The organism is Ferrovibrio sp. GW821-FHT12E11, assembly GCF_058806975.1.
Genome location: NZ_JBXAQG010000002.1, coordinates 54,292 through 110,590, shown reverse-complemented (window position 1 = coordinate 110,590; position 56,299 = coordinate 54,292). Strand labels below are relative to the sequence as shown.

At 63.8% G+C, this 56,299-nt stretch carries 54 protein-coding genes (2 of these 54 running past the window's edge); 27 read left to right on the top strand and 27 right to left on the bottom strand.

Annotation, left to right across the window (positions count from 1 at the left end; all coding sequences use genetic code 11):
- The 6 genes from AC1ROT_RS20625 to AC1ROT_RS20600 form a co-directional block, all read right to left on the bottom strand.
- Positions 1-14: the start of a hypothetical protein gene (locus AC1ROT_RS20625; protein WP_492972943.1), read on the bottom strand. It extends 622 nt beyond the left edge of the window; only the first 14 of its 636 coding nucleotides appear in the window; it begins with the start codon at positions 12-14; its stop codon lies off the left edge, out of view.
- A complete protein-coding gene (locus AC1ROT_RS20620) occupies positions 7-393 on the bottom strand; it encodes a hypothetical protein (protein WP_492972942.1) in 387 nt (128 codons plus the stop codon). The genes AC1ROT_RS20625 and AC1ROT_RS20620 overlap by 8 nt, the downstream gene beginning before the upstream one ends.
- 148 nt (positions 394-541) lie before the next feature.
- Positions 542-2,068 carry a M81 family metallopeptidase gene (locus AC1ROT_RS20615; protein WP_493001360.1) on the bottom strand — a complete coding sequence of 509 codons (1,527 nt, stop codon included), beginning with the start codon at positions 2,066-2,068 and terminating at the stop codon, positions 542-544.
- 71 nt (positions 2,069-2,139) lie between these two features.
- Complete coding sequence (ilvD, locus tag AC1ROT_RS20610; RefSeq protein ID WP_492972940.1) at positions 2,140-3,927, bottom strand: dihydroxy-acid dehydratase; 1,788 nt, start codon at positions 3,925-3,927, stop codon at positions 2,140-2,142.
- A gap of 54 nt (positions 3,928-3,981) precedes the next feature.
- On the bottom strand, positions 3,982-4,857 hold the full coding sequence (locus tag AC1ROT_RS20605) for a YihY/virulence factor BrkB family protein (protein ID WP_492972939.1): 876 nt from the start codon (positions 4,855-4,857) through the stop codon (positions 3,982-3,984).
- Positions 4,854-6,854 carry an AsmA family protein gene (locus tag AC1ROT_RS20600; RefSeq protein WP_493001358.1) on the bottom strand — a complete coding sequence of 667 codons (2,001 nt, stop codon included), beginning with the start codon at positions 6,852-6,854 and terminating at the stop codon, positions 4,854-4,856. Before AC1ROT_RS20600 ends, AC1ROT_RS20605 begins: the two co-directional genes overlap by 4 nt.
- A gap of 123 nt (positions 6,855-6,977) precedes the next feature.
- On the opposite strand from AC1ROT_RS20600, the gene AC1ROT_RS20595 reads away from it, so the two are divergent.
- Positions 6,978-7,370: a hypothetical protein gene (locus tag AC1ROT_RS20595; protein WP_493001356.1), complete on the top strand. Its 393-nt coding sequence runs from the start codon at positions 6,978-6,980 to the stop codon at positions 7,368-7,370.
- Between the two features lie 56 nt (positions 7,371-7,426).
- Positions 7,427-8,347, top strand: a complete 921-nt coding sequence (locus AC1ROT_RS20590) for an AEC family transporter (protein WP_493001354.1) — start codon at positions 7,427-7,429, stop codon at positions 8,345-8,347.
- Between the two features lie 6 nt (positions 8,348-8,353).
- Here the strand turns inward: AC1ROT_RS20590 and era are convergent, their stop codons facing one another.
- From era to folK, 10 genes are all read right to left on the bottom strand, one after another.
- Positions 8,354-9,280 carry a GTPase Era gene (gene era, locus AC1ROT_RS20585; RefSeq protein WP_492972935.1) on the bottom strand — a complete coding sequence of 309 codons (927 nt, stop codon included), beginning with the start codon at positions 9,278-9,280 and terminating at the stop codon, positions 8,354-8,356.
- Complete coding sequence (gene rnc, locus AC1ROT_RS20580) at positions 9,277-10,029, bottom strand: ribonuclease III (RefSeq protein ID WP_493001352.1); 753 nt, start codon at positions 10,027-10,029, stop codon at positions 9,277-9,279. Before rnc ends, era begins: the two co-directional genes overlap by 4 nt.
- 7 nt (positions 10,030-10,036) lie before the next feature.
- Entirely contained in the window at positions 10,037-10,795 is a 759-nt protein-coding gene (lepB, locus tag AC1ROT_RS20575; protein WP_492972933.1) for a signal peptidase I, read from the bottom strand.
- A gap of 88 nt (positions 10,796-10,883) precedes the next feature.
- Positions 10,884-11,318, bottom strand: a complete 435-nt coding sequence (gene acpS, locus AC1ROT_RS20570) for a holo-ACP synthase (protein WP_493001350.1) — start codon at positions 11,316-11,318, stop codon at positions 10,884-10,886.
- Positions 11,315-12,067: a pyridoxine 5'-phosphate synthase gene (locus AC1ROT_RS20565; protein ID WP_492972931.1), complete on the bottom strand. Its 753-nt coding sequence runs from the start codon at positions 12,065-12,067 to the stop codon at positions 11,315-11,317. Before AC1ROT_RS20565 ends, acpS begins: the two co-directional genes overlap by 4 nt.
- 10 nt (positions 12,068-12,077) lie before the next feature.
- A complete protein-coding gene (gene pyrE, locus AC1ROT_RS20560; RefSeq protein WP_492972930.1) occupies positions 12,078-12,665 on the bottom strand; it encodes an orotate phosphoribosyltransferase in 588 nt (195 codons plus the stop codon).
- A 64-nt stretch (positions 12,666-12,729) separates the two neighbouring features.
- Positions 12,730-13,983, bottom strand: a complete 1,254-nt coding sequence (locus AC1ROT_RS20555; protein WP_493001348.1) for an alpha/beta fold hydrolase — start codon at positions 13,981-13,983, stop codon at positions 12,730-12,732.
- A gap of 120 nt (positions 13,984-14,103) precedes the next feature.
- A complete protein-coding gene (locus AC1ROT_RS20550; protein ID WP_492972928.1) occupies positions 14,104-16,266 on the bottom strand; it encodes a RelA/SpoT family protein in 2,163 nt (720 codons plus the stop codon).
- A 160-nt stretch (positions 16,267-16,426) separates the two neighbouring features.
- A complete protein-coding gene (gene rpoZ / locus AC1ROT_RS20545; protein ID WP_492972927.1) occupies positions 16,427-16,831 on the bottom strand; it encodes a DNA-directed RNA polymerase subunit omega in 405 nt (134 codons plus the stop codon).
- Between the two features lie 115 nt (positions 16,832-16,946).
- On the bottom strand, positions 16,947-17,450 hold the full coding sequence (gene folK / locus AC1ROT_RS20540; RefSeq protein ID WP_493001346.1) for a 2-amino-4-hydroxy-6-hydroxymethyldihydropteridine diphosphokinase: 504 nt from the start codon (positions 17,448-17,450) through the stop codon (positions 16,947-16,949).
- Between the two features lie 100 nt (positions 17,451-17,550).
- Here folK and AC1ROT_RS20535 point away from each other — a divergent pair, with 100 nt between their 5' ends.
- Together AC1ROT_RS20535 and AC1ROT_RS20530 are read left to right on the top strand one after the other, a co-directional pair.
- Entirely contained in the window at positions 17,551-18,240 is a 690-nt protein-coding gene (locus AC1ROT_RS20535; protein ID WP_493001344.1) for a LabA-like NYN domain-containing protein, read from the top strand.
- A 31-nt stretch (positions 18,241-18,271) separates the two neighbouring features.
- Complete coding sequence (locus AC1ROT_RS20530; RefSeq protein WP_493001342.1) at positions 18,272-18,916, top strand: uracil-DNA glycosylase; 645 nt, start codon at positions 18,272-18,274, stop codon at positions 18,914-18,916.
- Positions 18,917-18,924: 8 nt separating this feature from the next.
- Here AC1ROT_RS20530 and AC1ROT_RS20525 read toward each other — a convergent pair whose 3' ends face one another.
- Positions 18,925-20,514, bottom strand: a complete 1,590-nt coding sequence (locus AC1ROT_RS20525) for an ABC transporter substrate-binding protein (RefSeq protein WP_493001340.1) — start codon at positions 20,512-20,514, stop codon at positions 18,925-18,927.
- Between the two features lie 91 nt (positions 20,515-20,605).
- Here AC1ROT_RS20525 and AC1ROT_RS20520 point away from each other — a divergent pair, with 91 nt between their 5' ends.
- Positions 20,606-22,123: a M81 family metallopeptidase gene (locus tag AC1ROT_RS20520; RefSeq protein ID WP_493001338.1), complete on the top strand. Its 1,518-nt coding sequence runs from the start codon at positions 20,606-20,608 to the stop codon at positions 22,121-22,123.
- Between the two features lie 70 nt (positions 22,124-22,193).
- Positions 22,194-23,102 carry a hypothetical protein gene (locus AC1ROT_RS20515; protein WP_493001336.1) on the top strand — a complete coding sequence of 303 codons (909 nt, stop codon included), beginning with the start codon at positions 22,194-22,196 and terminating at the stop codon, positions 23,100-23,102.
- Here AC1ROT_RS20515 and AC1ROT_RS20510 read toward each other — a convergent pair.
- Genes AC1ROT_RS20510 through dapA form a run of 4 tightly spaced genes read right to left on the bottom strand, consistent with a single transcriptional unit; the run spans position 23,099 to position 26,218 of the window.
- The gene (locus AC1ROT_RS20510; protein WP_493001334.1) at positions 23,099-24,103 is read right to left on the bottom strand and encodes a CorA family divalent cation transporter; all 1,005 of its coding nucleotides are present in this window, start codon (positions 24,101-24,103) and stop codon (positions 23,099-23,101) included. The two genes, AC1ROT_RS20515 and AC1ROT_RS20510, sit on opposite strands and share 4 nt — an antisense overlap.
- A gap of 23 nt (positions 24,104-24,126) precedes the next feature.
- Entirely contained in the window at positions 24,127-24,798 is a 672-nt protein-coding gene (locus tag AC1ROT_RS20505) for a sulfite oxidase-like oxidoreductase (RefSeq protein WP_493001332.1), read from the bottom strand.
- A 25-nt stretch (positions 24,799-24,823) separates the two neighbouring features.
- Positions 24,824-25,282 (bottom strand): SsrA-binding protein SmpB, encoded by a 459-nt coding sequence (gene smpB / locus AC1ROT_RS20500; protein ID WP_492972918.1) that lies wholly within the window; start codon positions 25,280-25,282, stop codon positions 24,824-24,826.
- Positions 25,283-25,288: 6 nt separating this feature from the next.
- Positions 25,289-26,218 carry a 4-hydroxy-tetrahydrodipicolinate synthase gene (dapA, locus tag AC1ROT_RS20495; RefSeq protein WP_492972917.1) on the bottom strand — a complete coding sequence of 310 codons (930 nt, stop codon included), beginning with the start codon at positions 26,216-26,218 and terminating at the stop codon, positions 25,289-25,291.
- 234 nt (positions 26,219-26,452) lie between these two features.
- Between dapA and AC1ROT_RS20490 the strand changes: the two genes are divergently transcribed.
- The 6 genes from AC1ROT_RS20490 (at position 26,453) to AC1ROT_RS20465 (ending at position 32,853) form a co-directional block, all read left to right on the top strand.
- Positions 26,453-28,507 carry a lytic transglycosylase domain-containing protein gene (locus AC1ROT_RS20490; RefSeq protein ID WP_493001330.1) on the top strand — a complete coding sequence of 685 codons (2,055 nt, stop codon included), beginning with the start codon at positions 26,453-26,455 and terminating at the stop codon, positions 28,505-28,507.
- 2 nt (positions 28,508-28,509) lie between these two features.
- Entirely contained in the window at positions 28,510-29,202 is a 693-nt protein-coding gene (locus tag AC1ROT_RS20485; RefSeq protein ID WP_493001329.1) for a haloacid dehalogenase type II, read from the top strand.
- A complete protein-coding gene (locus tag AC1ROT_RS20480; protein ID WP_493001328.1) occupies positions 29,199-30,062 on the top strand; it encodes an alpha/beta fold hydrolase in 864 nt (287 codons plus the stop codon). Before AC1ROT_RS20485 ends, AC1ROT_RS20480 begins: the two co-directional genes overlap by 4 nt.
- Before the next feature lie 91 nt (positions 30,063-30,153).
- Entirely contained in the window at positions 30,154-31,161 is a 1,008-nt protein-coding gene (locus AC1ROT_RS20475; protein ID WP_492972913.1) for a threonine ammonia-lyase, read from the top strand.
- Between the two features lie 62 nt (positions 31,162-31,223).
- Complete coding sequence (gene pcaF / locus AC1ROT_RS20470; protein ID WP_492972912.1) at positions 31,224-32,426, top strand: 3-oxoadipyl-CoA thiolase; 1,203 nt, start codon at positions 31,224-31,226, stop codon at positions 32,424-32,426.
- A gap of 16 nt (positions 32,427-32,442) precedes the next feature.
- The gene (locus tag AC1ROT_RS20465) at positions 32,443-32,853 is read left to right on the top strand and encodes a VOC family protein (RefSeq protein WP_493001326.1); all 411 of its coding nucleotides are present in this window, start codon (positions 32,443-32,445) and stop codon (positions 32,851-32,853) included.
- On the opposite strand, the gene AC1ROT_RS20460 is transcribed toward AC1ROT_RS20465, so the two are convergent.
- Entirely contained in the window at positions 32,850-34,784 is a 1,935-nt protein-coding gene (locus AC1ROT_RS20460) for a methyl-accepting chemotaxis protein (protein ID WP_493001324.1), read from the bottom strand. The two genes, AC1ROT_RS20465 and AC1ROT_RS20460, sit on opposite strands and share 4 nt — an antisense overlap.
- Positions 34,785-35,052: 268 nt before the next feature.
- Here AC1ROT_RS20460 and AC1ROT_RS20455 point away from each other — a divergent pair, with 268 nt between their 5' ends.
- The 3 genes from AC1ROT_RS20455 to AC1ROT_RS20445 all read left to right on the top strand — a co-directional run bounded on the left by AC1ROT_RS20455 (position 35,053) and on the right by AC1ROT_RS20445 (position 37,939).
- Positions 35,053-37,062 (top strand): PhoX family protein, encoded by a 2,010-nt coding sequence (locus AC1ROT_RS20455; protein WP_493001322.1) that lies wholly within the window; start codon positions 35,053-35,055, stop codon positions 37,060-37,062.
- 113 nt (positions 37,063-37,175) lie between these two features.
- On the top strand, positions 37,176-37,679 hold the full coding sequence (locus tag AC1ROT_RS20450) for a hypothetical protein (protein ID WP_492972908.1): 504 nt from the start codon (positions 37,176-37,178) through the stop codon (positions 37,677-37,679).
- 53 nt (positions 37,680-37,732) lie between these two features.
- Positions 37,733-37,939 carry a hypothetical protein gene (locus tag AC1ROT_RS20445; protein WP_492972907.1) on the top strand — a complete coding sequence of 69 codons (207 nt, stop codon included), beginning with the start codon at positions 37,733-37,735 and terminating at the stop codon, positions 37,937-37,939.
- A 2-nt stretch (positions 37,940-37,941) separates the two neighbouring features.
- Here AC1ROT_RS20445 and AC1ROT_RS20440 read toward each other — a convergent pair whose 3' ends face one another.
- The 4 genes from AC1ROT_RS20440 to AC1ROT_RS20425 all read right to left on the bottom strand — a co-directional run bounded on the left by AC1ROT_RS20440 (position 37,942) and on the right by AC1ROT_RS20425 (position 43,018).
- Positions 37,942-38,925: a pentapeptide repeat-containing protein gene (locus tag AC1ROT_RS20440; RefSeq protein WP_492972906.1), complete on the bottom strand. Its 984-nt coding sequence runs from the start codon at positions 38,923-38,925 to the stop codon at positions 37,942-37,944.
- 78 nt (positions 38,926-39,003) lie between these two features.
- The gene (locus tag AC1ROT_RS20435) at positions 39,004-39,534 is read right to left on the bottom strand and encodes a gamma carbonic anhydrase family protein (RefSeq protein WP_492972905.1); all 531 of its coding nucleotides are present in this window, start codon (positions 39,532-39,534) and stop codon (positions 39,004-39,006) included.
- Positions 39,531-40,577 carry an N-acetyl-gamma-glutamyl-phosphate reductase gene (gene argC / locus AC1ROT_RS20430; RefSeq protein WP_492972904.1) on the bottom strand — a complete coding sequence of 349 codons (1,047 nt, stop codon included), beginning with the start codon at positions 40,575-40,577 and terminating at the stop codon, positions 39,531-39,533. The genes AC1ROT_RS20435 and argC overlap by 4 nt, the downstream gene beginning before the upstream one ends.
- An 86-nt stretch (positions 40,578-40,663) precedes the next feature.
- Positions 40,664-43,018 (bottom strand): methyl-accepting chemotaxis protein, encoded by a 2,355-nt coding sequence (locus AC1ROT_RS20425; RefSeq protein ID WP_493001320.1) that lies wholly within the window; start codon positions 43,016-43,018, stop codon positions 40,664-40,666.
- A gap of 176 nt (positions 43,019-43,194) precedes the next feature.
- On the opposite strand from AC1ROT_RS20425, the gene AC1ROT_RS20420 reads away from it, so the two are divergent.
- The 12 genes from AC1ROT_RS20420 (at position 43,195) to AC1ROT_RS20365 (ending at position 54,541) form a co-directional block, all read left to right on the top strand.
- Positions 43,195-43,806, top strand: a complete 612-nt coding sequence (locus tag AC1ROT_RS20420; RefSeq protein WP_492972902.1) for an anthranilate synthase component II — start codon at positions 43,195-43,197, stop codon at positions 43,804-43,806.
- Positions 43,803-44,879 carry an anthranilate phosphoribosyltransferase gene (trpD, locus tag AC1ROT_RS20415; protein WP_493001318.1) on the top strand — a complete coding sequence of 359 codons (1,077 nt, stop codon included), beginning with the start codon at positions 43,803-43,805 and terminating at the stop codon, positions 44,877-44,879. The genes AC1ROT_RS20420 and trpD overlap by 4 nt, the downstream gene beginning before the upstream one ends.
- Entirely contained in the window at positions 44,876-45,682 is an 807-nt protein-coding gene (trpC, locus tag AC1ROT_RS20410; protein ID WP_493001316.1) for an indole-3-glycerol phosphate synthase TrpC, read from the top strand. The genes trpD and trpC overlap by 4 nt, the downstream gene beginning before the upstream one ends.
- Complete coding sequence (gene moaC / locus AC1ROT_RS20405) at positions 45,637-46,158, top strand: cyclic pyranopterin monophosphate synthase MoaC (RefSeq protein WP_493001715.1); 522 nt, start codon at positions 45,637-45,639, stop codon at positions 46,156-46,158. Before trpC ends, moaC begins: the two co-directional genes overlap by 46 nt.
- Before the next feature lie 3 nt (positions 46,159-46,161).
- Complete coding sequence (locus tag AC1ROT_RS20400; RefSeq protein WP_493001314.1) at positions 46,162-47,370, top strand: molybdopterin molybdotransferase MoeA; 1,209 nt, start codon at positions 46,162-46,164, stop codon at positions 47,368-47,370.
- 2 nt (positions 47,371-47,372) lie between these two features.
- Positions 47,373-48,248, top strand: coding sequence for an MBL fold metallo-hydrolase (locus tag AC1ROT_RS20395; protein WP_493001312.1), 876 nt, complete (start codon positions 47,373-47,375; stop codon positions 48,246-48,248).
- Positions 48,249-48,728, top strand: a complete 480-nt coding sequence (locus AC1ROT_RS20390; protein WP_493001310.1) for a GNAT family N-acetyltransferase — start codon at positions 48,249-48,251, stop codon at positions 48,726-48,728.
- A 27-nt stretch (positions 48,729-48,755) separates the two neighbouring features.
- Positions 48,756-50,465 carry a RimK family ATP-grasp domain-containing protein gene (locus AC1ROT_RS20385; RefSeq protein WP_493001308.1) on the top strand — a complete coding sequence of 570 codons (1,710 nt, stop codon included), beginning with the start codon at positions 48,756-48,758 and terminating at the stop codon, positions 50,463-50,465.
- Between the two features lie 48 nt (positions 50,466-50,513).
- On the top strand, positions 50,514-51,749 hold the full coding sequence (locus AC1ROT_RS20380) for an MFS transporter (RefSeq protein ID WP_493001306.1): 1,236 nt from the start codon (positions 50,514-50,516) through the stop codon (positions 51,747-51,749).
- Positions 51,746-52,285 carry an ureidoglycolate lyase gene (locus tag AC1ROT_RS20375; RefSeq protein WP_493001304.1) on the top strand — a complete coding sequence of 180 codons (540 nt, stop codon included), beginning with the start codon at positions 51,746-51,748 and terminating at the stop codon, positions 52,283-52,285. Before AC1ROT_RS20380 ends, AC1ROT_RS20375 begins: the two co-directional genes overlap by 4 nt.
- Complete coding sequence (locus tag AC1ROT_RS20370) at positions 52,282-53,802, top strand: acetate--CoA ligase (RefSeq protein ID WP_493001302.1); 1,521 nt, start codon at positions 52,282-52,284, stop codon at positions 53,800-53,802. Before AC1ROT_RS20375 ends, AC1ROT_RS20370 begins: the two co-directional genes overlap by 4 nt.
- A 64-nt stretch (positions 53,803-53,866) precedes the next feature.
- On the top strand, positions 53,867-54,541 hold the full coding sequence (locus tag AC1ROT_RS20365; protein ID WP_493001300.1) for a hypothetical protein: 675 nt from the start codon (positions 53,867-53,869) through the stop codon (positions 54,539-54,541).
- Here AC1ROT_RS20365 and kefC read toward each other — a convergent pair whose 3' ends face one another.
- Positions 54,542-56,299, bottom strand: partial view of a glutathione-regulated potassium-efflux system protein KefC gene (gene kefC, locus AC1ROT_RS20360; protein WP_493001298.1) — the 3' portion only. Its footprint extends 48 nt past the window's final position; the window shows 1,758 of its 1,806 coding nt (coding positions 49-1,806); the start codon falls outside the window, past its right edge; it ends in the stop codon at positions 54,542-54,544.

Sequence of the window (56,299 nt, the reverse complement as noted above, 5' to 3'; positions counted from 1 at the left end):
AATGCGTCAGTCATTGGTGCAGGCCTTCTGTTTGGCGATGGTCTCAAGATGGCTGGCGCGGGCGCTGTAGGCGGCGACCTCGCGCTCGGCGGCATTGCCGGTGTCCATGTTCATCAGGGCCACCGGCATGAACAGCGCGCCGACCACGGCCTGGCGGTTGCGGTCGGACTGCTGCGCATGGTCGATGCCGTATTTGCCGATCATGCTACGCGTGGCCGACAGCTCGCTGCGCAGCTGCTGGCAGTTCATCAGGTCGTCATGGGCCTGGGCGGTATCCACCGGGCGGGCCGGGCGCTGGGCGCAGCCGGCGGTCAGCAGCACGGCCGCGATCAGGCCGCAGAGTCCGGCCGCCTGGCGCAGATACGCCGGCCGCCGGTCGATAAGACCTGCCATGGTGACAACTCCCCCTTGATCCTGCCTCGCACGACCGCCGATACCCCCGGCGGTTTAACCCCGGCCCAGATTAGGAAGAAGTTTATGCAGCGATCAAGAGGTATGCGCGAGCTTTTCAGAAATACGTCGCGTCTGGGTTGCCGTATGGTCAGCCGCCATGGGCACGGCCCTTCGGGCTCAGCCGCATGCCCTTGCGCAGCTTCTTGTACGGCAGGGTTTCCGCTCGTTCGATGAAGGCGCCGGGACTTTCCACATTCAGGATGTCATGGGCGATGTCGGTGAAGTCGCCGCGGAAATGCACCGTGCTTTTCACGCCCACGATCTGCCGCTCGCCCGGCTCGATGCCCAGATGCCGGTACATCTCCTTGTCGGCCGCCTGCACGCGGGCGCTGGCGATCACCAGGTCGACACCGTTGCACTGCAGGCGCGCCATCGGCCCCAGCGCCATGGTCGTGCCCTTGTAGAACGGCCCGGTGCAGAGGAATTTGCCCGAGCCGAGCTTCGCCACCTTGAACCGATTCCGGTAGGGCCGCGCGCCTTCGACATTGAGCAGCTTGCCGCCGACCGCCACCTCGATGTCGCTGCCCTCGCCGGCCTGGTGCGCCAGCTTCGCCACCTCGGGATCGTACAGCAGGCCGAGCGTGGCATCCGGCACATGCTCGGCAATCAGCGCGGCCAGCAGGCCTGTGGTGTCGCTGGTGGCGCCGGTGCCGGGATTGTCCTGCACATCGGCCAGCACGATGCTGCGGCGTGCGCCGGCCTGGATCTGCCGCCGCGCCTCGGCGATTGCCTGCTCGGGCGTCAGCAGGTTCAGTTTGAATTCCGCCTCGCGCTCGGTGATGTGGCGCGCCAGATCGTCGGCGGCCTTGTCCGCCATCTGTTGCGTGTCGGCATAAGCGATCACGGCTGGGCCGCAATGGTGGATGTCGGCCGGATGGAAGCCCGGGCCGAACGACAGGCTGCTGACGCCGCGATACTCGGCGCTGTGCTCCATGTCGGTCAGATGATCGTAGATGCTTTTGCAGGGTTCGATGAAGGTGCATTGCGCGGTCAGCGGGATCAGGAAGGGCAGCTGCCGCAGCGCCTTCGCCTGTTTCTTGCGCTCGCCGGTCAGCAGCTTTTCCAGGTGATGGGCGACGCGGGCGCCAGTCACCGCCATATCCAGATGCGGATAGGTGCGATAGGCGATCATCACGTCGGCATACTGCAGCATCTCCGGCGTGATGTTGACATGCAGGTCGAGGCTGACGCCGATCGGCATGTCAGGGCCGACCAGTGCGCGCACCCGGCGCAGCAACTCGCCCTCGCCGTCTTCATGGCCTTCGGTCACCATGGCGCCATGCAGGTCGAGATAGACCGCGTCGATGCGGCCCTTCAGTGCCGCGATGCCGTCGAGGATTTTCTTCGCCACATATTCGAAGGCCTCGGTGGAGACATAGGAACTCGGCGCGGCCGCCGCCCAGACAATCGGATGCAGCTCCCACTGCTTCGGCTTCACGGCATGGATGAAGCCGCCGATGGGAATGTTCATCGGGCCGAAGACATCGAAGATCGCCTTGCCCTCGGTCAGCGGTGGCCAGCCTTCGCCCTTGATGAACAGGTCGAGCGTGGCGCGGGTCGGCGCGAAGGTGTTGGTCTCGTGCTGGAAGCCGGCAATGGCAACGCGATAGGTCATTGTTTTTTTGTCTCTTGCTGGGGGCTTTGAAACGAAGAAGGGCGCCCCGAGGGCGCCCTTCCGTAGTCTGTTCAGATGTCGGCGTATTCGGAGACTTCCTTGGCGCCGCCGGGATGGGTGACCGCGCCGTCATGGGCGTCGCCCACGGTCTGGGCGTATTTCCAGAGCGTGCCCGACTGGTAGTCGGTCTTGCGCGGCTTCCACTTCTTCTTGCGCGCGGCGAATTCCTTGGCCGAGACATCCACGCTCAGGATGCCCTTCACGGCGTCAATCGTGATGATGTCACCGTTCTTGATGAGGCCAATGGGACCGCCGACCGCCGCTTCGGGGCCAACATGGCCGATGCAGAAGCCGCGCGTGCCGCCAGAGAAGCGCCCGTCAGTGATCAGCGCCACCTTGTCGCCCGCGCCCTGGCCATAGAGCGCCGAGGTGGTGGACAGCATCTCGCGCATGCCAGGACCGCCCTTGGGGCCTTCGTAGCGGATGACAATGACATCGCCGTCCTTGTACTTCTTGGCCTGCACGGCAGCAAAGGCCAGTTCTTCACTGTCGAAGACGCGGGCCGGGCCCACATGCTTGAGCCGGCTCATGCCCGCCACCTTCACGATGGCGCCGCGCGGCGCGAGATTGCCCTTCAGGCCGACAACGCCGCCGGTCGGCGTGATCGGGTTGCTGATCGGGCGCACCACGTCCTGGTTCTTCGGGAAGGTGACGCCCTTCAGGTTCTGCTCGATGGTCTTGCCGGTGACGGTCAGGCAGTCGCCATGGATATAGCCGCCCTTCATCAACTCGTTCAGCACCACCTGCACGCCGCCGATCTCGTACATGTCCTTGGCCACATAGCGGCCGCCCGGCTTCAGGTCGGCGATATAGGGCGTCGACTTGAAGATCTTGGCCACGTCGTCGAGATCGAAGCGGATGCCAGCCTCATGGGCGATGGCGGGCAGATGCAGCGCGCCATTGGTCGAACCGCCGGTGGCAGCGACGACACGGGCGGCATTCTCCAGCGCCTTGCGGGTGACGATGTCGCGCGGACGGATGCCCAGCTTGATCAGCTCGACGATCTGCTTGCCCGAGGCTTCTGCATACTGGTCGCGGGTCTCATAGGGCGCCGGCGCGCCGGCCGAACCCGGCAGGGCGAGGCCGATGGCCTCCGAGACGCAGGCCATGGTGTTGGCGGTGAACTGGCCGCCACAGCTGCCGGCCGAGGGACAGGCCACGCATTCCAGCTCGTGCAGTTCCTTGTCGCTCATCTTGCCGGCGGCATGCTGGCCGACGCCTTCGAAGACGTCGACCACGGTGACGTCGCGGCCGCGGAAACGGCCCGGCAGGATCGAGCCGCCATACATGAAGATCGAGGGCACGTTGAGGCGCACCATGGCCATCATCAGGCCGGGCAGCGACTTGTCGCAGCCGGCCAGGCCGACGATGGCGTCATAACAATGGCCGCGCACGGTGAGTTCGGTGCTGTCGGCGATCACCTCGCGGCTGATCAGCGACGACTTCATGCCCTGGTGGCCCATGGCGATGCCGTCAGTCACCGTGATGGTGGTGAATTCGCGCGGCGTGCCGCCGTTGGCCTTGACGCCCTTCTTCACGGCTTGCGCCTGGCGGCCCAGCGTGATGTTGCAGGGCGCAGCCTCGTTCCAGGTGGTGACGACGCCGACGAAAGGCTGGGCGATTTCCTTCTCGGTCAGGCCCATCGCGTAATAGTAGCTGCGATGCGGCGCGCGCTCGGGGCCGACCGTCACATGCCGGCTCGGCAGCTTGGCCTTGTCGAGTTTCGCGTTGGCCTTCCCGCCCGTCTTCTTCGCGCCCGAGTTTTTTGCCGGCGCGGCTTTCTTCTTCTTGGTCGCCATGATGCTGGTCCGTCCCTTGAGGCAAAATACAGGGTCCGGAGCATAGCCAGCGGGTCAGCGCTCGGCCAGAGCCTCAGCCGGCGCGGATGCGGCTTTTTTAGCCCTGCGCCGCAGCAAAGCCGCATTCAGTTCGGCGCCGAAAATGAAGAGGACTGCCGAGACATAAAAAAACACCAGGGTGACGATCACGCCGCCCAGACTGCCATAGGTGGCGCTGTAGCTGCCGAGTTCGGCCACATAGACCGAGAACAGGCTGGCGGCAGTGATCCACAGCAACGTGGTGGCGGCCACACCGGGCAGCAGATCGCGAAAATCCAGCCGCCGGCCGGGCAGCCAGCGATGCAGCGCCAGCAGGCCGCCGAGCAGCACCAGGGCAGCCAGCGCATAGCGGATCAGACCAAAGGCCCAGCGGTCGGCCTCGCCCAGCGGGAACACCCAGAGCAGCGCCTTCCAGATCACCGGCCCGAGCACCACCAGTACGGACAGGATCAGGAAAACAAAGCCGCCGACGATGATCGCCCCGATGCTGCCCAGCTTGATCAGCCACCAGGGCCGCTCCTCTTCCAGGTCGTAGGCCGTGTTGAGCGCGATACGCAGGGCATCGATGCCGCTGGAGGCCACCCAGAGTGCGCCGAGCAGGCCCAGCGTCAGCAGGCCGCCATCGCGGGTATCCAGAACTTCATGGATCACCGGCTCCAGCGTCTTGGCGACATCAGGTGGCAGCAGATGCAGCATGGTCTGCACCGAGGCGAGACTGCCGCTGACATTGCCGAGGAAACCGGCCAGCGAGGCGAGAAAGATCAGGAACGGAAAGATCGCCAGCAGTCCGGTATAGGCGATATGGCCGGCGATCTCGAAGGACAGACTGTTGTTCATGGCCCGCCCGGCTCCGAACAGCAGGCGGCCGATGCTCAGAAGCCGGGTGTTCATTGCGGCTTGCTGCCCTGCAGCAGGGCAACGCAGTCGCTGTCGCGTTCCAGGCCAGGCTCGATGAAGGCCAGGATCGAGGCCAGCGGAGTCAGCAGTATGCCCAGCGCGATGGCGCCGGCGCCGCGCGCCGCCAGCGTGCCCGCCTCCAGCCCGATGCTCGGACGACTGAAGGCGCCGCGTACCGTGATCGGCGTGCGGGCCGACAGCAGGCTGACATCCTTGGGATGCGCCTTCAGCGTCAGGCCCAGCAGTTCTTCGGTCAGGCTGATCGAACCTTCTCCGGTGACTGTGGTGTCGGTGGTATCCAGCACGAAGACGCGGGGTGTCATCAGGCCGCGTTCGACGCCGAAATCAGCGACGAAGCAGCGCAGCGGCACGGTCTTGTCGCCGCCGGCCCAGAAGGCTGCCGCCTCGGCCACATCCAGACCGATCAGTTCCATGGCCAGGTTGGACAGCTGCCCGCCATTCATGGTCAGCCGTATATCGCCGTTGGCGCTGCCCAGCGACTTGCCCACCGTATCGCCATAGCCGGTCAGACGAATGCGGCCGTCGATCTGGCCGCTGCCGGTATCCTTCAGGCCGGCGGATTCCAGGAAACGCTCCAGACGGAAGCGGTTGAGCTTCACGTCATACTGGGTCAGCACGGCGTCGTTCCGAGCATCGATGCGGATATCGGCATCAACCAGACCGCCAGCAACACCGAGCTTCAGCGGCCGCAGATGCAGCACGCTGTCCTGCAGCAGCAGGTCGAGGTCGACACCGCTGAGCGGCGTGTTCGGCGCCTCGATCTTGTCGCCGTGGAACCTCACCTTGGCATTCACCTGGCGGATCTGTTCGATGGCCAGCGGCGCATCCGGCAGCACCTTGGGCGGCGGGCCTTTCGCCACCGGCTTTGCCGGCTCCTTGGCCTTGGCCGCAGCGGCCTGCTTCTCGCTCGTGGTGGCGGCAGCCGTATTCGGCGGGCGTTCTTCCTCGGGCTTCAGGCCGATCAGCGGGCCGATATCGCGGTAGTCCAGCACCTTCGATTTCAGGTCGGCTTCCAGATACAGCTTCTCGCCGCCGGTATCGATCTTGATGAGGCCGCCAAGATCGCTGTTGCCGACGCGGCCGGCCATATTCTCGATGCGCCAGACCGCACCGTCGCGATGCAACCTGCCTTTCAGATCGTAAGGCGGCGTCATCGGCAGCGGCACGCCGGTGATGATCTGCAGCTTGCCCAGGTCAGGGCCGCTCAGCGCCACTTCCAGATCCAGGCCCTCGAACTTGATCGGTTCGGCCAGGGTACCTGAGATGCGGCCACGGGTCTGGCCGACGGTCAGTTCGATGGTCAGCGGATAGGGTTCGTCATTCTCGCGCAGCGACAGGAGCGAGCCGCCGGTCAGTTGCAGATCGAACCGCTCGCCATGCATGTTGCCGCGACCGCGCAGGCGCACCTGGTCGCGGCGCTCGCGCCCCACGATGGTGGCGATATTGGCGTCGATATCGATTCCGGCTTTTTTATCCTGATAGAGGAAACGGCCATCCTCGATGATCAGCCGGCCGATCAGCGGGACTTCGGTGCGGTCTTCCGGTGCGGCCACATCCTTCGCGACCGCAATGCCGAAGGTCCAGTTGCCCTCGCCGTCGGCGCGGCGCTCCAGTGCCACCACGGGCTTCACCAGCCGGATCTCGGGCAGGACGGTGCGGCCGCGCAGCAGTTCGCGCAGGTCGATCACGATTTCGGCCCGTTCGAAACTGATCAGCTCCGGCTGCCCGGCCCAGTCGGCATTGGCCATGTGGAAATCTTCGATGACGAAGCGCGGGGTCAGCGACCACTCGCCGGTGAGCCGGCCGTTGATCTTGGTGGCCCGGCCGGTGGCGGCGGTGATGGCGCTCTGCGCCGGGTTGCGCAGCCAGTTCCAGTCGAACAGCAGGGCGCCGGCCACAACGGCGACCACCAGGACCCCGACGAGTCCCAGGGCCCAATGCCACCATTTCATCCGTTTTATTGCCGTCATAGCCGGTCTCCAGATAAGGGAAACCGGCCTATCTCCTTAGAGTTCCAAGGAAAACTGCGTAACGCCCGATGAAAATTAACCCGAGTTTAAGATTTCTTAACAAAGCTTTGTAATCCTCACGCCATGGGCGTGCAGACCGAGATCATCATCCCGCGTTACGTGGTGCTGACCAGACTGGCAGACAGCTGGATTCCGCGTGCATCCCATGGCGATGCCGAGCGTGCCGAGGCCGAGGCATTCCGCTGGCGCCGCATCTATGGCCCCAACCGCACCCGGGTGGCCGAGTTCATGGTGCCCGAACCGGTGCGGGAGAGCGCCAACCTGCCGGCCCTCTACGAACCGCCGCCTGCGGTGACGGTCTCTGCCGAGCCGGTTGGCAACCTGCGCTATGCTGCGCCCGGGCTGCGGCAGCCGCTCAGCCTGCAGGATGCCGCCCTGCGCGGCCTGGCGCTGTATCTGGGCTTCGGCTTCGCCAACCGCGTGATGGAACTGCTGATCGTCCTCGCCCAGCATTAGTGCCGGTCGCCGGCATCGGCTAGACTTCGGCGCAGCGCCGCCTGTCCGAGTCCATCATGCTTACCGTCATCCTCGCCATCGTGCCGATCTTCCTGCTCATCGCGATCGGCGGCGGCATGAAGCGGTTCAATTTCCCCGGCGATGCCTTCTGGCCGCTGGCCGACAAGGTCACCTATTACATCTTCTTCCCGGCCCTGCTGGTCGAAAACCTGAGCAGCGCCAAACTGGGCGGACTGGATCCGACCGGCATGCTGGGTGCGCTGCTAGCCGGCATCCTGCTGCAGGCCGTGCTGGTCTATGTGCTGCGGCCCCTCGCCCGCGTCGATGGTCCGGGCTTCACCTCAGTGTTTCAGGGCGCGGTGCGCTTCAACACCTTTGTCGGCCTTGGCGCCGTGGCGGCGCTGGAAGGCGGTGCCGGCCTGACGCTGTTCGCGGTCGCCATCGCGCTCGCCATTCCCGTGCTGAACGTGCTCTGCGTGCTGACGCTGGCGCGCTATGGCGCCCATGGCCAGGGCACCAGCCTGCGCGCGCAGATGCTGTTCCTGATCAAGAACCCGCTGATCATCGCCTGCCTGATCGGCATCGCCATGAACCTCTCGGGCCTGACGCTGCCGCCGGGCATCCTGCCGGTGTTCAAGATGCTGGGCAGCATGGCCGCACCGATGGGCCTGCTCACGGTCGGCGCCGGCCTGCAATGGCAGGCCGCCCGCAGCGGCGGTCGTGCCGTGGCGCTGTCCTGCGCGCTGAAGCTGCTGGTCTATCCCGTGGTGCTGTACGGCCTGAGCCGGCTCTGGGGCCTCGGCGCGCTGGAGACCAAGGTGCTGGTGCTGTGGGGCACCATGCCGACGGCCAGTGCCAGTTACATCCTGGCAAGACAAATGGGCGGCGATGCACCCCTGGCCGCCGCCATTGTCACGGTCGGCACGATGATGGCTTTCATCACCATGCCGGTCTTCCTGCTGCTGGCCGGCGTATAGGGCCCGTTATTTCTTCGGGAAGTCGAGCCCCATGGCCTCGTAGCGCTCGGGGTCGTCGCCCCAGTCCTCGCGCACCTTGACGAACAGGAAGAGATGGATGCGGCGCTCGAACTGCTCCTCCATCTCCTTACGCGCATAGGATCCGATGCGCTTGGCCATCTGTCCGCCATCGCCCAGCACGATCTTCTTCTGGCTGTCGCGCTCGACGTAGATCACCTGGTCGATCCGCGCCGAACCGTCCTTCTGGTCTTTCCAGTTCTCGGTCTCGACCGTGATCGCGTAAGGCAGCTCGTCATGCAGCGAGCGGTAGACCTGCTCGCGCGTGATCTCGGCAGCCAGGAAGCGCATCGGCACATCGGCAAGCTGGTCTTCCGGATAAAGCCACGGGCCGGCCGGCATGCGGGCGGCAAGATCGCGACGCACATCCTCGACGCCGCTGCCCTTGGTGGCAGAGATCATGAAGACCTTCTCAAAGTCATAGGCCTCGCTGATGATCTTGGCCAGGCCGAGCAGCCGGTCGCGCGGGACGGCATCGATCTTGTTCAGCGCCAGCAGCACGCCCTTGCGGTTGCGGTCCTTCAGGGCCTCGACAATGGCCCGGCTTTCGTCGTCGAAGCCGCGCTCGGCATCGACCAGCAGCAGCACGGCATTCGCTTCATCGATGCCGCTCCAGGCCGCATTGACCATGGCGCGATCCAGCCGGCGCTTCGGCTTGAAGATGCCGGGCGTGTCCAGATAGATGACCTGCGCCTGCCCTTCCATGCCGATGGCCGTGATGCGCGCGCGCGTGGTCTGCACCTTCTTCGAGACGATGGAGACCTTCGCCCCCACCATCTGGTTCAGCAGGGTGGACTTGCCGGCATTCGGCGCGCCGACGATGGCGACATACCCGCATTGGGTATTCGCCCGCACAGTTTCAGTTTCTTCGTTCATGCTTTCCCGACGACCAGCTGCCCGAGCAGAAATCCGGCCGCTTCCTGTTCCGCGGCCCGTTTCGAGCCGCCCTGTCCCTTGGCCAGATTGCCGCTGCCCAGCTTCACCGACACGGTGAAGCGCGGCTCATGCGGCGGACCTTCCTGGCTCACGATCTCATAGCGCGGCGCGGCCATGCCGCGGGCCGCAGCCCATTCCTGCAACGCAGTCTTGGGATCCTTGTCGCCGGCGGCCACCTCGGTGACCATCGGTTCCATATAACGGCGCACAAAGCGCTCGGCGGCGCGCAGGCCGCCATCCAGATACAGCGCCGCCACCACCGCCTCGCAGGCATCGGCAAGGATGGCCGGCTTGCCGGCGCCGCCGGAATCGCGTTCGGAGCGCGACAGATGGATGAAGTCGCCCAGATCGAGCGACTGGGCGAAGCGCGCCAGGCTTTCCTGTTTGACCAGAGAATTGTAGCGCAATGCCAGTTCGCCGGCCTCGGCCTGCGGGAACCGCTCGGCCAGCAGGGTCGCCACGATCAGGCCCAGCACGCGGTCGCCAATGAATTCCAGACGATTGTAGTCGCGCTGGATGGCGGGTGCGTCGGCTGGGGGCGTTTTCTGCCGCGCCGACTTGGCGCGACTGCGCCGCGGATTGGCCGAAGGATGCACCAGGGCCTCTTCCAGCAGTTTGGTATCGGCGAATTTATGGCCGAGAACCTGCTGCAGCTGCTCCAGCACCGGTTTGCGCTGATCGGCCGTCACGCCCGCCTCACTCGATACCGGTGAACATGCGGTTCCAACGCAACGCACTGAACCAGGTCCAGGGCTTCAGCAGCGTGGCATTCTGGTCGATGGAGATCCAGCGCACATCGGCCCGACCGATCAGGTGATCGGCCGGCACGAAGCCGACGCCGCCGGCTTCCAGGCCGATACGGCTGTCGAGCGAGTTGTCGCGGTTGTCGCCCATCATGAAATAGTGCCCGGCCGGCACCGTATAGGTGCCGGTATTGTCGGTGCTGCTGAACATGTTGATGTCGAGCGTGCGGTAGGTCACGCCATTGGGCAGGGTTTCCTCCCACTGGCGCTCGCGGTCGACGACATTGCCGAAGCGGTCGCGGCGTTCGAAATCCTCGACGCGCCGGCGCTTCACCGCTTCGCCGTTGATGTAGAGCGCACCTTCGCGCATCTGGATGCGGTCGCCCGGCAAACCGACCAGGCGCTTGATGTAATCGATCGAGGGATCGCGCGGCCAACGGAAGACCACGACATCGCCACGCTTGGGCGGGGTGCCGAGGATGCGGCCTTCGAAAATCGGCGGGCTGAACAGCAGGGAATACTTGCTGTAGCCATAGGCGTATTTCGAAACGAAGACATAATCGCCGACCAGCAGGGTGGGCAGCATCGACTCAGACGGGATATGGAAAGGCTCGTAGGCGACGGTGCGGATACTGAGGGCAATCAGCACGGCGTAGACGAGCGTCCGCAGGCTTTCCCAAATGTCGCCCACACGCGTCTTCGTCTTAGCCACTGCCTGCTCCTGATCCATATAAATCAATCCCTTAGACCCGATTTCCGCCCGGTCGGGGCAGCATCAAGCCGGCAACGATCCGCCAAAGTCAAGGTCCCGTCGGCGATCCCGGAAAACCGGGTAATCTGGGGCGCGCGGAGATAATAACAATAGCCTGGGCCAGGGGTGGTTCGTCGGTCAATGAGACCTCGATCTGGGCCTCGTAGCCCTCGGGCAGCAGGCTCTGCAACCGGGCCAGCGCGCCACCGGTCAGGGCCATCGAGGGCTTGCCGCTGGCCAGATTGATGACGCCCATATCGCGCCAGAACACGCCTTTGCGCAGGCCGGTCCCCAGGGCCTTGGAGCAGGCCTCCTTGGCAGCAAAACGCTTGGCGTAGGACTCGATGCGGGTCAGCGGCCGGCGCTCGGACCGGGCCCGTTCCATCGGCGTGAAAATGCGCTCGAGGAAACGGTCGCCAAAACGGGCAACCGTCTGCTCGATACGGCGGATATCGATCAGGTCAGAGCCCAGACCGATGATCATGCCGATTTCGCGTTCAGACCGCGGGCTTCGTTCATCAGCGCGCGCATGCGACGGATAGCGCCGTCGAGGCCGCCAAAGATCGCTTCGCCGATCAGGAAGTGACCGATATTGAGTTCGACGATGCTGGAGATCGCCGCAATCGGTGCCACCGTTTCGAAATTCAGGCCATGGCCGGCATGGCATTCCAGACCCAGGGCTTCGGCATGGGCGGCGGCCTTGCGAATACGCTCCAGTTCGGCCTGCTGTTCCGCGCCATCCGTTTCGCAGTAGCGGCCGGTATGCAGCTCGACGACCGGCGCACCCAGGGCTTTGGCAGCATCCAGCTGACTGATGGAAGCCTCGATGAATAGCGACACGCGTATTCCGGCCGCCGACAATTGCCGGATCATGGGCTCCAGTTGCTTGTACTGGCCGGCTGCGTCCAGGCCGCCTTCGGTGGTGCGTTCCTCACGTTTCTCCGGCACGATGCAGGCCGCGTGAGGACGGTGGCGCAACGCAATCCCCAACATCTCATCGGTCGCCGCCATCTCGAGGTTGAGTGGCAGGCTGATCTCCGCCATCAGGCGGTCGATGTCGCCATCGGAAATATGACGACGGTCTTCACGCAGATGCGCCGTGATGCCATCGGCACCGGCGCCGGCCGCCATCTTCGCGGCACGCAGCGGATCGGGATGCCGGCCGCCGCGCGCGTTACGGATAGTGGCGACATGATCGATGTTGACCCCGAGGCGCAACGGACGCAGCGACATCGCCCTCTCCTTATTTCAGATTGCGCGAGCCCGGCTTCACGGCCGGAATCTTCTGCAGCTCCGGCGGCAGTTCGTCCTCGCGATAGGCCATCACCTTGTAGCCGCAGAGAGCGAAAAGCGGCACGCCGAGATCGACTTCGCCATCAGAACGGTCGACGATGCAGGAGGCGCCGACGGTGACACCGCCGTGATCCGTAATACAATCGATGCATTCGCGGCTCGACTTGCCGGTGGTGACCACATCCTCGGCCATCAGCACGCGGGCGCCCTTCGGGATATCGAAGCCGCGGCGGAGCGCAAACTTGCCATCGACGCGTTCGGTGAAGATCGCGGGCACGCCAAGCTGGCGCGCCAGCTCGTAGCCGACAACCACACCGCCCATGGCGGGGGAGCAGACCAGATCGACAGGCTTGGGTCCGAGTTTGGCCCGGATACGCTCGGCCAGGGCCTTGCACAGGGCTTCGGCACGCTCGGGGTACATGAACACACGGGCCGACTGCATGTAGACGGGGCTGTGCAGACCCGAGGTCAGCAGAAAATGGCCTTCCAGAAGGGCGCCGGACTCCCGGTAATGCTGCAGCACGTCGTCGCGAGTCATGGTCGGCGGGGTCCTTTCAGGCTGTCGGCTTATCGGCCGCAGCCTATACAAAGACCCGCGCCGTTCAAGGCATCCGGTGCATCAGGATTGTCTCGATTTCCGTGCCTTTCCGGCGCTCGCCCCGCAGGGTGCCATCCGGCCCCGGGCCGAAGGCATAAGCGGCCCCGTCGCCGTCCTCCAGCATGCCGCCAAGGGGCAGGCGCCATGCGCGGCTTTCCGGGAGCTGGCCATCGACCCCGCGTCCCGGGCGGTAGGTTGCCGCGGCCATATCGCCCTCGACATGGCTGACCGCCAGGACGGCAAAACGGCCGGAGTCCCAGGTGCCCTGCCAGACGCCGACATAGTCGCCCTGCCGCGCCGGTGCCGGACCGGGCGCAATCCCGAAGACAGCCGCTGTGGCAGGATCGCGATCGTCGCAGGCAGGACGCGCGCCGGACTCGACAAACAGCTCCAGACAGGGCCCGTAGCGGCGCGCGAACGGCCAGCCCAGGCCAGCCTCGTGGCCTTCCATTGCCTTTAAGGCCGGCTGGTCGATCACGAAATGCGGCACCTGCATGGCGGTCAGCGCTTCGGCAGCGGCAGGGCCGCGCACATTCGGCTGGTAGCCTTCATACCATTCGTCGCCCTTGAAGAAGGCGGTCGCCAGCTGGATCGAGGCCGGCGGGAATTCGTTATAGAGCCGCAGCAGGCTGCTGTGATTGCGACGCCAGTGCATGGTGCTCAGGTGATCGTTATAGAGCGACGGCGCCAGCGCGATGATGCCCTGCACGCTGGCGCGAAACCGGCCGGCGCGGATGCTTTCATAAGCGCCACGGCCGGTGCCCATCAGCACCACACGCTGATAGCCCATGGCACGCCCCTCTTCGGCAATGGCCAGGATCAGCCGCACCACCTTGTTGTCGCGCCGTGGCGGCAGCCAGGGCTGTATCATGCCTTCGTTGCCGGCCAGAATGGAGTGACGGCGCAGGTTGTAGACATCCCAGCCCTGCTCGGCGAAATACTGCGCAATCGGCGTCACTTTCAGGAAGGCGATCTTTTCCTCATGGTGATCCGCGCTCCAGATCACCAGACCGCGCGCAGCCTTCGGACCATAGGGATGGCCTTGCACAGGAACCGTGCCGGGGAACTCGGCCGGCGCGAACCAGTAATGGGTGCCCTGCACCCAGTTCTTGATCGCCTCCACCGTATGCGGCGCGGGCACGAAGGCCGGCGGCTCCTCGCCCTCGACCGGCAGCGTCGGCAGGGTCACCTGGGCGCTGACCGCAGCCACCTGCAGCCATGCAGCCAAGCCCATGGCCATAACGGTGCCGACTTTCATGCGCATCCCTCTGCGACCGTGCCTGGCAGAACGATGCGGGACGACTCTGGGTCGGGGCAAGCGGAGACTGCGTGAATAAAACGTCAAAAGCCGCCGGGAAGCGCCTTTTCCGTATGCGCCCTACCCTTTGGCGCGCTCCACCGAACTGATCGCCGGCGTCGCACGCAGCGCGGCGATGATGTTGGTCAGGTGCTTCACGTCGCGCACCTCGATATCCACGAACATCTCGAAGAAGTCCTGGCTGCGATTGGTGATCTTCAGGTTGGTGATGTTGCCCTTGTGCTTGGCGATGATGGTGGTCACCGCACTGAGCGCGCCGGGTTCGTTATTGATCACCAGGCTGGTGCGGCCGATATGGCCTTGGGCCTTTTCACCATCGGACGGCGAATCCCAGGCCAGATCGAGCCAGCGCTCCGGCTGTTCGGCAAACTGCTCCAGGGCGTCGCAATCGATGGTGTGGATGGTGACGCCCTTGCCGGTGGTGACGATGCCGACAATGCGGTCGCCCGGCAACGGATGACAGCAGCCGGCGAAATGCATCGCCATGCCCGGGATCAGGCCGCGGATCGGGATGCCGCCACCGGCCTTGTCGCTCTGCTTATGCGGCCGCGGCAGCGGCGGCGCCTTGTCGGCCTCATCTTCCTTCTGGCCCGGGAAGACGATGTTCAGCACCTGACGGGCTGTGATGTTGCCCTCGCCCACGCCAGCATAGACATCATCGGCCGAGCGCAGCTTCAGCACCTTCACGACAGGCTCCAGAACCTTGTCGCTGACCGATGCGTCCTGCTCCTTGAATTTCTTGACCAGGATCGCCTTGCCCAGCTCCTGGTACTGGCCGCGCTGCTGCTGGCGGATAAAGCGGTTGATGCAGGACTTGGCGCGGCCGGATTTGACGAAATTCAGCCAGGTCGGATTGGGCGACGGCACCTTCGAGCGCAGGATGTCAACCTGGTCGCCATTGCGCAGCACCGTGCGCAACGGCACCACGCGGCCGTTGACCTTCGCGCCCACCGCCGTGTCGCCGACATCGGAATGCACCGCATAGGCAAAGTCGATCACCGTAGCGTCGCGCGGCAATGCAATCAGGTCGCCCTTCGGCGTGAAGCAGAAGACCTGATCCTGGAACATGTTGAGCTTGGTATGCTCCAGAAACTCTTCCGGATCGGCGGTCTGCTCCAGGATTTCCAGCAGCTCGCGCAGCCAGCGGTATTGCCGTGCCTCGGATTCCGGCGCACCCGTGTTGCTGTTGCCGTTCTGCTTGTACTGCCAGTGCGCGGCCACGCCGAGATCAGCGATGTCGTGCATCTCCTGCGTACGGATCTGGATTTCGATACGTTTGTTTTCAGGACCGATCACCGTGCTGTGCAGGCTGCGATAGCCATTCTGCTTCGGCGTCGAGAGATAATCCTTGAACCGGCCCGGCACCGAAGGCCAGGTCTGATGCACCACGCCGAGCGCGTGATAGCAGGCGGCGACATCGCGCACGACGATACGGAAGGCCATGATGTCGGAGAGCTGCTCGAACGCAATGTTCTTGCGCTGCATCTTTTCCCAGATGGCATAAGGCCGTTTCTCACGACCCGAAACCCAGGCATCGACGCCGCTTTCCGCCAGCGTGCGCTTCAATCGGTCCGCGATGCGGTCGACCAGGCTGCCGCCTTCGCTGCGCAACTGGTCCAGGCGCGCGATGATCGAGGCGCGGGCATCGCCATTCAGTTCGGCAAAGGCCAGGTCTTCCAGTTCCTCCTTCAGTTCCTGCATGCCGATGCGATCGGCCAGCGGAACGAAGATTTCCATGGTCTCCTTGGCAATGCGGCGACGCTTGTCCGGTGTCTTGATGAAATGCAGCGTGCGCATGTTGTGCAGCCGGTCGGCCAACTTGACCAGCAGCACGCGGATGTCGTTCGACATCGCCAGCAGCAATTTCCGGAAATTCTCGGCCTGGCGGGCGCGGTCGGATTGCAGTTCGATACGCGACAGCTTGGTGACGCCATCGACCAGGCGCAGCACATCGCCGCCGAAATTCCGCTCAATCTCTTCCGGCGTGGCGACGGTATCTTCGAGGGTGTCGTGCAGCAGGCCGGTGGCAATGGCGGTGCTGTCCAGCTTCATGCCGGCCAGGATGCCGGCAACCTCTACCGGATGGGAAAAATAGGGGTCGCCCGAGGCCCGTTTCTGCGCCCCATGCGCCTTCATGGAGAACACATAGGCGCGATTCAGCAAATCCTCGTCCGCATCCGCATCGTATGCGAGGACCTTCTCTACCAGCTCAACTTGGCGCATGACTCGCGGGCGCATGGTCTTCGGTCCGTTTCACCTCTGGCAAACGGTTGAACCTAAAGACGAATTTTGAACGAAAATGCGGCGGGAACAAGCCCGCCGCGTCACAAACCGGAGGTTTTATGGTCAGACCAGCCCTGCGGGCTGGCCATACCTTCCGATCTCAGGCTTCGTCGGCCTCGGCAGCCGGTGCGGCTTCCTCGGCCTCTTCAGCCTCGTCCTCACCTTCGGCGTCATCAATGGACATGCCTTCGGCCAGATCATCGTTATCCTGCTGCACGCCGGCCCATTCGCCAGACTGCATCAGGTTGGCCATGTTGTCCTCTTCCGGCTCGTCGACTTCCGGGCTGTCCTGCATATCGCCGATCATGCGCTGGCGCAGGCCTTCGATATCCACGGTTTCATCGGCGATTTCACGCAGGGCGACGACCGGGTTCTTGTCGTTGTCGCGATCCACGGTCAGCGAAGCGCCGGTGCCGATGGCGCGGGCACGCTGGGCCGCCAGCAAAACCAGCTCGAAGCGGTTCGGGATCTTGAGGACGCAATCTTCGACGGTGACGCGAGCCATGGTCTACCCTTGGGTAAAGCAGTGAAATACGGCGGAGGGCGCTTATTAAGGGCGATTCCGCAGGGATGCAAGGCCTCATTCAAGCAGAAATGCGCCTGAAGGCCCAAGAAAATACTTATAACCTATTGATATCAATAGATTCTGCCGCCGTCCGCAGGTCCGGTAACCCCAGCCCGCTGACCGGATGGCGCCAGTCTGGTGCGATATCCTGCAGGGGCAGCAGCACGAACAGCCGTTCATGCAGGCGCGGATGAGGCAGAATCAGCGATCCCCCAGCCTCTGCTTCCGGCCGGACCAGGCCGCGGTAATCCAGCAGATCAAGATCGAGTGTCCGCGCTTCCCAGCGTTGCTGACGGACCCGGCCGCAGATCGTTTCAATCCGGTGTAACTGCTGCAACAACGCAGTCGGGTCGAGATCGGTATCGATTTCGACCACGCCATTGATGAAGTCGGGCTGGTCGCCAGCCGGAAGCGGTGCGGAGCGCCACCAGGAGGAGCGGTTCAGGATGGCAATATTCTCGGCCGCGAGCATCCCGATGGCGGTTTCCAGCGTTACGCGTGGCTCACCGAAACGGCTGGGCAGGTTGGCGCCCAAGGCTATGTAAATACCGCCGGTCATGCTGCGAATTATCTTGCCATGAAGGCCGGAGTGACTAAGAAGAAGGGCATAGAAGATTAAGTACCATTGCCTTGAAAGTCATTGAACAAAGGATATTGCCATGAAGTTCTATACGCAGGAGCGTGTGGCGCTCTTCATTGACGGTGCGAACCTGTATTCGGCGGCCCGCAGCCTCGGCTTTGAAATCGACTATCGTCGTCTGCTGGAGTCCTTCCGCAAAGAATCGCACCTGGTGCGCGCCTTCTATTATACCGCTCTGGTCGAGGACCAGGAATATTCGCCGCTACGCCCGCTGATCGACTGGCTCGACTATAACGGCTTCACCATGGTGACCAAGCCGGCCAAGGAATACACCGATGCCATGGGCCGCCGGAAGGTGAAAGGCAATATGGATATCGAACTGGCCATCGACGTGATGGAAATGGCGCCGCATATCGACCATGTGGTGCTGTTCTCCGGCGATGGCGATTTCCGCCGCCTGGTGGAAGCCGTGCAGCGCAAGGGCGTGCGTGTCAGCGTGGTCAGTTCGACCAAGACCCAGCCGCCCATGGTGGCCGACGAACTGCGCCGCCAGGCCGATACCTTCATCGAGCTGCAGGACCTGATGCCCAAGATCATGCGCGACCAGACCGCCCGCGACCATTCGCGCACCGCCGGCGTGCACGCCACACTACGCAGCGGCCAGGGTAATCAGATGGGGGGCAATGCTGTGGCACCGTCCAGTCCGTCTCAGGCGATGGACGATTTCGACGAGATCGATACGGCCGACCCACGCAAGCATCTGCGTTGATCTCTGCTCATAATCGCTATACACCGCGATTATGACCGCTGCCCCTGCCCTGCCGGGCCATGACTGCCCGCTCTGCCCGCGCCTGGCCGACTTCCGCACCGCCAATCGCGTCGCCTATCCGACTTTCTTCAATGGCCCGGTGCCGCCCTGGGGCGATCCGCAGCCCGCCCTGCTGATCGTTGGCCTGGCGCCCGGCCTGAAAGGCGCCAACCGTACCGGCCGACCCTTCACGGGCGATTATGCCGGCGACCTGCTCTACAGCACGCTGATCAAATACGGCTTTGCCAAGGGCGTGTTCAAGGCCGATCCGAAAGACGGACTGCAGCTGGTGCGCTGCCACATCACCAATGCGGTGAAATGCGTGCCCCCGGAAAACAAGCCGACGCCGGCCGAGACCAAGACCTGCCGCGCCAATTTCCTGACCGGCGAAATCGCGGCGTTGACCAATCTGAAAGCGATTCTTGCGCTTGGCCAGATCGCCCATATCGCCACGCTGGACACCCTGAAAGTGAAACGCGCCGCAGCCCCCTTCGGCCACGGCGCGCAATACAGACTGCCCAGCGGTGTGACGCTGCTCTCCAGCTATCACTGCTCGCGCTACAACACTAACACCGGCCGCCTGACCGAGCGGATGTTCCACGACGTCTTCGACAAGATCGTCACGGTCACCGGCTAGCCCGGCTTTTACGCCTTCGGCTTCATCATCAGCGCGTTGAAGCGGCGTTCCGGCCGCGGCGTGACCGCGATATTCGCCTTGCTGGCCATTTCCGCATTCGGATGGAAGATCGGAATGATCGCCTGTTCTTCCATGGTGATTTCAATCGAAGCCTGAACCAGGGGCTTGCGCTTCACCGGGTCCATCTCGCCCTGCGCCTTCTCGATCGCCGCATCGATATCGGTATGCGAGAACTTGGTGCGGTTGGCAGTGCCATAGATACCACCGGGCGTATGCACCAGCGCGCGCGGACCGATCGAGGCATCTTCGGTGCCATATTGCGCCATGAAGACGGAGTATTCCTGCTTGGTGGCCTGGGTGAAGAACACCGTGCCGGGCATGGCTTCGACACTCACCTGCAGGCCAAGCCGCGTCCAGGCCTGACCGACGGCCTGGGCGATATCCTTGTCCTTCGGATAGCGGTCGTTGGTGGCATGCAGCGTGATCTTAAAACCGTTGGCGTAGCCGGCGTCTTTCAGCAGCGCCTTGGCCTTGTCCAGATCGAAGGGATCGACCTTCAGTTTGGTGCTGGTGCCGTCAAAGCGCGACGGGAGGAACTGCGACGCCGGCGTCCCAGAACCATCCAGAATCTTGTCGACAATCAGCTTGCGATTGATGGCCAGCGACAGCGCCTTGCGCACGCGCTTGTCTTTCAGCGGATTGCCGAGCAGCGCCGGCTGGCCGTCCTTGGCCGAAATGAACGGGCTGACATCGCGCACGGCATCCATGGCGATATACTGCACGGTGGCGGATGCACCGCTGGACATGGCAAAGCGCTTGTCCTGCTTGATGCGCGGGATATCCACGGTGGGAATTTCGTCGATGGCATCCACATCGCCCGACAGCAGTGCCGCAATACGGCCGGCATCGCCCTTGATGACACGTTCGGTGACCTTGGCCCAGGGCTGCTTTTCGCCCCAGTAGGCGTCATTACGGTTCAGCACCAGCTGCTGGCCATTCGTCCATTCCGCCACCTTGTAGGGGCCGGTGCCAACCGCTGCACCCGCAGCGCCGTTATTGAAGTCGGCCGTGCTGGCGGCGACGTGCTTCTTCGAGATGATGAAAACGCGCGCGAGGTCGGAGGCCAGTGTCGGGGTCGGGGTCTCGGTCTTGAAGCGGATCTTGTGGTCGCTCAGCTTTTGGCTGGAGACAATCGAGCGGCTGAACTGGGTGAAGGGATTCGGGCTGTTCGGCACCTTTGGCACGCGCTCCAGCGTGGCGATCACGTCATCGGCGGTGAAATCCGAACCATCATGGAACTTCACACCCTGGCGCAGGTCGAATTCCCAGGTCAGCGGATCAACATTGCGCCAGGCAGTCGCCAGCGCCGGCACTAGGCGCAGCTCGCTGTCCATCGCCAGCAGGGCATCGAAGATCACGCTGTGCGACGACCCCTGCGGGAAGCCGTTGAAGAAATGCGGATCGAGGGTATTCAGTTCGAGCTTGGTGCCGATCACCAGAGACGGCGCGCCCTGCGCCAGACCGCGAGAATGGATGCCAGCCGCGGCCAGGGTCGCGAGCGTGCCGCCCATGAAGAGCCGGCGTGAGACTGGGATCATTTCCATTATCCTTCTGGTTCTTGGCGTCGTGTTGAATCTATAACAGACTGCATTTCACAGAAGTGTCAATCAGACAGGATGACATAGCCCCATGTCGCGCCGGTATCGCATTGCAATTGGTGGATTCATGCTCGAGAGCAACGGCCATGCGCCGGTCTCGACCCGGGAAGAGTTCGCGTCCAGCGTCCATATCGAGGGCGACGCGCTGCTGGCCGACCTGGCCAGCGCCAATCCGCGCAGCCCCACCACCCTGACCGGCTTCACCCATGAAATGGACAAACTGGCCGACTGGGAGCGTGTGCCGCTGGTGATGGCCGCCGTGGGCGCCTCCGGTCCGGTCGACCAACCCTTCTTCGAAGAGGTCGTGGCCCGCCTGTGCCAGTTGCTGCGCGAGGCCGGCCCGGTTGACGCCGTCTATCTGTCGCAGCATGGCGCCGCCATTGCCACGGTCGATATCGATCCCGACGGCACCATCTTCCGCGCCGTGCGCGAGATCGTCGGCCCCGACGTGCCGGTGCTGGCGACGCTGGACCTGCATGCCAATGTCAGTATCGAGATGGTACAGGCCGCCGACATCCTGGTGGCCTATCGCGAGAACCCGCATACCGACATGCCGGACCGCGGTGCCGATTGTGCACGCCATATGATGGCGATGCTGAACGGGCTGAAGCCCCATGCCGCCTTCGTGAAGCTGCCGTTCATTCCGCCCTCGACCAGCCAGAACACCAAGGCCGGGCCTTACGCGGATGTGATCGCCTATGGCCAGAAGAAGGTCGGGAACGGTGTGATCGACGTCTCGGTATCGTCAGGCTTCTCGCTGGGCGATACGCCCAAGAACGGCATGTCGGTGATCGCCACCGCGACCGATCCGAAACTGGCGCAAACCGTGGCGCGCGACGTCGCGGCGCATGCCTGGAGCCAGCGCCATCGCTTCACCACCAACCTGACCAGTCTGGAGAACTGCACGGCCATGGCGCTGGCCTGCAGCCGCGACGCGGCGAAACCGTCGCTGCTGTTCGCCGATGTCGCCGACAATCCCGGTGGCGGCGGCCGCGGCAACACCACCTATATCCTGTCTGCCTTCCACAAGGCCGGCGTCACCGGTTGTGCCATCGGCCCGATCTTCGATCCGGCTCTGGCAGCCGAGGCGCATAAGCTGGGCGTGGGCGCCGACTTCGAGGCCCGCTTCAACCGCGACGAGACCACCACCTTCTCCGACGCCTTCACCGCCAAAGGCCGCGTCGTCGCACTTAGTGCGGGACTGTTTGTCGGCCGGCGCGGCATGGCGGCTGGACGCACGCTGGACATGGGTCCCGCCGCCGCCATCGATGTCGGCGGCATCATCGCCGTGGTGATGACCAACCGGCATCAGGCGCTGGACCCGATGTTCTTCGAAACCTTCGGTATCGATATCACCAGGCTGCGCAGCCTCGTGGTGAAGTCGCGGGGTCATTTCCGCGCCGGCTTCGACCAGTTCTTCCCTGACGACCGGATCATTGAGGTGGACGTGCCCGGCCTGACCACCCCGGTGCTCAAGAATGTGCCCTGGCGCCAGGTCCCGCGGCCGATCTATCCGCTGGATCCGGATATCGCCTGGTCGCCGCCATGAGCGACCATAACGAACATATTGGCAACAATATGGTGACGTGGTATAATTAGATAAATCAGTGCGTTATGCCATGAAAACAGAACAAATAAAGATCAATAATATCCCTGCCCGGACAACGATTTACGACCATCTGCGCGAGCGGTTCGGTCTGGACGAGGCCATGCTGCCGTTCCTCGGCCGCACCACCGCCCTGCACCGCTACCGTCTGGCGATTGCCAGCCATGACCTGCTGGCCGAAGCCTGCCGCACCGTGATTGCCCATTACGGCCTGCGCGGTTTCCGCAACACCGGCGACGATAACCCCAACCCGGCCTATGGTTCACTGTCGCTGACCTGCGATCCCGATGCCCGGACCGACCCGCATTCCGCCACCCTGGGATCGCCCAGACTGCGCGGTGACCAGTATTATCTGGCCACGCCGGACATGATGGCTCTGCTGCCGCAGCAGAAAGGCGGCTACCACGACAGCTACTGCTTTCGGCGCCTGACCCCGGCCGGTGAATACGGGGCGCTGGGCGACCTGCTGCGCGGCTTTCGCCTGCCATTGATCCGCTCGCGTCTCAGCGTGATTGCGGCTGACCGTATCGAACCGACGCTCGACCGCTTTGGCTGGCATCGGGATGAAACCGTCTTCCACAACCTGCGCATCAACATCCCGGTCTGGACGGCACCGGAATTCCTGCTGGAGATCGAGACAGCGCTCGATCATCACGTTCCACAATCCACCACCGTCCTGCGCCGGCATCTGGCGACAGGCCATGCCTGGTCCTGGGATACGTACAGACCACATCGCGTCTTCGCAGCGCGGCAAACCGCACAGTCGCGCTGCCATATTGTGGTGGGGCTGGCGCCCTGGTTCGATTACGACCCGGCGACCGACAGCTGGAGCCCGAACCGGTATTTCGGCCGGGTCCATCCGCATGACCTGATCGCCGAAGGTCTCGCACACCCTGCGATCCGCGCAGGGGCAAGGCTCTAGAACCAGCGCATCTTGCGCAGGAGCCAGACCTCCAGGCCGATCATCACAAAAGCCGCAGCACAGACTGCAGCGAAAGCCCATGGCTCGTCGGCGAACGGAATGCCGGCAACATTCGTGCCTAGCAGACCTGCAATCAGGCTTGGCGGCAGCAGGATGGCGGTCAGTGCGGTCAGACGGTTGGTCGTCTGTGCGATCTGCTCACTCATCACCGTGGTTAGATCTTCGTGCAGGATGGTGAGGCGGTCTCGCAACGCGTCAAGTGTTTCCACACTGCGCAGCACTTTATCGGTTAGTTCGCGCAGGCGCTGGCGATCACGCGGCATGATCCAGCCGACATTGGCACCCTGCAGGCGGAACATCGCCTCGCGCTGTGGCGCCATGTAGCGGCGCAGCGAGATCACCCGCCGCCGCATATTGCTGAGATCGCCGCGCGCCACGCGCACATCGCAGTCCTCGATCTGGTGGTCGAATTCATCGACCTCATCTTCCAGCTGCTCCAGTACCGGCTCGATATATTTCACCACCCGGCGGGCGATTTTGGTCAACAGGTGGCCGACATGGGCCGCACCCTGGCGCTGCGCAAACGATTCCCGGATATCGCGCAGCGCATGGAGATAATGATCCTTGTCGCGCAGCGAAATCAGCCGGGTCTCATCGGCCCAGAGATGGATCGGCACCAGATCGAGCGTATTCTCGTTGGGATCGCGGTTGACGCCGCGCAGCACCGCGATCAGGCCGTTGGTGCTTTCCTGGATGCGTGGTCGCGATTCGTCGGCCAGCAGCGCATCGCAGACCACGGCGTCGAGACCGCTTTCCTGGCGCAGCCAGCGCGCCGCCGTCGGATCGTCGCGCTCAAGATGGACCCAGAGTACGCCCTGGACGGGACGCCAGTGCCGCACCTCGTCCCAGCCAACCTCGCGGGCACCGCCGGCGCCATCGAGAATCAGGGCAAAGCGCATGCCAGGCTGCTCGCCGTAAATCAATCCGCGCTGCTGATCCATACCCGCCCCCAACTCCGGCCTGTTCAGCCGTACCGGTCTTCTTTCCAGGGATTGCCCGTATTGTGATAGCCGCGCACTTCCCAGTAGCCCGGCGCATCCTGATCCAGGAACGCGATATGCTTAACCCACTTGGCGGATTTCCAGAAATAGAATTGCGGCATGACGATACGAACCGGGCCGCCATGCTCGCGGGTCAGGGGCTGGCCTTCCCAGGAATGCGCCAGCAGAACATCCGCTGCTGAAAACATCTCCATGGTCACATTGGTGGCATAGCCGTCATAGGACTGAAATACGACGTGCCTTGCATCGGCATGGGGCTTCACCGCCTTGAGGAAATCTCTGGCCAGCACGCCGCTCCAGCGGTTGTCGTAGCGCGACCAGGCGGTGACGCAATGAATGTCGGATACCGTGTCGGTTTGCGGCAGATCGAGGAAGTCGTTCCAGTTGAGCTTGAGCGGCTTGCCGACCAGGCCGCCGGCCGTGAGCTGCCAGCGATCGAGCTGGATATTCGGCTGCACGCCGAGATCCAGTACAGGCCAGTCGCGCACCAGGCGCTGGCCCGGCGGCAGGCGACGTTTTTCCGAGCTGCTGCTTTCGCCGGTCAGCAGGCGGCCATCCTTGGCCCATTGCTGTTTGGAAGCGATCAGTTTGTCTTTGATCTGGCCGAGCAGGCCGGGCTTGTAATCGTTACTCATCGCCGCCTCCTTTGCCGCGCCCGGCTTATTTGGTGCGCAGCAGCCTGTGCTTCTCGCGATCCCAGTCTCGCTTCTTCTCGGTCTCGCGCTTGTCGTGCAGCTTCTTGCCGCGCGCCAGTGCGATCTTCACCTTGGCCCGGCCGCGCTCATTGAAATACACAGTGAGCGGCACGATGGTGACGCCGCCGCGCTTCAGGCCGCCAATCAGCTTGCTGATCTCCTTGCGGTTCAGCAGCAGCTTGCGCTGGCGTCGCGGCTCATGGTTGAAGCGGTTGGCGCCGTGATACTCGGGAATATGCGAGTTGATCAGCCAGATTTCACCACCCTGCTCGGCTGCATAAGCATCCTGGATGCTGGCACGGCCGTCGCGCAGGCTTTTCACCTCCGAGCCGACCAGGACCACGCCGGCATCGTAGGTTTCGTCCAGATGATAGTCGAAGCGCGCCCGGCGGTTTTCGGCCACCGTGCGCGATTGCTGCACCATGAAATCTTACTTCTTCTTTTTCTTGCCGGCCTTGGCCTTGGTCGCGGACTTGCCGCTCTTGGGGCCGACGAGGCCAAGCGCCTTGACCACGGCCTTCACCTTGGCCTGGGTTTCCTTGGTGGGCTGCACCAGCGGCAGACGCACTTCCGCCGTGCAGATGCCCAGCAGTTCGGCGGCATACTTCACCGGGCCGGGGCTGGCTTCGGCGAACAGCACCGAATGCAGCGGCATCAGCTTTTCCTGGATCGCCAGGGCCTTGGCATGGTCGCCGGCGAGGCTGGCTTCCTGCATCTGCGCCACCAGCTTCGGCGCGATATTGCCAGTCACCGAGATGCAGCCGCTGCCGCCATGGGTATTGAAGCCCGGCGCGGTCGCGTCGTCGCCATCCAGCTGGCAGAATTTCGCACCCGAAGCGATGCGCTGCTTGAGCGGACGCACCAGATCGCCGGTCGCATCTTTCACGCCAACGATGCGCTTCAGCTTCGACAGCGCCGCCATGGTCTCGACCGACATGTCGATGATGCAGCGCGGCGGGATGTTGTAGATGAAGATCGGGATGTCGGTTGCGTCGTGGATCGCCTTGTAATGCGCGTACAGCCCAGCCTGGGTCGGCTTGTTGTAATACGGCGTCACGATCAGCGCCGCGTCGGCACCGGCTTCCTCGGCATGCCGGGTCAGCTCGATCGCCTCGTCGGTCGAGTTCGAGCCGGCACCAGCCATCACCGGAACGCGGCCATGAGCCGCTTCGATGCAGATTTCCACCACGCGCTTGTGTTCGTCATGGCTGAGAGTCGGCGATTCACCGGTGGTGCCGACCGGCACCAGGCCATGCGTGCCCTGGGCAATCTGCCATTCGACGAAATCGCCGAACGCTTTCTCGTCCACCTTCCCCTTCTTGAACGGGGTGATGAGTGCGACGAACGAGCCCTTGAACATGATGGTTCCTTTACCTTTGCACGGTACCAAACGGAGTAGCCGCGACCATACCCGCGCCGGCAGGCCTCATCAAGGGCAAGCCGTGCTTTTGCCGCGGCCCCCGGCCTGCTATCATGTTATTGTATTTGCGAAAGATTCGCCGTGCCGCAGCATTGTATCGATTGTCTCTCTGCCTGGGTTCGCCGGTTTACCGCCGCGGCCGTCCTGTCGGCTTGCCTGGGCCTGATGCCTGCTGTGGCGAAACCGCCGGCCAAGTCGCCTGAACTGGCCTCGACTGCCGGCACCGTACCCGTTCCCTCCGAGAAACCCCGTCGCGGGACCCCGCCGGCCCGACCGGAGCAGACCAAGCTGCCCGCCGACCATGCGATCCTGTCGGCCGAAGACCGCGAGATCGGCCGCAAGGCGATCCAGGAGGCAGGCGCCGGTCGCTTCGATGCCGCCCGCCGGATCGCCGCCACCGCCAAGAATCCCCTCCTCGCCCAGTTGGTCCGCTGGCTGTGGCTACAGACCGCCAACAGCGGCGCCAGCTTCGACGAGATCACCACCTTCATCGATACCAAACCCGACTGGCCGGCCCGCGAGGCCCTGCTGCGCCGGGCTGAAGAAGCTATAGATGGCTCGACCGGCGATGGCCGCATCCTGACCTGGTTCGACGCGCATCCGCCCGAAACCGGTCTCGGCCTGCTGCGTCTGGGCGAGACGCTGCTGCGGCTCGGTCGTGACAAGGATGCGTTCCCGGTGATGCGGCGCGCCTGGGTGGACGGCAATCTGTCGCTGCGTGATGAAAAAGTGCTGTGGGCTGAATTCGGTCATCGCTTCACGCCAGCCGATAACGGCGCCCGGACCGACCGTCTGCTGTGGGATGGCAATATCGAGGCCGCCCGCCGCATGATCCCGCGTCTGGATGACGATGGCCGCCGGCTGGCAGAGGCCCGTATAGCCCTCGCCAATAATGTTGCCGGTGCCGAGAATGTCGTGGCTGGTCTGCCGGCTCATCTGCGTGACGATGGCGGCCTGAATTACGACCGTCTGCGCTGGCAGCGCAAGCGCGGCATGAACGATGGCGTCGAGGCCCTGCTGTATAATGCCCCCGACGATCTTGGTCGCGCCGAGAAATGGTGGGTCGAGCGGCATTTCCGTGCCCGCAAGGCAATGGCCGAAGGACGCATCTCGGAAGCCTATCGCCTGGCCGCAGGCCATGGGCTGAAGGCCGGCGGCGCCATGGCCGATGCCGAATGGATGGCCGGCTGGATTGCGCTGCGCCTGCTGCAGGAGCCCGGAACGGCGCTCAAGCATTTCACTGCGCTGCAGGACAGTGTGCGCTTCCCGGTCAGCCAGGCGCGCGCCGCCTACTGGCTCGCCCGTACCCACGCCGCCCTGGGCGACGCCGAGCAGGCCCGCCAGTGGTATGTCCAGGCAGCCCGCAACAGCACTACGTTCTACGGGCAGCTCGCCGCGCACGAACTCGATCCCAAGGCGTCGCTGGATTTGCAGGACCCGATCCGCCCTTCACCCGAAGCGACCCGACAGTTTCAGCGGCGCGAAGTGGTTCGCGCGGCACAGATCCTGGTCGAACTCGATCAGGAAGACCGGCTGCGCCCCTTCATCCTGCGCCTGGTCAACACCGCCGATTCACCGGAAGAGCATAAAATGGTGGCGCAGCTGGCGCGCAACCTGCGCCGGGTCGATCTGGCGGTCATGTCCAGCAAGCGATCGGCACGCCAGGGCATCATCCTGGTGCAGGAGGCTTTCCCGCTGGTCGAACCGATGCTGCGCATCAACGATCCGGAAACCGCTCTGGTCCTGGGCCTGTCCCGTCAGGAAAGCGAGTTCAACCAGTTCGCCGTCTCGCCGGTCGGCGCACGCGGCCTGATGCAGCTCATGCCAGCAACGGCCAAAGATGTCGCCAAGGATATCAAGGTTGGCTTCGACCAGGGCCGCCTGACCCGCGACGCCGGTTACAACGTGCAGCTTGGCTCGACCTATCTGAAAGGTCTGCTGCAGAAATGGGACAACAACTATGTCCTCGCGCTGGCCAGCTACAATGCTGGCGAAGGCCGGGCGCGAAAATGGATCCAGGACTGGGGCGATCCGCGCCAGCCGCATGTGGATGTGATCGACTGGATCGAGCTGATCCCTTTCACCGAGACGCGTAACTATGTGCAGCGCGTGCTGGAAAGCGTGCAGGTTTACCGCGTCCTGCTGGGCGGACGCCCGACGCCGATCGATCGCATGCAGACCGACCTGCGTGGCACAACGCGGCAGGCCTGCAGCGCACAGAGCTGCTGAACATGACGCGGCCGGGCGCGATCAGGGCCTGTCTTTTCGACGCCTATGGCACGCTGTTCGATGTCAGCGCCGCAGCGCGCACCCTGGCGCAGGAGATCGGCCCGCAATGGCAGGCCCTGGCCGATACCTGGCGCGCCAAGCAGTTGAACTACTCCTGGCTACGCAGCCTGATGGGTGGCGCCCATGCAGATTTCTGGCAGGTGACCGCCGATGCGCTGGATTACGCCCTCGATGCGCATAAGCCTGATTCTCCGCCTGGCTTGCGGGAACGCCTGCTCGACCTCTATCGCAATCTGACCTGCTATCCGGAAGCGCCCGGCATGCTGCAACGGCTGAAGGATGCTGGCCTCGTCACCGGCATCCTGTCGAATGGCGCGCCGGCAATGCTGCAGGCGGCCTGCGCATCCTCCGGCATCGCCGGACTGATCGACCACCTGATCTCCGTGGAGGACGTCGGCATCTACAAGCCCGATCCGCGCATCTACCAGCTGGCCATCGACCGGCTCGCCCTGCCGGCTTCGGCCATCGCCTTCCACAGCAGCAACGGCTGGGACATCCATGCCGGCAAACGCGCCGGATTCTTCGCGCTCTGGATCAACCGCAGCGGCCAGCCGGCCGAACGGTTGCCCAATCCGCCCGATGTGGTCCTGCAGACTCTGGCCGATGTGCCCGCCGTGCTGGGGATTGCCGCATGAATGCCGATTATGCCCAGCACAGCTTCCATGCCCAGGACGGCCTGCGGCTGTCCTATCGCGACTACGGCGACCGCCGGAGCCCGAAAACGCCGCTGCTCTGTCTGAGCGGTCTGACCCGCAATGCCAACGATTTCCACGAATTCGCCATGCGGCATGCGGCAACGCGCCGGGTGATCTGTCCCGATTACCGGGGCCGCGGCCGATCAGCCTATGACCCCAACCCGAGCAACTATCAGGCGCCAGTCTATCTGAACGATATCCAGCATCTGCTGGCGGTCACACATATCCAGAAGGTGATCGTCGTCGGCACGTCCCTGGGCGGCATCCTGGCGATGGCGATGACCGTCGCGGTTCCGACCCTGCTGGCCGGTGCGATCATCAACGATATCGGGCCCGATGTCAGCGAGGCTGGCCGTCAGCGCATTGCCGGTTATGTCGGGCGTGGCGTCAGCGTGCCGAGCTATGAAGCCGGCGCCACAAACTGGCGACAGGTCTATGGCGCGGCCTATCCCAATTTGAGCGATGAAGGCTGGATGCGTATTTCGCGCGGCAGCTTTACCGAAGACGAGATCAACGGTGGTTTGCGCCTGGACTATGACCTGAATATCGCGACTGCCCTGCGGGAGCAGGCAAAAAGCCCACTGCCAGACCTCTGGCCGCTGTTCCGGGGACTGCGGACGATCCCCGTGCTGGCCCTGCGTGGCGCCCTGTCGGATGTGCTGACCGCCGACACCTTCGTGCGCATGAAGCGTGAACATGCCGGCATGATCGCCGTGACCGTTCCCGGGGTGGGGCATATCCCCATGCTGGACGAGCCCGAAGCCGAAACCGCCATCGACAGTTTTCTGGCAGACCTGTAACCGGCGCTGCGGCGGCTCTATACTGTCGGCCGTCCTGCGGTCGGGTTTCGGGGTCCGGCCGCGCTATTCAGTCTGAACGCCGGAGACTTCCATGAACGCCCCTGCCAAGCTGCCTGCCCTGCCCACCGTTGCCGATGTCGAGGATGCCGCCCGCCAGTTGCGGGGCGTCGCCGTCCGCACACCGCTGCTGGAAAGCCAATATCTCAATGAGCGCCTGGGCGGCCGCCTGCTGATCAAGGCCGAACCCCTGCAGGTCAGCGGCTCCTTCAAGTTCCGCGGCGCCTATAATCGCATCAGTCGCCTGGACGCCGAGCAGCGCAAACGCGGCATCGTCGCCTTCTCCTCCGGCAATCATGCGCAGGCCTGCGCCTGGGCTTCCAAGATCACCGGCACGCCGGCCGTGATCGTGATGCCCAGCGATGCCCCCAAGATCAAGATCAACAACACCCGCGCCTACGGTGCCGAAGTGGTGCTCTACGATCGCTATAAGGAAGACCGCGAAGCCATTGGCAAACGCTATTCCGACGAGCGCGGCATGACGCTGGTGCCGCCCTTCAACGATCCCTACATCATCTGCGGCCAGGGCACGATTGGCCTGGAGATCGCCGCGCAATGCGCCGAACGCGACATCAAACCCGATGCCGTGCTGGCGCCGGCCTCCGGCGGCGGCCTGATCTCCGGTATCTCGCTGGCGATCAAGGATCGGCTGCCCGGTACCGATGTCTATTGTGCCGAGCCGGACCAGTTCGACGATATCGATCTCTCCCTGAAGGCCGGCAAGATCACCAGCCACGCCAACAAGGGGCAGACTTTCTGCGATGCGCTGATGGCCCCACATCCGGGCGACATCACCTTCGGCGTGATGAGCGCCAATCTGAAAGGCGCTGTATCGGCGACCGATGCAGAAGTCGAAACCGCAATGGCAACCGCCTTCACCTATTTCAAGCTGGTGGTCGAACCCGGCGGAGCGGCTGCACTGGCCTCGGTGCTGAACGGCAAGGTCTCGTGCGTTAACCGCACGGTGGTCGTTGTCTGTTCCGGGGGAAATGTTGACTCTGCCCTTTACTCCGCCATCATCTCCCGCACGCCGCCGGTCTGACCCGAAAGGATCCGGCCGGGTGGCGGAGTTCCACTCGGCCGAGAGACCTTAGGGAGAGACAAATGACCGAGGCATTCATCTGTGACGCAATCCGTACGCCCGTTGGCCGTTATGGCGGGGCGCTGTCCGCCGTCCGCGCGGACGATCTGGGCGCCGTACCGATCAAGGCGCTGATGCAGCGCAATCCCGCCGTCGACTGGGCTGCCATCGACGACGTGATTTATGGCTGCGCCAACCAGGCCGGCGAAGACAACCGCAACGTCGCCCGCATGTCGCTGCTGCTGGCCGGCCTGCCCGAAAAGGTGCCGGGCGCAACCGTGAACCGCCTGTGCGGTTCGGGCCTGGAAGCCGCCAGCGCCGGTGCCCGTGCGATCAAGACCGGTGAAGCCGACCTGATCATCACCGGTGGCGTCGAAAGCATGAGCCGCGCGCCCTTCGTGATGGGCAAGGCCGAAAGCGCTTTCTCGCGCACCGCTGATATCCATGACACCACCATCGGCTGGCGCTTCGTCAACAAGCTGATGAAGCAGAAATACGGCGTCGATTCCATGCCGGAAACAGCCGAGAACGTGGCCGAACAGTATCAGATCAGCCGCGCCGACCAGGATGCCTTCGCGTTGCGCAGCCAGCAGCGCGCGCTGAATGCCATCAAGCTCGGCCTGTTCGAGGCCGAGATCACTTCGGTCACCATCCCAAGCCGCAAGGGCGATCCGGTGGTGGTCGACCGCGACGAGCATCCGCGCGATACCTCGATCGAAGCCCTGGCCAAGCTGCCGACACCATTCCGCCAGGGTGGCACGGTAACCGCCGGTAATGCGTCTGGCGTCAACGACGGCGCCGCCGCGCTCATCCTGGCTTCGGCAGCCGGCGCCAAGACCCACGGCCTGACGCCGCGTGGCCGGATCGTTGCGACCGCTGCCGCCGGCGTTCCGCCGCGCGTCATGGGCATCGGTCCGGTACCCGCAACCGAGAAGGTTCTGGCCAAGGCCGGCCTGAGCATCCGCGATATGGATGTAATCGAGCTGAACGAGGCTTTCGCGGCCCAGGCGCTCGCCGTGCTGCGGCAGCTCAACGTGCCCGATGATGCCACTTACGTGAATCCGAATGGCGGCGCGATTGCCATCGGCCATCCGCTCGGCATGAGCGGCGCGCGTCTGATCACCACCGCACTGAACCAGCTCGAGCGCACCGGCGGCCGCTACGCCCTCTGCACCATGTGCATCGGTGTCGGCCAGGGCATCGCCATGGTCATCGAGCGCATCTAGAGAAACGGAGGCCGCTATGCTGACACGGATTCACCACATCGGCATGGCGGTCCCCAATCTCGATGCAGCACTCGCCGCCTATCGCGACGCCGGCAGTACCGTCGGCGAACCCTTCGAGATACCGGGCCTGCCCTATCGCCTGGCCTATGTGGAAACCGGCGGCACGCGGATCGAGATCGTTGAATCCTTCAACCCCGAAAGCACTGCAGGTAAATACCTGCAGGCCAATCCCAGCGGCGGGATTTACCATCTGGCCTATGAGGTCGATGACCTGGAACAGGCCCGCACCTATCTGCAGGCACTCGGCGCCAGCATCATCGGGCCGCCTACCCCCAGGCTGGAACCCGATGGTTCGCTTGTGATGGTCTTCGATGCGCGCCGCAGCCACGGCACCATGCTGGAACTGCGTCAGCCGCAAACCGCCTAATTGGTCTTGTAGCCGATTCTGAACCCGCCCCAGTGGCGCCCCTGCACCGTGATCGGTGCGGACATATCCTTCATCAGCACAAAGACACCGCCGCCCATGTCGCGACGGTAGCACTGCAGCAGGTACGGTTTTGTGTTGCGGCCGCAGGCCAGGCCGACCGGATCGTTGAACAGCCGGCGGTTGCGCGAGTTCGCCGTGTTCCAGACAGGATCGCTGCCCTGCGGCTGGCAGTATTTGACGTTATGCGTGGGAATAAAGCCGTTGCGGTCGATAGCCACGCAGAAGGTGATGCTCGCATTGGACTCCAGCAGCTGTTCCTGAATCTTCGGCAGGGCTGCATCCGTGAAATTCACGAAGCGGGTCATGTATTGCTGCGGATTGGTGCCCTTGATCGGTGCATAGGTTTCATCGAACAAATCTTCCAGCCGCAATTCGCCGCGGCTGATCGCATCTTCGAAGGCCGCGCTGATCCGTCCGGCGCCATCCTGTGCGGCCAGCAGCAGCGGACGATCCACGGTGGTGGTGACGAACGCGATCTGGGTGGCCAGGTTGGCGACCTGCTGGTCGATATCCTGGATCGCCTTGCCCGTGCGCTGCACCACCGAGAGATATCCCCGCGTCGCCGCATTCATCTCGGTGATCGCGCCTGTCACGCCATTCACCCGTGACGACTGATCGGTACTGGCCTGCTCGATTTCACCCAGCTGCTCGCCCATCGAGTCGATGGCCTCGACGATACCGTTCAGCACTTTGCCGGTTTCGCTGACCAGAGTGACGCCCGACTTCACCTTGTCGTCTGATTGCTTGATGATCGCACCGATATCCTTGGATGCATTGGCCGAGCGCTGGGCCAGGGCCCGCACCTCCTGCGCCACCACCGCAAAGCCCTTGCCGGCCTCGCCGGCACGGGCCGCTTCAACGCTGGCATTCAGCGCCAGAAGATTGGTCTGGAATGCGATTTCGTTGATGAGGGACGTAATTTCAGAAATACGGTGCGACATCTCCGCCATTTCGTTCATGGCATCGATGGACCGGCGCACCACGGTGACGCCATTCTGGGCTGCGGCCCGTGCCTGTTCGGCGCGCTGATTGGCCCGTTTCGCCGCCGCCTCATTGGCGCGCGCGGCTTCGCTCAGAGACGCCGCATCGGCAGCGGTCCGGTCCAGGCTGTCGGATTGCGCTTCGGCACTTTCAGCCAGCCCCTTCGCCTCACGATTGAGCTGCACGGAGGCCCCGGAGATCGAATTGGCCGCCTGGACGATGGTACCGATGACCCCGCCCAAACGCTCGGCCACCTGCACCGACCCCTGGCTGATGACGCCGAAATCGCCGCTGTAGTCATTGTCCATACCGATGGAAAGATCGCCCTCGGCCATACGACCGAACAGCCCCTTCAGGTCCGTAACCACGATATCCAGGGTTTGCGCCATGGCATTGAACTTTTCGGCCAGCGCGTGGGCTGCTTCCTCGTCTTCGTGCGAGGCCACCCGCTTGCTCAGAACGCCGGAGCCGATTGCGCCACACAACTCGGCCATCTCGCCCAGCACAACATTGTCGGCACGACGCAGATGATCGAGTTCCGCCTGTAAATCCGCGATCCGGCGTTCCAGCGCCTCACGATGCTGGGTGGCTTCGGCCCCGTTGCGCAACAGATTCTGCAACGGCTCACGCAGACCGGCTGGCGCATCGGCAATCCGGGCCGCCGCGGCAGGCCATGCCGACAGAAGCAATGCCAGCCTGGAACTGTCGCCGGACAGGGACAGAGCCAGCAGCGCGCCAAGCACAAAAACGACCACGGCGGCGGCAATAACAGGCACTGCATCGCCACTGGACTGGCTGGCACCCCAGCCCCACCCCAAAGCTGCCACTGCGAGCAGAGTAATCACCAGACCGGCACGCAGCCCGCTCGGCAGATTGGTTAATCCCAACATACTTCCTCCCGCCTGCCGGACCCTGAGGGCCTCGGTCATACCCGCCTGTTATGCTTTTCTATTTTATGTTGGGTTTATCTTAGCGGTATCGGCGGATATATGCGCAAGCCGTCCGTATCCGCGCTGCGCGTGTCAGGCCCAGACTTTAGTCGAATTCCGCCGATTCAAACGCGGCAGAGTTGTGATCGACCCGGGGTTCATCAGCCGGTCACATATGCAGGCTACCCCATCGGACGGGCCGAACCAGGCCCGATTCCAGGAGACGACCATGCCCCACGATTTCCCCCCCGGCCTCAGCCGTAGCGAAGCCTATGAACGTTCGCAGGATGTCGGCGTCAACGACAGCACCAATACGACCATCGACGACGTGGTGCTGCGCCGCTATGGCCGCCGTGACATCCTCAAGGGCCTGATGGCCGGTGCCGCCGGCCTGACGCTCGGCCAAAGCCTCGCTTTCCCGGGTGGCGCCATGGCGCAGCCCCAGACGGCAAGCCGCTTCACCTTCACCGAGATCAGCCATGGCGTCGACCGCACACATCATGTGGCGCCGGGATACGACGCCGACATCCTGATCCGCTGGGGCGATGCCGTCCTTCCCGATGCGCCGGCTTTCAATGTGCGCCAGCAGACTGCGGCGGCACAATCCGGGCAGTTTGGCTACAACAACGATTTTATCGGATACCTGCCGCTGCCGCTGGGCAGCACGAATTCCGACCGCGGCCTGCTGTTCATCAATCACGAATACACCAATGAAGAGGTCATGTTCCCCGGCGTCGGGCGCCAGGAAGCCAAGGACAAACTGTTCAAGGACATGACGCCGGCGCTGGTTGCGGTGGAAATGGCGGCGCACGGCGCCAGCATCATCGAAGTCGAGAAGACGGCGAATGGCAAATGGGGCGTCACCACCGGCAGCCGTTACGCCCGCCGCATCGATGCATCCACTCCGATGGAACTGACCGGCCCCGCGGCCGGCCATGCGCGCCTGCGCACCAAGGCAGATCCCACCGCTCGGCGCGTTGCCGGCATGATCAACAACTGCGCCGGCGGCCTCACGCCCTGGGGCACCGTGCTGACGGCGGAAGAGAATTTCCACGGATATTTCTGGGGCAAACTGGATGCCGGTCATCCGGAAGAGCGCAATCACAAGCGTTATGGCGTTCCGGACAACTGGTATAACTGGGGCCAGTATCACGAGCGTTTCGATGTGGCCAAGGAGCCCAACGAGGCGAACCGCTTCGGCTGGCTGGTCGAGATCGACCCCTACGATCCGAATTTCGTGCCGCGCAAGCGGACGGCACTCGGCCGCTTCAAGCATGAGGGCGCCGCTGTCGTAGTGAATGGCGATGGCCGTGTGGTGGTCTATTCCGGCGACGACGAGCGGTTCGAGTATGTCTACAAATTCGTCTCCAGCCGCCGCTACAATCCTGCTGACCGCCAGACCAATTTCGGTATTCTCGACGAGGGCACGCTGCATGTCGCCCGTTACAATGCCGATGGCACCATCGACTGGCTGCCGCTGGTCTTTGGCCAGGGACCGCTGACCGCCGCCAATGGCTTTGCCAGCCAGGCCGATGTCCTGATCGAGGCAAGGCGGGCCGGCGATCTGCTTGGCGCGACCAAGATGGACCGCCCGGAAGACATCGATGCCAATCCGGCGACCGGCAAAGTCTATGTGATGCTGACGAACAACAACCGTCGCACCGCCGATCAGAAAGATGCGGCAAATCCACGGGCCGCAAACGAATGGGGCCATGTGCTGGAAATGACGCCCATCAATGGCGACCATGCGGCGACAAAAGCCAACTGGTCACTGCTGCTGCAGGCCGGCAATCCGGCCGATGCAAAGGTGGCCGGCAAGTATCACCCGGCGACCAGCCCGAACGGTTGGTTCGCCTGTCCGGACAACTGCACGTTCGACAACCAGGGGCGGCTGTGGATCAGCACAGACCAGGGCGAGGCCTGGGAAAAAGCCAGTGGCACTGCCGATGGCATCTGGGCGGTGGAAACCGAGGGGCCGAACCGCGGCCTGTCGAAGATGTTCTTCCGCGTCCCGGTCGGCGCCGAAATGTGCGGCCCCTGCTTCACGCCGGATGGACGGACCTTCTTCGTCGCCGTCCAGCATCCGGCGACGGATGGCGGCGAAAAGTTCACCCAGAGCGGCAAGGGTTCCACCTTCGAGGATCCCGCTACCCGCTGGCCGGACTTCCAGCCAGACATGCCGCCCCGCCCTTCGGTTGTGGTCATCACCAAGCGGGATGGCGGACTGATCGGCGCTTAACCATCTGCGGCAGTATACAGAGCACGGGCAGGGCGATATAACCGCCCTGCCCGCCTTGCGGGTATGCTGGCCACGCAATGCAAGCCAGCAGTTCTGGGGATCGGCTGCCTGGCATGAGCAAGGCCAATAAAGTTCAGATCATCAAGGCGCCGCAGGATCTGCGACAGCGTGCGGTCAACTTCACGACCGGCATGGACCTGGTCCTGACCGACGAAGTCCGCGGCCTGATCGAGAAAGCCATCGGCTCCTCGGCAGACACCTTCTCCAACGAGGTCCTCGACAAGCTGCGTGAGATGCGCGTGCAGGTCAAAGCTGCCGAAGGCGACCCGCTGTCACGGATTTTCATACTGTCCACCATTGCCGAACTGGCGTTCGACATCAAAGGCATGGGGGGCATTTTCGGCTACCCGCTGCTGAGCCATCTGGCGAAGTCTCTGAAGGATTTCATCACCCATCTGGCCCTGCCCAACGAGGCCCAGCTGGAAGTCATCAGCATCCATGTCGATGCCATGTATGTGGTTTTGGCCCAGGGCGTGCGCGGAACCAGCGAAAAACTGCAAAAAGACCTGCTTGATAACCTGCGGGTAGCCGTCGGCAAGGTCAGCGAACCTTCATAAGACCAGCCGCCGGGGTTACACTTCGCTAACCTTTTCCAGCCAGTCTGCGGCCCATGTCATCCGATGCTGAAATCTGGCGCGCTGCGCGCGATCTGATCGCCGATCACGGGGCCCGCCGTGCGGAAGCGCATGCCAGCCGTCAATTGAATGAAATGACGCAGAGCAATGATTTCGCCGGCATCCTGGTCTGGCGCCGCGTCCTGCGGGCCGTCAAGAACCTGACCGCAAACGATCCCAAGGCCGCCGCAGGCCGGCGCTAGGGTCAGTTCTTCTTTTCGTTCTGCACAACCGGCAGACCGCGTACGCCTTCGATCAACGACCCGCGCAGGTCGGCATCTGTCAGATTGGCATACATCAGGTTGGCCTCCCGCAGATCCGAACAGATCAGCCGGGCCCCATGCAGGTTGGCATTCGAGAGATTGACCTGGCGCAGATCGGCGCCGTTCAGGTTGGCATGCACCAGATGGGCACGCGACAGATACCAGCCTGACAGGATCGCGCGACGGCCGGACTTCCCTTCCGTATCGACCCAGGACTGGTGATCCCGGAGAACCTGTTCGATCACATCGACCGGAATCTCCTTCGGCACCCGCGCGCCACTGCCCTGAAGCTGGGCCATCATCTCGGGCGGGAAATCCGCCAGCTTGAAATTGGCATCGTGCAGCTTGGTGTTTTTGAACTGCACATTGCTCAGCGTGGAGTACGAGAAGTCCGCGCCTTCCAGATCGGCATTGTCGAGAATGCAGCCGTCGAGGATGGCGCCGACGAAAGACGCGCCCAGCAGCTTGGCCTGGCTCAGATTGGTGTTGTGCAGCGTCGTGTCGCTCAGTGACACCGCGCCGCCCTTGCCATGTGGCGGCACCGGCGGATCGGTCATCGGCCGCATGTCGGCATTTTCGAAGCGTGTGCCCTTCAGGATGGCGCGCGACAGATCGGCGCCCCGCAGATTGGCCCAGACGAACCGCGCATTGGTCAGATCGGCGCCGGAGAAATCGCAGCCGGTGAGAACAGCCTGGCTGAAATCGGCATTGCGGAGATCGGCGCAGTAAAAACGGCAGCTGCGAAAAACCGTGCGCTGCAGATTCATGCCAACCAGCTTGATGCCGGTCAGGTCGGCGCCGACCAGGGTGAGCTGCTTGCCGCGCGTCAGCTTGCCCAGTCGGCCGGACAGAAACTCCCCATGCGCCTTGATCTGATCGTAGAGATCATCGGGCCAGGACGTGTTGGTGGCAGCACCGGTTGTCATGTTTCCATCCACAGAACCGGCTTATGCCGGGCTTGTTCTGTAAATGTGTAAGGCTAGCGACCGGATTTCAAGAAAGTCTTAACGAACGGCTGCAAGCTGCAGGCGGTATGTACTACCCAGCCGGGCATAATGCTGCGCTGTTTCAGTAATATTGCGCAATTCGTCCGCATCAAGACGACGCATCAGCTTGGCCGGACGACCGGCCCAGAGTTCACCGGCAGCAATGCGCTTGCCGGGCGTGAGCAACGCTCCGGCGGCCAGCATGCCGGTGCTCTCGATCACGCAGGCATCCATCACGGTCGCCTGCATGCCGACGAAGCAGTTGTCCTGCAGGGTGCAGCCATGGATCAGGGCCATATGGCCGATGGTGACACCTGAACCGATGGTCGTGCCGAATTTGGCGCGGGTAACATGCACCACGCTGCCATCCTGGATATTGGTATCGCTGCCGATACGGATGCTGTTGACGTCTCCGCGCAGGACGCAGCCAAACCAGATCGAACTGCGCGCCCCGATTTCGGTATCGCCGATCACCGTTGCGTTTGGCGCAACGAAGGCATCCGGCGCAATGGCCGGATGCTTATCGCCGAACGGCAGGACAAGGCTCACGGGAACAGGGCGATCTGGTCCAGACCGGTGGTTTCCGGAATACCGTACATCACGTTGAAGTTCTGCACCGCCTGGCCGCTCGCACCCTTCATCAGGTTGTCGATGGCCGAGAAGATCATCACCCGCCCCTTGATGCGGTCGGCGAAGATGCCGATGTGGCAGGAATTGGTGCCCCGCACATGACGGGTCTGCGGCGACACGCCCTGCGGCAGAATCTGCACGAAGGGTTCTTCGGCATACCGCTTGAGCAGTGTGGTGCGCAGGTCATCGGCGCTGACGCCCGGCTTGGTCTTCACATAGATGCTGGACAGCATGCCGCGGTTCATCGGCATCAGATGCGGGGTGAAGCTCACCACCATCTCCTGACCCGAAGCATCCGCCAGGATCTGCTCGATCTCGGGGCCATGCCGGTGCGAGCCAATCCCGTAGGCATGGGTGCCCTCGGCGGCTTCGCAATACAGCGAGCCTTCCTTGAGCGCACGGCCGGCACCGGATACGCCCGACTTGGCGTCGATCACGATGTCGTCAGCGTCGATCTGGCCGGCTTCCAGCAGCGGCATCAGCGGCAGCTGGGCCGAGGTGGGATAGCAGCCGGGATTGGCCACCAGCCGCGCCTTGGCCACCTTGTCGCGATACATCTCGGTCAGGCCGTAGACCGCTTCGTCCTGCAGCTTCGGCGCCCGGTGCTCATGGCCATACCACTTGGCGTATTCGTCCAGGTTGCGCAGCCGGAAGTCAGCCGACAGGTCGATGATCTTCAGATGCGTCGGCAGGCCGGCGATCACCTCCTGGGTGGTGCCATGCGGCAGGGCGCAGAAGACGGCATCCACGCCGCTCCAGTCCACTTCCTTGATGGTAACCAGCTTCGGCAGGTTCAGGCCGGTGAATTGCGGGAAGACCGTCTCGATCCCCTCGCCCGCTTTCCGGTCGGCGGTCAGGGCGACCACGCGGACGCGCGGATGACGCAGCAGGACGCGGAGCAGCTCCGCCCCCGTATAACCGCTGGCACCCAAAATCGCGACCCGAATGGCATCCGTGGCCATGTCGACCTCCTGTGGAAAAGATGGGCCTAAAGATGGAGATGGGTATAACGCGCCAGCCGCCCGGTTCAATAGTTAAATTGATACCGTCAGATCCGGAATTGTCCCACTAAATCGGCCAATTCCTGCGCCTGCCGAGCCATGGCGGTCGCCGAGGCCGTGGTCTGCTCGACCAGGGCGCCGTTCCGCTGGGTCATCTCGTCCATCTGCCCCACGGCCGTGTTCACCTCGTCGAGACCCACCGCCTGCTCCCGGCTGGCCGAGGAAATCTCCCCAACGATATCCGCCACTTTTTTCACAGCCGAGACAATCTCGCTCAGGCTTTCACCGGTCAGGTTGACCAGACGGGCCCCTTCCCGCACCTCGCCGGTGCTGGCCTGTATCAGGGCCTTGATTTCACGCGAAGCGTCAGCAGAACGCTGGGCCAGCGCCCGGACTTCCTGTGCCACCACGGCGAAGCCCTTGCCGGCCTCACCGGCGCGGGCCGCTTCCACGGACGCATTCAGGGCCAGCAGATTGGTCTGGAAGGCAATCTCGTCAATCAGGCCGACGATATCGCTGATCTTCTGCGCACTGCCTTCGATACGACTGACCGCTTCGACGGCACTGCGGACGACACTGCCGCCCTTCTCGGCCGTGTTGCGCGCTGTCGCCGCCAGGCTGTTGGCCGCTTCGGCATTATCGGCATTCTGTTTTACGGTTGCCGTGATCTGGTGCATCGAGGCCGCAGTCTCTTCCAGGCTGGCGGCCTGCTGTTCGGTACGGCCGGCCAGATCGTTGCTGCCGCTTGAAATCTCGGTCGCAGCATCGCGCACAGTGGCGGCGGCAGATGTGACCCGGCCCACCGTCTCGGCCAGTTGCTGGGCCGTCCGGTTGGCATCCTGCTTCAACCGGTCATAAACACCCTGGTAATCTGCTCCGATACGGTGGGTGAAGTCGCCGCGCGCCATGGCGCCCAGGGCATCGCCCAGATTGCCGAACACAGTCTCCATCGTGCCAAGCATGCCGTTCATCCGTTCGCCCAGGCGGGCCATCATACCGTCCAGCTTGCTGGTATCGATGCGGGCAGACAAGTCACCGCCCGCGGCCGCACCGACCACTTCGCCGACAGCGCGATCCAGCAGGTCTTCCTGGGCCTTGCGCTGTTCTTCCGCGCTCAGGCGATTGCGCTCGACCTCCTGCTGCAGCTCCTCGTTCTGCAGACCGTTCTCCTTGAACACCTGCACGGCACGAGCCATGGCGCCGATCTCGTCGCCACGCTGCCGGTCCGGAACGTCCGTGCCCCATTCGCGATTGGCCAGCCGGTCCATGACACCGGTCAGAGCCGCCAGCGGATCGGCGACGCGGCGGCCGATATAGAGCCATCCGACCAAGAATGCCGCCACAAGGCTGGCAGCGGCTACAATCACCAGAATCATCCGGCCGGTACTGCTGCTGCTCTTTGCTTCTCTGGTTGCTGCAGCAACATCAAGATTGGCATCCTCGACCACCTGCTGCGCCACCGCCGCCAGGCGTTTGGCCGCATCACGGCTGGTCTTCAAGGTGGAGCGTGCATATTCGAGCGAGTCCAGTTCCTGTTCGCGGAAGCTCAACAGGCCCGTGCCTTCATCGCCGTAGCCGACAACCGTCTTGGTCGCCTTGCTCAGCTCAGGATGCGGGTTGATTTTCTCCACCACCGTCAGCGCCTTGGTGACGCGTTCAGACGTGGTGGCAAAGCGTTTTGTCGCGGCTTCCAGTTCGGCCCGGGTAGCGGCCTGGGCACCCACGGCCAGCTGACCAACCGCGTTGTTCACTTCGCCGATCAGCGTGGCGGTGGCCTGCACCAGCATGACGTCGTTATTGGCCATACGGGTGAGCGAGCGCTCGATACGGCTGAGGTCGCCGCTGCGCGTCACCGAGGTCATGCTGCCGGCCAGATCCGTCACCGCGTCATCGATCAGTGGATTGGCGAATTGCAGGAAGGTGGTGTGCGCCTTGGCCAGTTCCTGGGTCTCGGTCTCACGCTGCTGGGTTGTCCGGATACGGGCGCTGACCAGCTGCTGCAACCGGCCGATATTGGCCAGCAGGCCATCGGTTTCCTTCTTGATTTCCTCCAGGCGGCCGCCGCTCACCCGTGCTGCAACCAGATCCAACACCGAACGGATATCGTTCTCGCGCTCCTTGATGCCAGCCGCGGTGACCTTGACTTCTTCCTCGGTGCTGGCCGAGACCAGATCGGGCGCGGCGCCGGCCAGATCGGCAACCCGTTCCGACAGCGCCAGGGCCGCAACCACGGCCGTCACCCCCTCGTCCGTCACTGTGGTGATGGCCCGGTCCAGCCGCGACATGGCAAACCAGCCGGCGGCAGCCGAGATCAGGGCGAAGGAGGCGATTGTGCCCACCGCGATATACAGGCGCTGGCGGATCCCCCCGCCCGACGTCGAAACCGGCTGCAGATCAGCCATAGCCTACCCCCCTCTCGATTCTTCAAGACCGGAGGATTGTTCTGGGTTTTTACCGTTGGGGCAAGCCCATGATATGCAATGAAAACCCAGTTTCACGTACTAGCAAAACGGGTGGTCGGGCCGTGGCGCGTCGCACAACCGGATGCTAGGCTTCCGGCTCTGAGGAAACTGGCCCCATGCTCGTCCTGATCGACAATTACGACAGCTTTACCTGGAACCTGGTGCACTATTTTGGCCAGATCGGCGCCGAGATGCGTGTGTTCCGCAACGATGAAACGACACCGGAGGCCATTCTGGCGCTCAAGCCCGCCGGCGTCGTGCTGTCACCCGGTCCCTGCGATCCCGACCGCGCCGGCATCTGCCTCGCCATGATCGACAAGGCTGCCGAGACCCGCCTGCCGCTGTTCGGCGTCTGCCTTGGGCACCAGGCCATCGGCCAGGCCTTCGGCGGCAAGGTTGTGCGCGCCCCCAAGCCGCTGCATGGCAAGCTCAGTCGCATCCACCACACCGGCGAGAGCGTGTTTGCCGGTCTGGCCCAGGACTTCCAGGCCACCCGGTATCACTCGCTGGCCGTCGACCCGGCCAGCCTGCCCAACAGCCTGAAGGTGACCGCACGCTCGGAAGACGGCGTCATCATGGGCCTCGCCCATCACGACCTGCCGATCCATGGCGTGCAGTTCCACCCGGAAAGCATTGCCTCCGAGCATGGCCTTGCGATGCTGGCCAATTTTGTGCGCTATTGCGGCCTGCCGGTGACGGCGATTGCGGAGCACGGACAGGCGGCATGAGCGGGGATATTGCGGATTTCAAACGGCTGCTCGGTCTGGTGGCCGGCGGCGCGCGGCTCAGCATCGACGATGCGCGCACGGCGTTTGACGTGATGATGTCGGGCAATGCCACGCCGTCGCAGATGGGCGCTTTCCTGATGGCGCTGCGCGTGCGCGGCGAAAGCGTGGACGAGATCACCGGCGGCGCACTGACCATGCGCGCCAAGGTCAATGGCGTGAAGGCCCCAGCCGACGCCATCGACATTGTCGGCACCGGCGGCGACGTCAAGGGCACCTGGAATGTCTCCACCTGCTCGGCCTTCGTACTCGCCGGCTGCGGCGTGCCGGTGGCCAAGCACGGCAACCGCGCGGTGTCGTCGAAAACCGGCGCGGCCGACGTGCTGACGGCGCTGGGCGTCAACATCGACTGCGATTTCCGCCTGATCGAAAAGGCCATCGTCGAAGCCGGCGTCGGCTTCCTGATGGCCCCGCGCCATCACGGCGCCATGCGCCATGTCGGCCCCACCCGCGTCGAACTGGGCACCCGCACGATTTTCAACCTGCTCGGCCCCCTGAGCAATCCGGCGCTGGTGAAGCGTCAGCTGATCGGCGTGTTCGACCGCCAGTGGGTGCAGCCGCTGGCCGAAGTGATGGGCAAGGTCGGCGCGGAAGTCGTCTGGGTCGTGCACGGCTCGGACGGCCTTGACGAGATCACCACCACCGGTCCTACCTATGTGTCCGAGATGGCCGGCGGCAAGCTGCGGCATTTCGAGATCACGCCCGAAGATGCCGGCCTGCCGCGTGCCCGCATGGAAGACCTGAAGGGCGACGAGCCGACCGCCAATGCCGTGGCCCTGCGCGCGGTGCTGAGCGGGGCGCCCGGCGCCTTCCGCGATATCGTGCTGATCAATTCCGCAGCCGCGCTGGTGATCGCCGGCAAGGCCAAGGACCTGCGCGAGGGCGCCGGCATCGCGGCGCAAGCCATCGACAGCGGCAAGGCACGTGCGGCGCTGGCACGCCTGATCGAAATCACCCATGAACCGCCGCCGGTGCAACCGGAAGCGGACGACAAGCCGGCCAAGAAAAAAGCATGAGCGACGTTCTCACCAGGATCAACGCCGACAAGCGGCTGCATATCGCCGCCAACAAAGCCGCCGTGCCGCAGGCGAAGCTGGAGCAGCTGGCGCGCGCCACCCCGGCGCCGCGCGGCTTTTTCCAGGCGCTGAAGACCACGGCTGACTCCGGGCGTTATGCGCTGATCGCCGAGATCAAGAAAGCCTCGCCCTCCAAGGGCCTGATCCGTCCGGATTTCGATCCGCCGGCGCTGGCCCGCGCCTATGCCGCCGGCGGCGCCACCTGTCTGTCGGTACTGACCGACGTTCCGTATTTCCAGGGCAGCGATGACTATCTCCGCGCCGCGCGTGCGGTTGTCGACCTGCCGATCCTGCGCAAGGACTTCATGCTCGATCCCTACCAGGTGATCGAAGCCCGGGCGATGGGCGCGGACTGCATCCTGCTGATCATGGCCGCGCTGAGCGATGCGCAGGCCGCCGAACTAGAGGCCGCCGCCGGCGAATACGGTCTGGATGTGCTGGTCGAAGTGCATGACGGCGAGGAGCTGGATCGCGCACTGAAGCTGAAAAGCCGGCTGCTTGGCGTGAACAACCGCAATCTCAAGACCCTTGAGATCGATATCGCCAATACCGAGGCACTGGCCGCCCGCGTGCCGGCAGAGAAAATGCTGGTGGCTGAATCCGGCCTCTACACCAAGGCCGATCTCGATCGCATGGCCAAATGCGGTGCGCGCTGCTTCCTGGTCGGCGAAAGCCTGATGCGGCAGACTGACGTGGAATCCGCAACGCGCCTGTTGCTGACCGGCAAGGAGCTGGCCGCGTGAGCGACAAGCTGACCCATCTCAACGCCGCCGGCGAAGCCCATATGGTCGATGTTTCGACCAAGGCCGAGACCGAGCGCGTCGCCAGTGCCGGCGCCCGTGTCCTGATGCAGAAGGCCACCCTGGATCTGATCCTGGCGGGCAAGGCCGCCAAGGGCGACGTGCTGGCCACCGCGCGCATCGCCGGCATCATGGCGGCGAAGAAGACGTCTGACCTGATCCCGCTCTGTCATCCGCTGGCGCTGAGCCAGGTCACGGTCGAGCTGACGCCCGACACCAAGGCCAATGCCATCGATATCGTCGCCACCTGCAAGCTGAAAGGCCGCACCGGCGTCGAGATGGAAGCTCTCACCGCTGCCAGCGTTGCTGCGCTGACGATCTATGACATGGCCAAGGCGGTAGATCGCGGGATGCAGATCACCGATGTGAAGCTGCTGCACAAATCCGGCGGCAAGTCCGGCGACTTCAACGCGGCCTGAGCGATGCTGGCCGTCACCGAAGCCCGCGCCCGTATCGTTGCCGCCCTGCCGGCGATGCCGTCGGAGACGGTGGCGCTGACCGCTGCTGCTGGTCGTGTGCTGGCCGAGGATGTGGCCGCGCGGCGCACCCAACCGCCCTTCGATGTCAGCGCCATGGATGGCTGGGCCTGTCGCCAGGCCGATCTCACTGCCATTCCCGCCATCCTGAAGCCGGTCGGCGCAGCCGCTGCCGGCGGTCGCCATGACGGTCGCGTCGGACCGGGCGACTGCGTGCGCATCTTCACCGGCGCACCGATCCCCGATGGCGCCGATGCCATCGTGATCCAGGAAGACGCCGATCTGGGCAGCGACGGTCGCCTGACCGTGCGCGAAGCACCCAGGCCCGGCCAATGGATCCGCAAGGCCGGTCTGGATTTCGCCGAGGGCGAAATTCTGCTGAAGGCCGGCATCCGGCTCAGCCCTGCCGATATCGGGCTGTCGGCCGCCATGAACGTGCCCTGGCTGGCCGTGCGGCGCAAACCGCGCATTGCCGTGCTGGCGACCGGCGACGAACTGGCCCGACCGGGCGAGCCGATCGGTCCGAACCAGATCGTCAGTTCCAACAATATTGCCCTGTGTGCCCTGATCGATGCCCATGGCGGCGTTGCCATTGACCTCGGCATTGCCCGCGACACCGAAACCGACCTGCGCGCCAAGGCTGCCGCCGCGGCCGGCTGCGACCTGCTGCTGACGCTGGGCGGCGCCAGCGTCGGCGAACATGACCTGATCCATAAAATCCTCGGTGGCGGCGGCACCAGCATCGACTTCTGGAACATCGCCATGCGGCCGGGCAAGCCCCTGATGTTCGGCCATGCCGATCTGGGCGACGGACAGTCCATTCCGCTGCTGGGCCTGCCCGGCAATCCTGTCTCGGCTCTCGTCTGCGGCTATAATTTCCTGCTGCCGGCCATGCGCGCCATGCTTGGGCTGGACTGGGAAATTCGTTTCGAGATAGCTGTCTCCGGCTCGGACCTCGCCGCAAACGACAAGCGTGAGGACTACCTGCGTGCCACCCTGCGCCAGGATGGTAACCGGTTGGTCGCGACCGGCTTCGCCAAGCAGGACAGCTCCATGCTGCGCCGCCTGAGCGAGGCCGACTGCCTGATCGTGCGCGCGCCGCTGGCCCCGCCACTGCAGGCAGGTGCGCCGGTCCAGATCCTGCGCCTGCGCTGATCATGCGCGTCACCCTCCTCGGCACCGGATGTCCGCAGGTTTCGACCTTGCGCTACGGGCCGGCCAGCCTGCTGCAATGGGGCGAACGGCAGTTCCTGATCGATTGCGGCTCGGGCGTGACCCAGCGTCTGCTCGGTGTCGGCAGCGCCGGCAAGCTGCTGGATGGCATCCTGCTGACGCACCTGCATTCCGACCATATCGTTGATCTGTTCCAGCTCATCATCTCCAGCTGGCACCAGGGCCGCGACCGGCCGCAGCGTATCTACGGCCCCGTCGGCACCAGGCAATACATGAAAGGGCTGATGGCCCTGTGGAAGCCTGAGCTGGATCAGCGCATCGCCCATGAAAAGCGCCCGTCCACCACAGCGCTGGAGCTCGAAGTCACAGAGGTCGAGCCCGGTACCGTCATCCGCGACGGCGACCTGCGGGTCATGGCCATTCCGGTGCGGCACCAGCCGGTCAAGGCCGCGTTCGGTTATGTCTTTACCGACGGGCGGCACAGTATCGCCTTCAGCGGCGATACCGCCTTCTGTCCGGAGCTGATCACGGCGGCAAAAGATGCCGACGCGCTGGTGCATGAATGTTTCCTGCACCGGGAGATGCTGGCGCTGCCAGGTCGGAATCCGGAGACCGTCGCCAATGTCGCCAGCTATCACACCCTGTCGACCGAAGTCGGCAAGGTCGCTGCCCAGGCCGGTGTCGGCTGCCTGATTCTCAATCACTTCGTGCCGGTCGTCTTCGACCGTCCGGCGCTGCTGGCCGAAGTCCGCGCCGATTACACCGGCCCGGTGCTGATCGGCGAGGACCTGATGCAGTTCGACGCCACGACGCGTCTGGTGACCCACGCCGGCGCGGCCATCGGCCTGCCGACGGCCTGAATGCCGGCCAGACCAGCAATCCGTCCTGCTCATCCGGGCGATCTCGATGCCCTGGTCGAACTGGAAAACCGCTGTTTCCAAGGCGATCGCATGTCCCGCCGCAGTTATGCCGCGGCGCTGCATAACCCGCGCGCCGTACTGCTGGTTGCCGATCAGGGCGAGGCCATCCTGGGAGCTGCCACGCTGTTTCGCCGCGCCGACAGCGAGGCTGGGCGGCTTTACTCCATTGCCGTCGATCCGGCCATGCAGGGACAGGGACTGGGTGCGGCCCTGCTCACGGCCATCGAGCGGGCGGCCACCGGGCTCGGCCTGCACTGCGTGCGACTGGAAGTCAGCGTTCACAACAAAGCCGCAATCGACCTCTACCGTAAAAACCGCTATGGAATCGTAGGCCGCATCGCGCAATACTATGAAGACGGTTCGGATGCCCTGCGGCTGGAGAAGCCGCTGCAGACCGGATCAGGCAAAGTCCCCCGCTGAGCTTTACGGGAGCCACTTCCCGCTGCCATGCATATCATCATCGTCGAGCGTAAAACCCATTTCCGCTACCGCAATCCGGGCTGTCTGGTCCTGAACAACCGCGAGTTCATCACGCGCCCCGATCTGGTGCAGGACAAACGGGCCAAGATCATCAATCTCAGCAAAGATTACTCCTACCTCGGCTACGGTTATTACTGCTCCCTGCTCGCCGAGGCGCGCAGCCAGAAGGTCATCCCCTCGGTCAAGACCATCCTGGATCTGCGCGAGCGCAGCATCTACAGCCATGCCCTGCCCGAGCTGGACGAACTGCTGCAGCAGCAGGTGAAACGGCTCGTCATGCTGCCGACGGCGCCCTTCACGGTGAATGTCTTTTTCGGCCGCAGCGACGACCTGCGCTTCCCCGATCTTGCGCGCCGGGTCTTCGATGAATTCCGCTGTCCGTTGCTGAAGCTCAGCATCTCACCGGAAGATGGCTGGCACATCGCCTCGATCCGGCCGATGGCTCTCAGTGACCTGAAACCCCAGCAGCAGGAATTCTTCGAGCGCGCGCTGGAATCCTACACCCGCTCCAGCTGGCGCACACCAAAGGCCAAGCCAGCCGCGAAATACAGCCTGGCCATCCTGCACAATCCGGCTGAAGCCCTGCCGCCGTCGGACCGCCGGACCCTGCAGAAATTCGTCCGCATCGGCGAGCAGATGGGCGTCGAGGTCGAGCTGGTCGAAAAGAAAGACTATGCCGAACTGGCCGAATACGACGCGCTCTTCATCCGGGAAACGACCGCGCTCGATCACCACACCTACCGCTTTGCCAAGAAAGCAGAGAATGAAGGTATGGCGGTGATCGATGATCCAACCTCGATCCTGCGTTGCACCAACAAGGTGTATCTGGCCGAGTTGCTGAAGGCGAACAAGATTCCAACACCCAAGACCGTCGTGCTCGACAATCGCGGCGTGGAAGCCGTGGAACAGGAAATCGCCTATCCCATCATCCTGAAAATTCCCGATGGCTCCTTTTCGCGCGGCATCGTCAAGGCCGAAAACCGCGGCCAGCTTGAAGAAGCCGCTACCCGCCTGCTGCGCGAATCCGACGTCATTCTGGCGCAGGAATACCTCTACACCGATTTCGACTGGCGGATCGGCATCCTGCGTGGGCAGCCGATCTATGCCTGCCAGTATTTCATGTCCCGTGGCCACTGGCAGGTGGTGAAGCACAGTGATGGCGGCCGCTTCACCGAAGGCGGTTTTCGCACCCTGCGCGTGGAAGACGCGCCGCGGCCGGTGGTCGACATCGCGCTCAAGGCCGCCAGCCTGATCGGCGATGGCTTCTACGGCGTCGACCTGAAGCAGACAGAAAAGGGCGTGGTGGTTATCGAAATCAACGACAACCCCTCGATCAACCAGGGCGAGGAAGACGCCGTTCTGAAGGATGACCTGTATCGCCGGATCATCCAGGAATTCATCCGCCGCCTGGAAGAACGCCCGGGCGGGGAGACCATAACACTGGCTCAATCCCAGCAGACCATGGCCGGAGCCTACGCCATCACACCCGGCCAGCCGCCCTCGCCAGCCCAGATCGCCGCCCAGGTGGCCGCAAAGGTATCGAGCGAGGTGGCAGCGCGGATCGCCGCCGAGGTATCAAGCCAGGTCATCGCCTCGATGCTGGGCGCCCGCCCCCATGTGGTGGCCGAGGAAAACTCCGAAGAACCTTCCCTGCCCCTGCCATACAGCCAGAAATGATCTAAACTCGGGCGGCCTATCGCCCGAGACTCCAAGCAAGAGGCCGCAATGCCCGTCGCCTGGCGCATCCTGCTCTGCGCCTGCCTGAGCTACACCATCAGCCAGTTCTACCGCTCGGCCAATGCCGTGATCGGGCCTGACCTGATGACTGAACTGCTGTTGACGCCGGAAGATCTGGGCATCCTGACCGGAGCCTTCTTCCTGACCTTTTCGGTCAGTCAGCTGCCGGTCGGTATTGCGCTCGACCGCTGGGGCCCGCGTCGCACCATTCTGGTGACGCTGGTGATCGCTTTCATTGGCGCCCTTGCCTTTGCCCATGGCCGAAACCTCACCGAGCTGAGCCTGGCGCGTGTCGTGCTCGGCTTCGGGTGTGCGGCCCTCCTGACCGGCCCGATGGTGCTGTTCTCCCGCTGGTTCCCGCCCGACCGGTTTGCCACCATGTCCGGCATCCTGATCGCAATCGGCAATCTCGGTGTCGTCGCCTCCACGGCGCCACTGGCCTGGCTGGCGGCCGCCTATGGCTGGCGCATGGCCTTTTATCTCACCGCCGGAATCACAGTCTGCCTGATCGGACTCTCGTACTGGGCGATCCAGGATCATCCCGATCCCGCCAAGGCGCGACCCGGCGCCGGCGAAACCCTCGGACAGGCCCTGCGCGGTGTGGCTGACATCATCCGCCTTCCCGCCTTCCCCAACCTGTTCGCCATCATTTTCTGCGCCTACGCCACCTTCATCACCATCCTCGGCCTGTGGGGCGGGCCATATCTGCACGATGTGCATGGCATGGATGCGGCGGCGCGCGGCAATGTGCTGATCTTCATGGCGCTGGGTGCCGCCGCCGGCTATTTCATCTGGGGACCGCTGGACCGCGTCTTCAACACCCGGAAATGGCTGCTCGCCGTGGGATTGGGCGCGCAGCTTCTGTGCATTTTCATCATCGTCATCGTTCCGGGGCTCAGTGTCTTTCTGATCACCGCCCTCTTCACCTTCATGGGCGTGATGAATGGCTGCATCGTCATGATCTTTGCCCATGCCCGTTCCGTCTTCCCGGCGGCCGTTGTCGGCCGCGGCATCACGACCCTGAATATCGGTACCATGGGCGGCGGTGCTTTCCAGCAGATTCTGACCGGTTTTCTGATGGGTCGCTTGGCGCCGAAGGGGCAGATGCCGACCGAGACCGATTATCGTATCATCTTCGGTGTGCAGGGCGTGATCCTGCTGTCGGCGTTGCTGTTCTATCTGCGCACGCCTGACGCCAAGCCGCACCAGACCGCCACACTATGACGATGCGCGCCGAAACGCCGATCCGGATTGAAGTCCTCAGCGCAGTCACCGCCGCACCTTATGGCTGGATGCTGGGCAAGCCCCTCGCCTCTGCCCCCACGGACGCAGCTTATGGCAGCCCGTCTTCCGATTTCTGGCAGGAGCATATCTTCGATGCCGGCACAGACGGTCAACCGGAAATACTGTGGGTGACGTATCGCTCGGCCGAACCGGTCATCGGACGCCTTGAGGTGCATCACCGGACCCAACAGGCCGTGGTGCCGCTGACCGGCAGCGTCGTGCAGGTGGTGGCCACCAGCACACCGTCCGGCGAACCCGATCTTGCGACCGTCAGGGCTTTTCTTATTCCGCAGGGCCAGGGCATCTGCATGCGAACCGGCACCTGGCATGCGACCAGAATCTCAGGCCGCGAAGCCACCTGCCTGATGCTGACACGGCGCTCCACCACCGCCGATCTGGTGAACCACCTGAACAACGGCGCGGCAGCGGTGGAATCGCGCCTTGCCGATATCCCGGCGCTGCGACTGGTGCCATGACCCGCGAACCGGTTCCCGCCCGTTTCAATATCGCGCGCTACTGCCTGGCTGAAAATGCCCGCCTGCGCGGCGGCAAGACCGCCATGATCCTGGTGGGCGAGAGCGGCGAGACCCGCCTTACCTTCGCGGAGGCCGATCTTGCCGTGCGCCGGCTTGCTGCCGGCCTGCGCTCGCTGGGCCTCGCAGCCGGCAGCCGCATCATGATCCGCATGGCCAACGATGCGGATTACGCGCTGACCTATTTCGCCACCATGGCAGCCGGCTATGTCGCGCTGCCCTCCAGCGCCCAGCTCACCGCCGCCGAAGCCGATTACCTGCTGCAGAATTCCGGCGCCGCGGTTGTTGCCGCCAGTGCCGAGCTTGCGCGCGACCTGACGCTGCCGGCCAATGTCATCCTGCTCGACCCGGTCCGCCTGGCGACCCTGAAACAGCATGACCCGCTGCCCGACTATGCCGATACGGCCGCCGACGATCCGGCCTATCTGGTCTACACCTCGGGCACCACCGGCCGGCCAAAGGGTGTGCTGCATGCCCATCGTGCCGCCTGGGGGCGACGGCCGATGTACCAGGGCTGGCTCGGCCTGCAGGACAGCGACGTGATGCTGCATGCCGGCGCCTTCAACTGGACCTATACACTGGGCGTCGGCCTCGTCGATCCCTGGGCGGCTGGCGCCACCACCGTGCTGTATAACGGGCCGCGCGACATCCAGGTCTGGCCGCACCTGCTGGCGCGGCATCGCGCCACCATCTTTGCCGCCGTGCCCACGCTCTATCGCCAGATCCTGAAATACTGCGATCTCGATGCTCACGACCTTTCGGCATTGCGCCATGGGGCGACGGCCGGCGAGGCCTTGCCGCCGGCATTGCTGGAAGAATGGCAGAGCCGCACCGGCAAGCCGCTGTATGAAGCCCTCGGCATGTCGGAGATTTCCACCTACATCTCCACCGGGCCCGGCATGACGATCAAAGCCGGCAGCCCCGGCAAGCCGCAGGCCGGTCGTCGTGTCGCCGTCCTGTCGCCCGACAGTGACGAACCGGTGCTGCTGCCCGATGGCGAAACCGGCCTGCTGGCCGTGCATCGTTCGGAACCGTCGCTGATGCTGGGATACTGGCACCGGCCGGAAGAAGAAGCCCTGGTCTATCGCGGTGACTGGTTCTGCGGCGGCGATCTCGCCAGCCTGGATGCCGATGGCTATCTCTGGCATCACGGCCGCAACGACGACGTGATGAATGCGATGGGCTATCGCGTCTCGCCTGTGGAAGTGGAACTCGCCCTCGCCGACCATCCGGCCATCGCCGAGGTAGCGGTGACCGAATTGAAAGTTCGGGCGGATGTGTCAGTGGTCGCGGCTTTCATCGTCCTGCGCGAGGGCCAGGCTGCCGAGCCCGCCGAACTGGGCCGCTTCGCCGAGGCGCGGCTCGCCGCCTATAAATGCCCGCGCGAATGGCGCTTCGTGGCGGCCCTGCCGCGCACCGCCAATGGCAAGGTGCAGCGCAAGAAACTGGCGGCGCCCTGACCTGAAATAATGTGGCACCGGGCTTGCAGTTTCCCTGATCGGAACCAAACCGATGGGGATAGCCATGAGTACCGTTGCTGCCGCCGCCAAGACTCCGTTCGGCGATGCCATGTCCGCCCACCAGACCGTCGCCACCAATACGCCGGCGACCCTGGCCGCCACGAAATTCGCGGATTACCTTCAAGAAAAGCAGGCGGCGAACCAGTCTGTTGCCGTCGTAAACAGCCGTGCGCCGACGCCCGATCATCTGGCCAAGACCCTGTTCGGGACGGCCTATGACGCCAAAAACCAGAGCGTGCGCCTGGATAAACTTGCCGCCGAGGCCCAGAAGCAGACGGCAGAATTTGCCGACCAGATGCATCGGCAGCTTGCCAATGCCGGCATCGATCCGAACATCCCGCTGGAACTGACCATGGGCGCCGGGGGCCGCGTTATCGTCGATGGCAACCATCCGCAGGCCGCCGAGATCACCAAGCTGTTCGAAGAAACGCCGGCCCTGGCCCAGGCCTATCGCAGCATCGCCACCCAGAATGACAAACTGGCCATGCAGCAGGTCGGCGCGGCTTATATCAAGGAATACAATACCGCCAAATCGGATAACGAACGGCAGGCCAGCTGGAACCGCTACAGTACCCTGATGGACAAGCTCTCATCCATGTTCAGTGGCCGCATGACCTTCGGCCCCGGCACTGTGGTCACCGAAAGCCAGCAGATGCTGCGTCGCATGGATATCGCGTAATCAATCCCAGCCGAGACCGCGCGCGCTTTCCTGCGCTTTCTCGTCGGCTTCCAGATTCTGCTGCAGGCGGGCACGGGCCTGCCGCTGCAGCGTGATCCGCTTGTCCAGATCGTCGTCCCAATGGGCAAAGAGCTGCAGCAGAAGCTGCTCGTTATGCTCCTTGAACGTGAGCGTCTTCTGTCGTGCGGCATAGGCTGTCTGGCCCAGAGCGCGCAAGGTCTGCTCGCCGATATGCAGGGCCGAACGGAAAGTCTCGCGTTCCACCACCGGAATGTCGCGCTTCATCAGTTCCATCGCATGCGGCAGATCCCGGGCCCGCGCCACGATCTTCAGGTTTGGGAAATGCTGCTTGGCCAGATCAACCAGTTGCAGTGACGCCTCCTGACTGTCGACCGCCACCACCAGCACTTTCGCTTTCGCTGCACCGGCCGCTTCCAGAAGGTCCAGCCGTGTGGCGTCGCCGTAGAAAACCTTGAAATCGAACTGTCGCAGCGTATCGATGATTTCCGGATCGTGATCCAGCACGGTCACGCCGATGCGGTTGGCATACAGCAGGCGGACCACAATCTGGCCGAAGCGGCCGAAACCAGCCACGATGACCGGGTTGCCTTCATCTTCCGGCACGTCGTGAGGCCGGTCATTGATATGCACGAAGCGCGGTTCGATCAGCTTGTCGTTGATCACCACCAGCAACGGTGCCGTGGCCATGGACAGGGCCACCACAACGGTCAGCAGGGCGACCGTCTCGCTGTCGATGATCCCAAATCCGGACGCCGCCCCGAACAGCACAAAGGCAAATTCACCGCCCTGCGCCAGCAGGAAAACGAACAACGCCGTCTGGCTCCAGGGCAGTTTCGCCACACGGGCAATGATGAACAGCACCGCGCCTTTCATCGCCAGCAGGGCCGCGATCAGCGCCAGCACCGTGCCGGGTCGACTCACCAACAGACCGAAATCGACCGACATGCCCACTGCCGTGAAAAACAGGCCGAGCAGCAATCCCTTGAAGGGCTCGATGTCGGTCTCCAGCTCGTGGCGATATTCCGATTCCGCGAGAAGGACGCCGGCCAGGAAGGCGCCGAGCGCCATGGACAGGCCGGCCAGCTGCATCATCAGCCCGATGCCCATGACGATCAGCAGCGCTGTTGCCGTGAAAATTTCGCGCAGGCCGGTTCCGGCAATGATGCGGAACAGCGGCCTTGTCAGATAGCGGCCGCCAAAGACAATAATGGCAATCGCAGCCACCGCCTTCAGGGCGCCGATCCAGCCTTCGCTCTGCCCCGTGACCGCCGGTGCCGTGGCCAGCAGCGGCAGCAGCGCCAGCATGGGGATGACGGCGATATCCTGGAACAGCAGGATCGAAAAAGCCGAACGGCCGCCCGGCGTGCCCAGCAGGTTGCGCTCGGTCAGGGGTTGCAGCGCGATAGCGGTAGACGACAGCGACAGGCCGAGGGCGGCTGCCAGCGCCATCTGCCAGGACCAGCCCAGCAGCAGACCGAGGGCCGTCAGCAACAGCGTGCAGCCAATCACCTGGCCGCCGCCAAGCCCGAGGATCGGCCAGCGCATCTGCCACAGACGCCGCGGATTCAGTTCCAGGCCGATGACGAAGAGCAGCAGCACCACGCCGAATTCGGAGAAATGCAGGATCGCCTCGACATCGGTGATGAGTTTCAGCACCCAGGGACCGACGATCACGCCGGCGATCAGATAGCCAAGCACCGAGCCCAGCCCAAGCCGCTTGGCGATCGGCACGGCGAT

Coding starts and splice junctions, on each gene's coding strand:
- AC1ROT_RS20620 (WP_492972942.1), bottom strand. CDS start 393: ATGGCAGGTCTTATCGACCGGCGGCCGGCGTATCTGCGCCAGGCGGCC.
- AC1ROT_RS20615 (WP_493001360.1), bottom strand. CDS start 2,068: ATGACCTATCGCGTTGCCATTGCCGGCTTCCAGCACGAGACCAACACC.
- ilvD (WP_492972940.1), bottom strand. CDS start 3,927: ATGGCGACCAAGAAGAAGAAAGCCGCGCCGGCAAAAAACTCGGGCGCG.
- AC1ROT_RS20605 (WP_492972939.1), bottom strand. CDS start 4,857: ATGAACACCCGGCTTCTGAGCATCGGCCGCCTGCTGTTCGGAGCCGGG.
- AC1ROT_RS20600 (WP_493001358.1), bottom strand. CDS start 6,854: ATGACGGCAATAAAACGGATGAAATGGTGGCATTGGGCCCTGGGACTC.
- AC1ROT_RS20595 (WP_493001356.1), top strand. CDS start 6,978: ATGGGCGTGCAGACCGAGATCATCATCCCGCGTTACGTGGTGCTGACC.
- AC1ROT_RS20590 (WP_493001354.1), top strand. CDS start 7,427: ATGCTTACCGTCATCCTCGCCATCGTGCCGATCTTCCTGCTCATCGCG.
- era (WP_492972935.1), bottom strand. CDS start 9,280: ATGAACGAAGAAACTGAAACTGTGCGGGCGAATACCCAATGCGGGTAT.
- acpS (WP_493001350.1), bottom strand. CDS start 11,318: ATGATCATCGGTCTGGGCTCTGACCTGATCGATATCCGCCGTATCGAG.
- AC1ROT_RS20565 (WP_492972931.1), bottom strand. CDS start 12,067: ATGTCGCTGCGTCCGTTGCGCCTCGGGGTCAACATCGATCATGTCGCC.
- pyrE (WP_492972930.1), bottom strand. CDS start 12,665: ATGACTCGCGACGACGTGCTGCAGCATTACCGGGAGTCCGGCGCCCTT.
- AC1ROT_RS20555 (WP_493001348.1), bottom strand. CDS start 13,983: ATGAAAGTCGGCACCGTTATGGCCATGGGCTTGGCTGCATGGCTGCAG.
- AC1ROT_RS20550 (WP_492972928.1), bottom strand. CDS start 16,266: ATGCGCCAAGTTGAGCTGGTAGAGAAGGTCCTCGCATACGATGCGGAT.
- rpoZ (WP_492972927.1), bottom strand. CDS start 16,831: ATGGCTCGCGTCACCGTCGAAGATTGCGTCCTCAAGATCCCGAACCGC.
- folK (WP_493001346.1), bottom strand. CDS start 17,450: ATGACCGGCGGTATTTACATAGCCTTGGGCGCCAACCTGCCCAGCCGT.
- AC1ROT_RS20535 (WP_493001344.1), top strand. CDS start 17,551: ATGAAGTTCTATACGCAGGAGCGTGTGGCGCTCTTCATTGACGGTGCG.
- AC1ROT_RS20530 (WP_493001342.1), top strand. CDS start 18,272: ATGACCGCTGCCCCTGCCCTGCCGGGCCATGACTGCCCGCTCTGCCCG.
- AC1ROT_RS20525 (WP_493001340.1), bottom strand. CDS start 20,514: ATGATCCCAGTCTCACGCCGGCTCTTCATGGGCGGCACGCTCGCGACC.
- AC1ROT_RS20520 (WP_493001338.1), top strand. CDS start 20,606: ATGTCGCGCCGGTATCGCATTGCAATTGGTGGATTCATGCTCGAGAGC.
- AC1ROT_RS20515 (WP_493001336.1), top strand. CDS start 22,194: ATGAAAACAGAACAAATAAAGATCAATAATATCCCTGCCCGGACAACG.
- AC1ROT_RS20510 (WP_493001334.1), bottom strand. CDS start 24,103: ATGGATCAGCAGCGCGGATTGATTTACGGCGAGCAGCCTGGCATGCGC.
- AC1ROT_RS20505 (WP_493001332.1), bottom strand. CDS start 24,798: ATGAGTAACGATTACAAGCCCGGCCTGCTCGGCCAGATCAAAGACAAA.
- smpB (WP_492972918.1), bottom strand. CDS start 25,282: ATGGTGCAGCAATCGCGCACGGTGGCCGAAAACCGCCGGGCGCGCTTC.
- dapA (WP_492972917.1), bottom strand. CDS start 26,218: ATGTTCAAGGGCTCGTTCGTCGCACTCATCACCCCGTTCAAGAAGGGG.
- AC1ROT_RS20485 (WP_493001329.1), top strand. CDS start 28,510: ATGACGCGGCCGGGCGCGATCAGGGCCTGTCTTTTCGACGCCTATGGC.
- AC1ROT_RS20480 (WP_493001328.1), top strand. CDS start 29,199: ATGAATGCCGATTATGCCCAGCACAGCTTCCATGCCCAGGACGGCCTG.
- AC1ROT_RS20475 (WP_492972913.1), top strand. CDS start 30,154: ATGAACGCCCCTGCCAAGCTGCCTGCCCTGCCCACCGTTGCCGATGTC.
- pcaF (WP_492972912.1), top strand. CDS start 31,224: ATGACCGAGGCATTCATCTGTGACGCAATCCGTACGCCCGTTGGCCGT.
- AC1ROT_RS20465 (WP_493001326.1), top strand. CDS start 32,443: ATGCTGACACGGATTCACCACATCGGCATGGCGGTCCCCAATCTCGAT.
- AC1ROT_RS20460 (WP_493001324.1), bottom strand. CDS start 34,784: ATGTTGGGATTAACCAATCTGCCGAGCGGGCTGCGTGCCGGTCTGGTG.
- AC1ROT_RS20455 (WP_493001322.1), top strand. CDS start 35,053: ATGCCCCACGATTTCCCCCCCGGCCTCAGCCGTAGCGAAGCCTATGAA.
- AC1ROT_RS20450 (WP_492972908.1), top strand. CDS start 37,176: ATGAGCAAGGCCAATAAAGTTCAGATCATCAAGGCGCCGCAGGATCTG.
- AC1ROT_RS20445 (WP_492972907.1), top strand. CDS start 37,733: ATGTCATCCGATGCTGAAATCTGGCGCGCTGCGCGCGATCTGATCGCC.
- AC1ROT_RS20440 (WP_492972906.1), bottom strand. CDS start 38,925: ATGACAACCGGTGCTGCCACCAACACGTCCTGGCCCGATGATCTCTAC.
- argC (WP_492972904.1), bottom strand. CDS start 40,577: ATGGCCACGGATGCCATTCGGGTCGCGATTTTGGGTGCCAGCGGTTAT.
- AC1ROT_RS20425 (WP_493001320.1), bottom strand. CDS start 43,018: ATGGCTGATCTGCAGCCGGTTTCGACGTCGGGCGGGGGGATCCGCCAG.
- AC1ROT_RS20420 (WP_492972902.1), top strand. CDS start 43,195: ATGCTCGTCCTGATCGACAATTACGACAGCTTTACCTGGAACCTGGTG.
- trpD (WP_493001318.1), top strand. CDS start 43,803: ATGAGCGGGGATATTGCGGATTTCAAACGGCTGCTCGGTCTGGTGGCC.
- trpC (WP_493001316.1), top strand. CDS start 44,876: ATGAGCGACGTTCTCACCAGGATCAACGCCGACAAGCGGCTGCATATC.
- AC1ROT_RS20400 (WP_493001314.1), top strand. CDS start 46,162: ATGCTGGCCGTCACCGAAGCCCGCGCCCGTATCGTTGCCGCCCTGCCG.
- AC1ROT_RS20395 (WP_493001312.1), top strand. CDS start 47,373: ATGCGCGTCACCCTCCTCGGCACCGGATGTCCGCAGGTTTCGACCTTG.
- AC1ROT_RS20390 (WP_493001310.1), top strand. CDS start 48,249: ATGCCGGCCAGACCAGCAATCCGTCCTGCTCATCCGGGCGATCTCGAT.
- AC1ROT_RS20385 (WP_493001308.1), top strand. CDS start 48,756: ATGCATATCATCATCGTCGAGCGTAAAACCCATTTCCGCTACCGCAAT.
- AC1ROT_RS20380 (WP_493001306.1), top strand. CDS start 50,514: ATGCCCGTCGCCTGGCGCATCCTGCTCTGCGCCTGCCTGAGCTACACC.
- AC1ROT_RS20375 (WP_493001304.1), top strand. CDS start 51,746: ATGACGATGCGCGCCGAAACGCCGATCCGGATTGAAGTCCTCAGCGCA.
- AC1ROT_RS20370 (WP_493001302.1), top strand. CDS start 52,282: ATGACCCGCGAACCGGTTCCCGCCCGTTTCAATATCGCGCGCTACTGC.
- AC1ROT_RS20365 (WP_493001300.1), top strand. CDS start 53,867: ATGAGTACCGTTGCTGCCGCCGCCAAGACTCCGTTCGGCGATGCCATG.